At 69.1% G+C, this 55,831-nt stretch carries 46 protein-coding genes (1 of these 46 cut by a window edge); 18 read left to right on the forward strand and 28 right to left on the reverse strand.

Annotation, left to right across the window (positions count from 1 at the left end; all coding sequences use genetic code 11):
• Together Q7P21_RS00005 and Q7P21_RS00010 are read left to right on the forward strand one after the other, a co-directional pair.
• Nucleotides 1-981, forward strand: a 981-nt coding sequence (locus Q7P21_RS00005) for an AMP-binding protein (RefSeq protein WP_304175191.1), incomplete at its 5' end; no start/stop codon positions are given.
• Nucleotides 982-1,060: 79 nt separating this feature from the next.
• Nucleotides 1,061-3,109 carry a M13 family metallopeptidase gene (locus Q7P21_RS00010; protein ID WP_304164358.1) on the forward strand — a complete coding sequence of 683 codons (2,049 nt, stop codon included), beginning with the start codon at nt 1,061-1,063 and terminating at the stop codon, nt 3,107-3,109.
• 42 nt (nt 3,110-3,151) lie between these two features.
• On the opposite strand, the gene Q7P21_RS00015 is transcribed toward Q7P21_RS00010, so the two are convergent.
• The 4 genes from Q7P21_RS00015 to hisS form a co-directional block, all read right to left on the reverse strand.
• Nucleotides 3,152-4,360 carry a TIGR03862 family flavoprotein gene (locus Q7P21_RS00015; protein ID WP_304175193.1) on the reverse strand — a complete coding sequence of 403 codons (1,209 nt, stop codon included), beginning with the start codon at nt 4,358-4,360 and terminating at the stop codon, nt 3,152-3,154.
• A 356-nt stretch (nt 4,361-4,716) separates the two neighbouring features.
• Entirely contained in the window at nt 4,717-5,670 is a 954-nt protein-coding gene (hisG, locus tag Q7P21_RS00020) for an ATP phosphoribosyltransferase (protein ID WP_304164364.1), read from the reverse strand.
• Nucleotides 5,667-6,812 carry an ATP phosphoribosyltransferase regulatory subunit gene (locus Q7P21_RS00025; protein WP_304175196.1) on the reverse strand — a complete coding sequence of 382 codons (1,146 nt, stop codon included), beginning with the start codon at nt 6,810-6,812 and terminating at the stop codon, nt 5,667-5,669. Before Q7P21_RS00025 ends, hisG begins: the two co-directional genes overlap by 4 nt.
• Before the next feature lie 6 nt (nt 6,813-6,818).
• The gene (gene hisS / locus Q7P21_RS00030) at nt 6,819-8,288 is read right to left on the reverse strand and encodes a histidine--tRNA ligase (protein ID WP_304164369.1); all 1,470 of its coding nucleotides are present in this window, start codon (nt 8,286-8,288) and stop codon (nt 6,819-6,821) included.
• Between the two features lie 392 nt (nt 8,289-8,680).
• Here hisS and Q7P21_RS00035 point away from each other — a divergent pair, with 392 nt between their 5' ends.
• Nucleotides 8,681-9,466: a siderophore-interacting protein gene (locus tag Q7P21_RS00035; RefSeq protein ID WP_304164371.1), complete on the forward strand. Its 786-nt coding sequence runs from the start codon at nt 8,681-8,683 to the stop codon at nt 9,464-9,466.
• Here Q7P21_RS00035 and Q7P21_RS00040 read toward each other — a convergent pair.
• Complete coding sequence (locus Q7P21_RS00040; protein WP_304164374.1) at nt 9,463-10,320, reverse strand: SDR family NAD(P)-dependent oxidoreductase; 858 nt, start codon at nt 10,318-10,320, stop codon at nt 9,463-9,465. The genes Q7P21_RS00035 and Q7P21_RS00040 overlap by 4 nt on opposite strands.
• A gap of 8 nt (nt 10,321-10,328) precedes the next feature.
• Nucleotides 10,329-11,948, reverse strand: coding sequence for a glucose-6-phosphate isomerase (gene pgi / locus Q7P21_RS00045; protein WP_304175198.1), 1,620 nt, complete (start codon nt 11,946-11,948; stop codon nt 10,329-10,331).
• A gap of 105 nt (nt 11,949-12,053) precedes the next feature.
• Here pgi and Q7P21_RS00050 point away from each other — a divergent pair, with 105 nt between their 5' ends.
• The gene (locus Q7P21_RS00050) at nt 12,054-12,503 is read left to right on the forward strand and encodes a hypothetical protein (protein ID WP_304164379.1); all 450 of its coding nucleotides are present in this window, start codon (nt 12,054-12,056) and stop codon (nt 12,501-12,503) included.
• A 35-nt stretch (nt 12,504-12,538) separates the two neighbouring features.
• On the opposite strand, the gene Q7P21_RS00055 is transcribed toward Q7P21_RS00050, so the two are convergent.
• Nucleotides 12,539-14,680 (reverse strand): protein-disulfide reductase DsbD, encoded by a 2,142-nt coding sequence (locus Q7P21_RS00055; protein ID WP_304175200.1) that lies wholly within the window; start codon nt 14,678-14,680, stop codon nt 12,539-12,541.
• Between the two features lie 122 nt (nt 14,681-14,802).
• Here Q7P21_RS00055 and Q7P21_RS00060 point away from each other — a divergent pair, with 122 nt between their 5' ends.
• Nucleotides 14,803-15,195 carry an acyl dehydratase gene (locus Q7P21_RS00060; RefSeq protein WP_304164384.1) on the forward strand — a complete coding sequence of 131 codons (393 nt, stop codon included), beginning with the start codon at nt 14,803-14,805 and terminating at the stop codon, nt 15,193-15,195.
• A gap of 4 nt (nt 15,196-15,199) precedes the next feature.
• Here the strand turns inward: Q7P21_RS00060 and Q7P21_RS00065 are convergent, their stop codons facing one another.
• Nucleotides 15,200-15,997 (reverse strand): SapC family protein, encoded by a 798-nt coding sequence (locus tag Q7P21_RS00065; protein ID WP_304164387.1) that lies wholly within the window; start codon nt 15,995-15,997, stop codon nt 15,200-15,202.
• 223 nt (nt 15,998-16,220) lie between these two features.
• Here Q7P21_RS00065 and Q7P21_RS00070 point away from each other — a divergent pair, with 223 nt between their 5' ends.
• Nucleotides 16,221-17,102: a MaoC/PaaZ C-terminal domain-containing protein gene (locus Q7P21_RS00070; RefSeq protein ID WP_304164390.1), complete on the forward strand. Its 882-nt coding sequence runs from the start codon at nt 16,221-16,223 to the stop codon at nt 17,100-17,102.
• Between the two features lie 58 nt (nt 17,103-17,160).
• Nucleotides 17,161-17,982 carry a phosphatase PAP2 family protein gene (locus tag Q7P21_RS00075; RefSeq protein WP_304175202.1) on the forward strand — a complete coding sequence of 274 codons (822 nt, stop codon included), beginning with the start codon at nt 17,161-17,163 and terminating at the stop codon, nt 17,980-17,982.
• On the opposite strand, the gene Q7P21_RS00080 is transcribed toward Q7P21_RS00075, so the two are convergent.
• The 9 genes from Q7P21_RS00080 to Q7P21_RS00120 form a co-directional block, all read right to left on the reverse strand.
• On the reverse strand, nt 17,979-18,512 hold the full coding sequence (locus tag Q7P21_RS00080) for a GNAT family N-acetyltransferase (protein ID WP_304175204.1): 534 nt from the start codon (nt 18,510-18,512) through the stop codon (nt 17,979-17,981). The genes Q7P21_RS00075 and Q7P21_RS00080 overlap by 4 nt on opposite strands.
• Nucleotides 18,513-18,522: 10 nt before the next feature.
• Nucleotides 18,523-19,404, reverse strand: coding sequence for an N-carbamoylputrescine amidase (gene aguB, locus Q7P21_RS00085; RefSeq protein WP_304164399.1), 882 nt, complete (start codon nt 19,402-19,404; stop codon nt 18,523-18,525).
• Entirely contained in the window at nt 19,404-20,411 is a 1,008-nt protein-coding gene (locus tag Q7P21_RS00090) for an agmatine deiminase family protein (RefSeq protein WP_304164402.1), read from the reverse strand. Before Q7P21_RS00090 ends, aguB begins: the two co-directional genes overlap by 1 nt.
• A 123-nt stretch (nt 20,412-20,534) precedes the next feature.
• On the reverse strand, nt 20,535-23,882 hold the full coding sequence (locus Q7P21_RS00095; RefSeq protein ID WP_304164405.1) for a TonB-dependent receptor domain-containing protein: 3,348 nt from the start codon (nt 23,880-23,882) through the stop codon (nt 20,535-20,537).
• A 341-nt stretch (nt 23,883-24,223) separates the two neighbouring features.
• The gene (msrA, locus tag Q7P21_RS00100; RefSeq protein WP_304164409.1) at nt 24,224-24,802 is read right to left on the reverse strand and encodes a peptide-methionine (S)-S-oxide reductase MsrA; all 579 of its coding nucleotides are present in this window, start codon (nt 24,800-24,802) and stop codon (nt 24,224-24,226) included.
• A 71-nt stretch (nt 24,803-24,873) separates the two neighbouring features.
• The gene (locus Q7P21_RS00105; protein ID WP_304164412.1) at nt 24,874-25,341 is read right to left on the reverse strand and encodes a DoxX family protein; all 468 of its coding nucleotides are present in this window, start codon (nt 25,339-25,341) and stop codon (nt 24,874-24,876) included.
• Between the two features lie 11 nt (nt 25,342-25,352).
• Complete coding sequence (locus tag Q7P21_RS00110; RefSeq protein ID WP_304175206.1) at nt 25,353-26,126, reverse strand: DNA-binding domain-containing protein; 774 nt, start codon at nt 26,124-26,126, stop codon at nt 25,353-25,355.
• Nucleotides 26,119-26,964: a DUF692 domain-containing protein gene (locus Q7P21_RS00115; RefSeq protein ID WP_304164418.1), complete on the reverse strand. Its 846-nt coding sequence runs from the start codon at nt 26,962-26,964 to the stop codon at nt 26,119-26,121. Before Q7P21_RS00115 ends, Q7P21_RS00110 begins: the two co-directional genes overlap by 8 nt.
• A 26-nt stretch (nt 26,965-26,990) precedes the next feature.
• Nucleotides 26,991-27,290, reverse strand: a complete 300-nt coding sequence (locus Q7P21_RS00120; protein ID WP_304175208.1) for a DUF2282 domain-containing protein — start codon at nt 27,288-27,290, stop codon at nt 26,991-26,993.
• 176 nt (nt 27,291-27,466) lie between these two features.
• Here Q7P21_RS00120 and Q7P21_RS00125 point away from each other — a divergent pair, with 176 nt between their 5' ends.
• Both Q7P21_RS00125 and Q7P21_RS00130 read left to right on the forward strand, forming a co-directional pair.
• Nucleotides 27,467-28,015 (forward strand): sigma-70 family RNA polymerase sigma factor, encoded by a 549-nt coding sequence (locus tag Q7P21_RS00125; protein ID WP_304164423.1) that lies wholly within the window; start codon nt 27,467-27,469, stop codon nt 28,013-28,015.
• Nucleotides 28,005-28,643 (forward strand): DUF1109 domain-containing protein, encoded by a 639-nt coding sequence (locus tag Q7P21_RS00130; RefSeq protein WP_304164425.1) that lies wholly within the window; start codon nt 28,005-28,007, stop codon nt 28,641-28,643. Before Q7P21_RS00125 ends, Q7P21_RS00130 begins: the two co-directional genes overlap by 11 nt.
• Before the next feature lie 4 nt (nt 28,644-28,647).
• Here the strand turns inward: Q7P21_RS00130 and Q7P21_RS00135 are convergent, their stop codons facing one another.
• Both Q7P21_RS00135 and Q7P21_RS00140 read right to left on the reverse strand, forming a co-directional pair.
• Nucleotides 28,648-29,289, reverse strand: a complete 642-nt coding sequence (locus Q7P21_RS00135) for a 3-oxoacid CoA-transferase subunit B (RefSeq protein WP_304175210.1) — start codon at nt 29,287-29,289, stop codon at nt 28,648-28,650.
• Nucleotides 29,289-29,999 (reverse strand): CoA transferase subunit A, encoded by a 711-nt coding sequence (locus tag Q7P21_RS00140; protein WP_304166273.1) that lies wholly within the window; start codon nt 29,997-29,999, stop codon nt 29,289-29,291. The genes Q7P21_RS00135 and Q7P21_RS00140 overlap by 1 nt, the downstream gene beginning before the upstream one ends.
• Before the next feature lie 123 nt (nt 30,000-30,122).
• Here Q7P21_RS00140 and Q7P21_RS00145 point away from each other — a divergent pair, with 123 nt between their 5' ends.
• From Q7P21_RS00145 to Q7P21_RS00155, 3 genes are read left to right on the forward strand one after another with little or no spacing between them, the layout of a single operon-like run.
• Complete coding sequence (locus tag Q7P21_RS00145) at nt 30,123-32,000, forward strand: monovalent cation:proton antiporter-2 (CPA2) family protein (protein WP_304175212.1); 1,878 nt, start codon at nt 30,123-30,125, stop codon at nt 31,998-32,000.
• Nucleotides 32,001-32,046: 46 nt separating this feature from the next.
• Nucleotides 32,047-32,985, forward strand: coding sequence for an isopenicillin N synthase family oxygenase (locus tag Q7P21_RS00150; RefSeq protein WP_304175214.1), 939 nt, complete (start codon nt 32,047-32,049; stop codon nt 32,983-32,985).
• Between the two features lie 59 nt (nt 32,986-33,044).
• Nucleotides 33,045-35,492: an ATP-binding protein gene (locus Q7P21_RS00155; RefSeq protein ID WP_304175216.1), complete on the forward strand. Its 2,448-nt coding sequence runs from the start codon at nt 33,045-33,047 to the stop codon at nt 35,490-35,492.
• A 52-nt stretch (nt 35,493-35,544) separates the two neighbouring features.
• Here Q7P21_RS00155 and Q7P21_RS00160 read toward each other — a convergent pair whose 3' ends face one another.
• From Q7P21_RS00160 to Q7P21_RS00170, 3 genes are all read right to left on the reverse strand, one after another.
• On the reverse strand, nt 35,545-37,125 hold the full coding sequence (locus Q7P21_RS00160) for a pilus assembly protein TadG (protein WP_304166284.1): 1,581 nt from the start codon (nt 37,123-37,125) through the stop codon (nt 35,545-35,547).
• Between the two features lie 98 nt (nt 37,126-37,223).
• A complete protein-coding gene (locus Q7P21_RS00165; protein ID WP_304175218.1) occupies nt 37,224-39,029 on the reverse strand; it encodes a M2 family metallopeptidase in 1,806 nt (601 codons plus the stop codon).
• A gap of 92 nt (nt 39,030-39,121) precedes the next feature.
• A complete protein-coding gene (locus Q7P21_RS00170) occupies nt 39,122-39,295 on the reverse strand; it encodes a hypothetical protein (RefSeq protein ID WP_304166291.1) in 174 nt (57 codons plus the stop codon).
• Between the two features lie 228 nt (nt 39,296-39,523).
• Between Q7P21_RS00170 and Q7P21_RS00175 the strand changes: the two genes are divergently transcribed.
• Both Q7P21_RS00175 and pbpC read left to right on the forward strand, forming a co-directional pair.
• A complete protein-coding gene (locus tag Q7P21_RS00175) occupies nt 39,524-44,653 on the forward strand; it encodes an alpha-2-macroglobulin (protein WP_304175220.1) in 5,130 nt (1,709 codons plus the stop codon).
• 277 nt (nt 44,654-44,930) lie between these two features.
• Complete coding sequence (gene pbpC, locus Q7P21_RS00180) at nt 44,931-46,931, forward strand: penicillin-binding protein 1C (protein ID WP_304175247.1); 2,001 nt, start codon at nt 44,931-44,933, stop codon at nt 46,929-46,931.
• Here the strand turns inward: pbpC and Q7P21_RS00185 are convergent.
• The 4 genes from Q7P21_RS00185 to Q7P21_RS00200 form a co-directional block, all read right to left on the reverse strand.
• Nucleotides 46,928-47,545: a carbonic anhydrase gene (locus tag Q7P21_RS00185; protein ID WP_304166294.1), complete on the reverse strand. Its 618-nt coding sequence runs from the start codon at nt 47,543-47,545 to the stop codon at nt 46,928-46,930. The genes pbpC and Q7P21_RS00185 overlap by 4 nt on opposite strands.
• The gene (gene maiA / locus Q7P21_RS00190) at nt 47,538-48,182 is read right to left on the reverse strand and encodes a maleylacetoacetate isomerase (RefSeq protein WP_304166295.1); all 645 of its coding nucleotides are present in this window, start codon (nt 48,180-48,182) and stop codon (nt 47,538-47,540) included. The genes Q7P21_RS00185 and maiA overlap by 8 nt, the downstream gene beginning before the upstream one ends.
• A gap of 2 nt (nt 48,183-48,184) precedes the next feature.
• Nucleotides 48,185-48,865, reverse strand: a complete 681-nt coding sequence (locus Q7P21_RS00195) for a fumarylacetoacetate hydrolase family protein (protein WP_304175222.1) — start codon at nt 48,863-48,865, stop codon at nt 48,185-48,187.
• Between the two features lie 88 nt (nt 48,866-48,953).
• Entirely contained in the window at nt 48,954-49,547 is a 594-nt protein-coding gene (locus tag Q7P21_RS00200; RefSeq protein WP_304175224.1) for a DUF4142 domain-containing protein, read from the reverse strand.
• Between the two features lie 100 nt (nt 49,548-49,647).
• Here Q7P21_RS00200 and Q7P21_RS00205 point away from each other — a divergent pair, with 100 nt between their 5' ends.
• Nucleotides 49,648-50,856: a CaiB/BaiF CoA-transferase family protein gene (locus tag Q7P21_RS00205; RefSeq protein ID WP_304175226.1), complete on the forward strand. Its 1,209-nt coding sequence runs from the start codon at nt 49,648-49,650 to the stop codon at nt 50,854-50,856.
• Here the strand turns inward: Q7P21_RS00205 and Q7P21_RS00210 are convergent.
• A complete protein-coding gene (locus Q7P21_RS00210) occupies nt 50,853-52,550 on the reverse strand; it encodes a M10 family metallopeptidase C-terminal domain-containing protein (RefSeq protein ID WP_304166302.1) in 1,698 nt (565 codons plus the stop codon). The genes Q7P21_RS00205 and Q7P21_RS00210 overlap by 4 nt on opposite strands.
• Nucleotides 52,551-52,738: 188 nt before the next feature.
• Here Q7P21_RS00210 and Q7P21_RS00215 point away from each other — a divergent pair, with 188 nt between their 5' ends.
• Nucleotides 52,739-53,542 (forward strand): alpha/beta fold hydrolase, encoded by an 804-nt coding sequence (locus Q7P21_RS00215; protein WP_304175228.1) that lies wholly within the window; start codon nt 52,739-52,741, stop codon nt 53,540-53,542.
• Here Q7P21_RS00215 and Q7P21_RS00220 read toward each other — a convergent pair.
• Nucleotides 53,539-54,954, reverse strand: a complete 1,416-nt coding sequence (locus Q7P21_RS00220) for an HWE histidine kinase domain-containing protein (protein WP_304170604.1) — start codon at nt 54,952-54,954, stop codon at nt 53,539-53,541. The genes Q7P21_RS00215 and Q7P21_RS00220 overlap by 4 nt on opposite strands.
• A 187-nt stretch (nt 54,955-55,141) precedes the next feature.
• On the opposite strand from Q7P21_RS00220, the gene Q7P21_RS00225 reads away from it, so the two are divergent.
• Nucleotides 55,142-55,465 (forward strand): hypothetical protein, encoded by a 324-nt coding sequence (locus Q7P21_RS00225; protein ID WP_304170603.1) that lies wholly within the window; start codon nt 55,142-55,144, stop codon nt 55,463-55,465.
• Nucleotides 55,462-55,831 carry the 5' portion of a hypothetical protein gene (locus Q7P21_RS00230; RefSeq protein ID WP_304170601.1) on the forward strand. The gene runs 29 nt beyond the window's last position, so only the first 370 of its 399 coding nucleotides appear in the window; it begins with the start codon at nt 55,462-55,464; its stop codon lies off the right edge, out of view. Before Q7P21_RS00225 ends, Q7P21_RS00230 begins: the two co-directional genes overlap by 4 nt.

Genomic DNA, 55,831 nt, shown 5'->3' on the forward strand with positions numbered 1-55,831 from the left:
GCCGCCGGGGCGCCCGACCCGGTCATCACCATTCCGGTCGCGCCCCTGATGCACGCCACTGGCCAGTTCATCTCCATGGGCAGCCTGGTGGCGGGGTCGGCCGTCGCCACCCTGGCCTCGCGCCGTTTCGATCCGGCCGGCCTGTTCGACGAGGTTGACCGGCTGAAGGCGTCTGGCCTGGTGATCGTCGGGCCGGCCTTCGCCGCGCCCATGCTGGAGACCCTGGAGGCCCATCCCGGCCGCTGGACCCTGCCGTCCCTGCGCCGGATCGTGTCGTCGGGCGCCATGTGGGGGGCGGAGAACAAGCAGGGCCTCCTGAAGCACCTGCCGCACATCATGCTGATCGACAGCCTGGGCTCGTCGGAGGCCCTGGGCCTGGCCGGCTCCACCTCCGGCGGCGGGGCCACGGTCGGCACCGCCAAGTTCCTGGCCGGTCCCAATGCGGCGGTGTTCACCGAGGACGGCCGCCGGGTCGAGGCAGGGTCCGGTGAGCGCGGCCTGGTGGCGGTCGGCGGCTACACCCCGGTCGGCTATTACAAGGATGAGGAAAAGTCGGCCAAGACCTTCCGCACCTTCGAGGGCCGCCGCTGGAGCGTGCCGGGCGACTGGGCGACGCTGGAGACCGACGGCTCCATCACCCTGCTGGGCCGCGGCTCGCAGGTGATCAACACCGGCGGCGAGAAGGTCTTTCCGGAAGAGGTCGAGGAGGCGCTGAAGCGTTTCCCCGGCGTCCGTGACGCCGCCGTGGTGGGGGTGCCTGACCCACGCTTCGGCGAGCGGATCTGCGCCGTGGTCGACTGCGTGGACGGCGTGGCCCCGACCCTGGCCGAGCTGTCCGCCCACGTGAAGGCGCACCTGGCCGACTACAAGGCCCCGCGTGAGCTGGTCCTGGCCCCCGTGGGTCGGGCGCCGAACGGCAAGCTGGACTACAAAGCCGTGCGGACCAAGGCCCTTGAGGTGCTGGGCGTGACCGCGACGTAACAAAAAAGTAACGTGGCTTGGGGGCCGCAGGCCGGCATGGTCGCGGCCCCCAGCTTTCGTTCAAAGGCCCGATAATTCAATGAAATCCTACTGGCTCGCCGGGGCGTCGCTCGCCCTCGTGCTCGCGGCCTCACCCGCGCTCGCCGCCGACGTTTCCGCCGCAGACCTCGCCAAGGCGCCGCGCCGGGGGGAATGGGGCTTCGACCTGGCCGGCCGTGACCTGAGCGTGGCGCCCAGCCAGGACTTCTTCGACTACGCCAACGGGACCTATCTCAAGACCCTGGTGATTCCGGCGGACCGCACCAGCTATGGCTCGTTCGACGGGCTGCGAGAACTGTCGACCAACCGCATGCGCGCGGTGCTGGAGAAGGCCGCCGCCGACAAGGCCGCCACCGGCGACGAGGCCAAGATCGGCGCCCTCTATCGCAGCTTCATGGACGAGGCCGCCGTCAACGCCGCCGGCGCCAAGCCCCTGGCCGGTGAACTGGCCCTGATCCGCAAGGCCAAGAGCCGCAGCGATATCGCCAGGATCATGGGCCAGCATCAGAGCGGCTTCGGTGGCTCGGTGTTCGGCGCGGCGGTCTATGACGACGCCAAGGACCCGTTGCGCTACACCGTCTATCTCGGCCAGGGCGGCCTCGGCCTGCCGGACCGCGACTACTATCTGGACCCCAAGTTCGCGCCCCAGAAGGCCAAGTATGAGGCCTATGTCGCCAAGATCCTGACGCTGTCGGGTTGGGAACATCCGCAGACCCACGCCAAGGCGATCGTGGCGCTGGAGACCGAGATCGCCAAGGTCTCCTGGACCAGGATCGACCAGCGCGACGACACCCGGACCTATAACCCCTATCCCACGGCCAAGCTCGCGACCCTGGCGCCAGGCTTCGACTGGACCGCCTTCCTGGCCGGCGCCGAGCTGTCAGGCGCCAAGAAGGTGGTGGTCGCCGAGAACACCGCCTTCCCGAAGATCGCGGCGATCTACGCCAAGACCCCGATGGAGACCCTGAAGGCCTGGACCGCCTTTGGCCTGGCCGACCAGGCCGCGCCCTACCTCTCCAAGGACTTCGACGACGCCCACTTCGACTTCCGGGACAAGACCCTGGCGGGCCAACTCGAGCCCAAGCCCCGCTGGAAGCGTGGCGTGGCCCTGGTCGACGGATCGATCGGCGAGGCCCTGGGCCGGCTCTATGTCCAGACCTACTTCCCGGCGGACTCCAAGACCCGGATGGAAGGACTGGTGGGCGACATCCTGACCGCCATGAAAGGCCGCATCCAGCGGCTGACCTGGATGGGCGACGCGACCAAGGCCAAGGCGTTGGAGAAGCTGTCGAAGTTCAGCGTGATGATCGCCTATCCCGACGCCTGGCGGGATTATTCGGCCCTGACCGTCAAGGCCGGCGACCTCTATGGCGATGTCCAGCGGGCCAACCGCTTTGAATGGGCGCGAACCGTCAAGCGCATGAATGGCCCGGTCGATCGCAAGGAATGGGGCATGACGCCCCCCACGGTGAACGCCTACTATTCGCCGATCAAGAACGGCATCGTGTTCCCGGCCGCCATACTGCAGCCGCCGTTCTTCGATCGCGACGGCGACATGGCGGTCAATTATGGCGCCATCGGCGGCACCATCGGCCACGAGATCACCCATGGCTTCGATGACCAGGGCCGACATTTCGACGGCGATGGCCGGCTGACCGAGTGGTGGACCCCGGAAGACGCCGCCAAGTTCGAGGTCCAGGCCGCCAAGCTCGGCGCGCAATATTCAGCGATCGAGATCCTGCCGGGCGCCCACATCCAGGGCGGTCTGACCATGGGCGAGAACATCGCCGACCTGGGCGGTCTCCTGCTGGCGCTCGACGCCTATCACGTCTCGCTGCACGGCCAGCCAGCCCCGGTGATCGATGGCCTGACCGGCGACCAGCGGGTGTTCCTGGGCTGGGCCCAGGTGTGGCGCTCCAAGCTGCGCGACGACCGCCAGCGCCAGTTGCTGGTCTCCGACCCCCACGCCCCGGTCCGGGCGCGGGTGGATGTGCCGACCCGCAATATCGACGCCTTCTATGACGCCTTCGGCGTGAAGCCGGGCGACGGCATGTACATCGCCCCGGAGAACCGGGTCCGCATCTGGTAGCGAGACTCAGGGGGCGGCGCCGACAGGCCCGCCCCACTCCTTCTACAGGTGCGAGGCCGCCATGGCCTTGGCGGCCCACAGGCCGGTGGCGAAACAGGCCTGCAGCAGATAGCCGCCGGTCGGCGCCTCCCAGTCCAGCATCTCGCCCGCCGCCCAGACGCCGGGCCGGGCCTTGAGCATCAGCCCTTCGTCCACAGCGTCGCGGCTGATCCCGCCGGCGCTGGAGATGGCCCGGTCCAGGGGACGGGCGGCGGTGACCCGGATCGGCACGGCCTTGACCGCCGCCGCCAGGCGCTCCGGCGTCAGGCCCGGGCCGTGGCCCTCGCGAACCAGATTGATCGCCGCCGGGGTCAGCTTCAGGGCCTTGCGCAACAGCTCGGTGGTCGACAAGCTCGGTCGCGCCTGGGCCAGGCGATCGGTGATGCCGCCGCGCGACAGGTCAGGGCGCAGATCGATCTCCAGGGTCTGTGGGCCGTCGGCGGCGATGGCGTCGCGCAGGGCGCCGGACAGGGCGTAGACCGCCCCACCCTCCAGCCCATAGGCGGTGACCATCGCGTCGCCGCGGGCCGCCTGGCCGCGATGGGAAAGCGCGACGGCCTTCAGGGGCTGGCCGGCGAAGCGGTCTCGAAAGATGGGGCTCCAGTCGACCTCGAAGCCGCAATTGGCCGGCTTCAGTGGCGAGACGGCGACACCGGCCTCGGTGAGCACCTGCGTCCAGCCGCCGTCCGAGCCAAGCCGTGGCCAACTCGCCCCGCCGAGCGCCAGGAGGGTGGCGTCGGGCCGAACTGTCTCGGTCGCCCCCTCGACATCGGCGAACACCAGGTCGCCCGCCGGCGTCCAGCCCCGCCATTCCGAGCGGGTTCGAATCTCGACGCCCAACTCGGACAGCCGGATCAGCCAGGCGCGCAGCAGGGGCGAGGCCTTCATGGCCTTGGGAAACACGCGGCCACTGGGGCCGGTGAAGGTTTGCTGGCCCAGGCCCTCAGCCCAGCGGGTCAGGTCGGCGGCTGAGAAGGCCCTCAGCATCGGGGCGAGCCACGGTGAGGCCGCGCCATAGCGCGCGAGGAAGGGATCCGCCGGTTCGGAATGGGTGAGGTTGAGCCCTCCCCGCCCGGCCATCAGCAGCTTGCGTCCGACGCTGGGCATGCGGTCATGGACCGTGACCCGCCATCCGGCCTGGGCCAGGTGCTCGGCGGCGATCAGGCCTGCGGGGCCGGCGCCGATGACGACGAGATGGGGGGCTTGGGTCATGGGAGGGTCTGTCGCTGCGCGGAGCGCCCTGTAGCACGGGCTGCGTCGCCGAGGGCGAGGGGATTATTTTGACTCATATGTCAAAAATGATCGCGGGCAAAAATTTGGCCCGCTGCGGGGGATAATCGCAACGGGCCATATTTTTTTGAGCTGTCGCTCTTATTAAGCGGGCGTTTCCTCCCCGAAACGCCGGAGACTGAAGGACTTAGAAGCCGTCATGTCTCTCGCAAGACAGACAAAACGGCAATTTCTGGTTCGAGTCAATGCACCCATTTCGACCATTCGGCCGAAAATGGATCAGATTTCCGCGATCAGGCGATTTAGCGCCTCTCAGGGGAATATTTTTGACGAATACGTCAAAATTTACCCAGCCGATTGCGCAGGGCCTCGAACGGCGCGCAGCGGGTTTCGAACACGAAATCGGGCCGTGAGGCGGTCACCGGTCCTCGACCCGCCGCCGTCAGCAGGCCGGCGGCGCGGGCCACGCCCTCCACCGGGGTCAGCAGGCCATTGGGCCGGGGGATCGACCCGGCCGCCACCAGGTCTTCGACCAGGGCCTCGTCGCCATCCTGAGCCGGCCAGACCAGGGTGGCGCTCTCATGGGCGGTGGCCCTGGCCTCGATGATCCGCAACAACCCCTCGGCCGCAGCCAGCTGGTCCTCGGACCAGTCGGCGCGCAGGGCGGCCGTCAGTTGCGCCTGGCTCTTCAGGATCACTCCGTCGGAGAGGATCTTCAGACCATTGGCGGTCAGGGTCGCGCCGGTGGTGGTGATGTCGACGATCAGCTCCGCGGCCCCGGCCGCCGGCGCCCCTTCGGTCGCCCCGCCGGACTCGGCGATTCGGTAGTCGGCGACACCATGGCGGGCGAAGAAGGCCCGGGTCTGGACCAGGTACTTGGTCGCCACCCGCATGCGCCGGCCATTGCGCGCCAGGAGATCATGGGCGACCTCCTCCAGGTCGGCCATGGTGTCGACGTCGATCCAACTCTTAGGCACGGCGACCACCAGATCGGCGCGACCGAAGCCCAGGGCGCGCAGCAGCAAGGCGCGATCCTCCAGCGCTCCGCCGCGCTCCCGCAGCAGGTCCTCGCCGGTGATCCCCAGATGCACTTCGCCCGCGTCGATCGCCTCGGCGATATCGCCGGCCGAGAGCAGGCGCACCTGCACCCCGCCGACACCTTTCAGTTCGGCCATGTAGCCCCGGGCGCCGCCGGCGATGGAGAGCTTGAGGCCGCAATCCGCCAGCCATTCCTCGACCTGCTCTTTCAGCCGGCCCTTGGAGGGGACGGCGATGATCAGGGGTTCGCTCATCGGGCGTCCTCCGCCAGGGCCCACAGGGGACGCAAGGTGCAGCCAACGGCCTGGGCCTGGGCTGGGCCGCCCAGCCGCACGGGTAGGCCGTCATAGCGACCGCCAACGGCGATCGGGCGATCGGGGCCCAGGCCCTGGGCGCGAATCTCGAAGGTCAGGCCGTCGTAATAGTCAAAGGCATGGCCGAGCGCGGTGGCGAAGCGGGCGTGGGCGATGGGCGCCCCGGCCTCGGACAGATGCGACAGCCGCCGGGTCCAGACCTGCAGGGCCTGCTTCAGGGCCTTGGACTTCGGCCCGGCCAGGGCCGCGACGGCGGCCAGCGCGTCCGCAGGCTCGGCCTCGATGGCCAGGAAGCGGCGCAGCGCCTCGGCCTGGTCGAGGGTCAGGGCCGGCGCTCGCTGGGCTTCGGCGCGGCGGACCAGACGCTGGGCGATCTCGGCGGGGCCTCGGCCGCCCACAGGCTCGACCCCAGCCAGCGCCCAGACCTCTTCCAGCATGCGGCCAGCCTCGACCGGACTGAGCGCCGCCAGCACCCCGGCGAGACCGCCCGGATCGGAGCCCTGGTCGTTGGCCGGCTGACCGGCGCGGGCCAGTTCGGCCTGCAGCAGCCGAGGTCGCGCCGCCGCGCGCTTCAGCCGCGCGCCCAGGCTGGGGCTCAGGTCCAGGCCATCGATAAAGGCCGCGAACAGGGCCACGTCGCCCAGCCACAGCGACAGGTCCTTGCGCCCGCCGGCCTCGGCCGCCCGCCAGGCGATGGCGACGATCTCGGCGTCGGCCGCCGGGGCGGCGGCCTCGCCAGCGTCAAAGCGCTCCAGGCCGATCTGCAGGAACTCCTCGGCCAGATCAGGACTGTCGGGCGCGGCGCGGAACACCTTGCCCTCATAGACATAACGGCCCGACGCGGCGCCACGATCCAGGTGCAGGCGCGCGACCGGCACGGTGAAGTCGGGACGCAGACAGGTCTCCGCTCCCCCCTCCGCCTGGACCACGAACAGTCGGGCGCGCAGGGCCTCGCCCGCCAGGTCGAGCAGCAGACCCAGCGGCTGCAGCAGCGGGGCGTCGACCGCCTCGGCCCCCGCCGCCAGGAACGGCGCGCGGATGGCGGCCAGCTTTTCAGGGGGAATGGCGGGCTCGGCGCGCATGGCGGGTCAGGCCTCCAGGATCCGGCGCAGCGCCGGGATCAGCTCGGCGCGGGGAATGGTCTGCTGGCCAGGCCGCTCGGTGCGCCAGGCGGCGTTGTCGGTGACGCCGGCCGAAAGCGCGCGACCCAGGTCCAGATCCTTCACCGTCACCGTCCCCGCCGCGATCTCGTCACCGCCCAGTATGACGGCGGCCGGTGACAATCGTCTGTCGGCGTATTTCATCTGGGGCCGCATTCCAGAGGCGCCCAGATAGACCTCGGCGGCGATGCCGGCCGCGCGCAGTTCGCTGACCAGCTGGAAATAGGCGCCCATGTCGTCGGGGCTGAAGGCGATCACCACCACCGGCCCGCGCGCCGCGCCGCCCAGGTCGCGACCGGCCGCGCGCAGGGCCGAGGCCAGACGCGAAACCCCGAAGGAAAAGCCGGTGGCCGGCGTCCGCTCACCGGTGAACCTCGCCACCAGGTCGTCATAGCGCCCGCCCCCGCCGACCGAGCCGAACCGCACGGGCTCGCCCTTCTCGTCGGTGGTGTCCAGCAGGAGCTCGGCCTCGAAGACCGCGCCGGTATAATATTCCAGGCCACGCACCACCGACGGGTCAAAGGCCGCCTTGTCCGCGCCGACCCCCAGGCCGTTAAGCGCCCGATCGATCCGCGAAAGTTCCTCAAGCCCTTCGTCGCCCTCGGCCGAACCGCCGATCACCCGGGCGATGGCGTCCAGGGTCTCGCTACGGCCGCCAGCCACGCCGGCGGCGGTGAAGGCCAGCACGGCCTGGGCCGACCTGGCGTCCAGGCCCGCGCCCTTGGTGAAGGCGCCGCTCTCGTCCTTGCGGCCTTCGCCCAGCAGCAGGCGCACCCCGTCCGGCCCCAGGCGGTCGAGCTTGTCGACGGCGCGCAGCACGGCGAGCTTCTGGCCCTCGGTGGTCACGCCGGCCGTGGCCAGCAGGCCGTTCAGCAGCTTGCGGTTATTGATCTTCAGCACATAGGACCCGGTCGCCAGGCCAGCCGCGCCCAGCCCCTCGGCGGCCATGGCGATGATCTCGGCGTCCGCCTCGGGGCGGGCAGAGCCCACCGTGTCGGCGTCGCACTGGACGAACTCGCGATAACGGCCGGGACCCGGCTTCTCATTGCGCCAGACCGGCCCGAAGGCGTAGCGGCGGAACGGCTTGGGCAGGGCGTCCCAGTTCTGGGCCACGAAGCGGGCGAGCGGCGCGGTGAGATCGTAGCGCAGCGCCATCCACTGCTCGTCGTCGTCCTGCAGGGCGAAGACCCCCTCATTGGGACGGTCGGCGTCGGGCAGGAACTTACCGAGCGCATCGGCATATTCGAAAGCCCCGGTGTCCAGGGCCTCGAAGCCATAGCGCTCATAGACGGCGGAGACCCGGGTGAGGATCTCGCGCTCGGCGGCCAGGTCGCGGGCGCGGCGGTCGATGAAGCCGCGGGGGGCGCGGGCTTCGGGGCGTTGGGAAGCGTCGGACATGGCGGAGCGCTTAAGGCTTGGCGGCGCGCGCGGCAAGGCGCGGGGCGGGTTGGCGGAGGTTCTGGAAGATCATCGTCGTCGTCCCTTCTAGTCTGGGTCTCGACGGACGGGGTGGCTGACCTCAGCGAGCCCCATCCGCTTTCGCGGGGCTCGCGCCGGGTTCGTGCTTAAGCCGAACGACCCCGACCGATCCCGCGCAGCGAGGTCGGATGGTGGAGGCCGTGGGGGTGGGCGAACCGGATCATGCGGCGATCCCCTTAGCCCAAGGGTCTCGGAAAGGCGAGTCGCACCAACAGATGCGAATTGATCGCAAGGGGCTGGACAGGGTCGAAGTCTGTGTCTAGATATATCTTTCATCAGATATATCTAGATTATGACGAAAGAGGTTCCTGATGAATATGCCCTTCACCGGACGCCCCAACCGCCCGCCCATGGCGGTGCGCGCCCTGACCCTGATCGAGACGGAATTCCTGACTCCCCACGCGCTGCGGCTGATCTTCACCGGCGAGGACCTGGCCAGCCTCGACTACAGGCCGGGCCAGGATCTGGTGCTGCTGCTACCGCTGGAGGACGGGACACTGGGCCGGCGGCACTACACGATCCGCTGGCTCGATCGCGCCACCGGCCGCCTGGCGATCGACTTCGTGATCCACGGCCATGGCGGGCCCGGCGAACAGTTCGCCATGACCGCCCAGCCCGGCGATCGGATCGAAGCCGCCGGGCCCCGTGGCCGCACCTTCATCAAGCCGGACGCCGACTGGCATCTGTTCGTCGCCGACGAAACCGGCCTGCCGGGGGTCCTGGCCATGCTGGAGGCCCTGCCCCCGCACAGCCGCGCCTATGCGATGATCGAGGTTGAGCACAAGGACGACCGCCAGTTGCTCGACGCCTATTGCGACCTGGATCTCGACTGGCTGGTGCGTGGCGGTCCCGCCCTGCCCGCCAGCCTGGGGCTGATCGAACGGGCGGCCCTGTTCGCGCCCCGCCCTGGACGCGGCCACGCCTATCTGATGGCGGAGACCAGCACGGTCCAGACCCTGCGACGCGGCCTGCTGGCTCGGGGCTTCGCCAAGGACCAGATCAGCGCCGAGGGCTATTGGCGCCCCGGCCGCCAGGGCGGCCATGACCACATCATGGACGAGGCGGACTTCGCCGCCCGCATGGCCTCCCAGGCCTAGCCGGGGGTCAGGTTCGGGGTCTTGTAGTCCATGCCGGCCAGAGCCGGGCTGGCGTCGGCGGCGTCGAAGGCGCTCATCAGGGCGCCGAAGCGGCCCTGGACCAGGGGGCGCATGTCGGGGTGAGTGAGGATGTAGCGCTCCTTGGCGAGCACCCCTTCCAGCACCCGGCGGCCGACCCGTTCCGGATCAATGCCGCTGTCGACCAGGTTGCCGGCGACGATCTCACTGACCGCCGGACCGCCGAACTGGGCCTGGCGGGTGCGGCCGGACTGGTTGATCTTGGTGCGCACGAAGCCCGGGCACAGCACGGCCACGTGGATGTCTTCAGGCGCCAGCTGGGCCGCCCAGCCCTCGGACATGCCAACCACGGCGTATTTGGTGGCCGTATAGGGCTCCATCCCCGGCGCGGAGATCAGGCCGGCCATGGAGGCCGTGTTGACGAAACAGCCGCCTTCGCCGTGGCTGCGGATCAGCGGCAGGAAGGTCTCCATGCCATAGACCACGCCCATCAGGTTCACGGCCACGACCCAGTCCCAGTCGGCCGGCTTGACCTGATCCATCGGCCCGCCCGCCCCGACCCCGGCGTTGTTGCAGACCAGGTGGACCTTGCCGAAAGTCTCGACGGTTTCGGCTGCTGCGGCCTCCACCGCCTTGCGATCAACAACGTCGCAGATCACCCCGGCGGCCCTGATCTGGCGGCCCTCCAGGTCGGCGATCGCCGCGTCCAGCGGCGCGCGCTCGATGTCGGCCAGCATGATCTGCATGCCCGCCTCGCCAAAGGCGTGGGCCATGGCCAGGCCCAGGCCGCTGGCCCCGCCGGTGATGAAGGCGGTCTTGCCTTTGAGGTCTTGCATGGAGATTCCTAGTCTTTGAGAAGGTCGATCAGGGCGACCGTGGACGGATCGTGCGGGTTCCGGGTCTGGCCTTCGAGCTCTGGCAGGATGCGGGCGGCGAGCGTCTTGCCCAGTTCCACCCCCCACTGGTCAAAGCTGTTGACCCCCCAGAGCACCCCCTCCACGAACACCTTGTGCTCATAGAGCGCGATCAGGGCGCCGAGACGCTCGGGCGTCAGCCGGTCCATCAGGATGAAGCTGGAGGGCCGATCGCCGGGGAAGGTCCGCTGCGGGACCAGGGCCTCGATCCGGGCTTGCGGCGCGCCCTTGGCCTCCAGCTCGGCGCGGACATCTTCGGCGGAGCGGCCGACCAGCAAGGCCTCGGCCTGGGCGATGACATTGGCCAGCAGCTTGGTCTGGGAGGCCGGTTCGCCCTCGCTGGCCTGGGCCACCGCCACGAAGTCCACCGGGACCACGTCCGTGCCCTGGTGCAGTTGCTGGAAGAAGGCGTGCTGGCCATTGGTGCCGGCGTCGCCGAACACCGCCGCCGCCGAGCCCCGGGTCAGGGGCTGGCCTGCCTGGCTGACCCGCTTGCCGTTCGACTCCATTTCCAGCTGCTGCAGGAAACTGGCGAACAGCCGCAGGCGCTGGGCATAGGGGATGACCGCGCGCAGGGGCCGGCCCAGGCCATTGCGGTTGAAGATGTGGGCAAGCGCCAGCATCACCGGCGCGTTGCGGCCGAGCGGCGCCGTCAGGAAGTGGCCGTCCATCGCCGCCGCCCCGGCCAGCAGGGCCTCGAAGGCCTCGAAACCCAGGGCCACGGCGCAGGACAGGCCCACGGCGGACCAGATCGAATAGCGCCCCCCCACCCAGTCCCAGAAGGCGAAGACCTGGTCGGCGGGAACCCCGAAGGCCTGAGCCACGGCCGGAGCGGCCGAGACCGCCACCAGATGCGAATCAGCGGCCGGCCCCAGGGCGGCGCGCAACCACGCCCGGGCGACCTCGGCATTGGCGAGCGTCTCCTGGGTGGTGAAGGTCTTGGAGACCACCACGATAAGAGTCTGGGCCGGATCAAGACCGGCCAGAGCCAGGGCCGCCTCCGCCGGATCGACATTGGCGGCGAAGCGCAGCTCGATCACCGGCTCCAGCGGTCGCAGGGCCTCCCAGATCAGGCGCGGGCCCAGGTCGGAGCCGCCGATGCCGATATGGACGATGGATCGGAAGGGCTTGCCGCTGGCGCCCAGGACCGCGCCCGACCGCACGGCCTCGGCGAATCGGCGAATCTGGTCGCGGGTGGCCTCGACCTCGGCGGAGACTGGAACCCCCTGGGCCTTGAAGGCTGCGCCGTTCGGCGCGCGCAGGGCCATGTGCAGGGCCGCGCGGTCCTCCGAGGCGTTGACCGCCTGGCCTGAGAACAGCCGCGCGCGGGCGGCCTCCACCTCGGCGGCCTCGGCGAGGTCCAGCGCCACAGCCAGGTCGGCCTTGGTCCAGGGCTGCTTGGACAGGTCGAGCCTCAGGCCGCAGGCGTCGAGGACGAGCGTGTCGAGACGATCGGGCTCAGCCTCGAACAGGTCCACGATCCGGCGGTCGCGGGCGGCCGCGCCGGCGGCTTCGAGGCGGGTCCAGGCGGCGTCGAGATCGGTCGGCATGCAGGCTCCGGCGGCGGCTGGTAGGACGGCGTTTACCATGTTCGAGGTAGCAGATCGGACCTCGTCCTGTCTTGGACGGCCAGACCTTTCGCGAGGGTTTCCCCGATGTCCTGCGACGCCGCCGCCTCTGTCGCCTTCTTCTGGCTCGCCGCCACAGCGCCCATGGCGCCGACCCACGGCCCGGCCGCTGCGCCGCCGCCTTCAGTGGCCAGCGAACCGCTGTTCGTCGATATCGTGAAGCGGGCCAAGACGCTGAAGGCCCAGGTCGACGCCTTCCGGGGGACCGGCAAGCCGATCACACCGGCCTTCCACGCGGCGATCAGCGAACTGTCGGACCTGGACATGAAGGGCCACCTGACGCTCGCCCAGCGCGGCACGGACGGCGACCTGAAGTGCATCCTGCGCGGCATCTCCCAGGACCTGCCGCTGAAGCTCGCCGCCGTCGACGCGGCGGCCGCCGACCGCAAGGCCCGCGACACGGCGCTGCGCGACATGTCCTATCTGCTGAACGACAATGTCGAGGTGATCACCGCGCCCCCGGCCCCGCCGGCCTGAGGCGCGTAGAAACACCCCGCCGGCCTGAGGGGCGATCAGCTCTTCGCGGCCTTCTCCACCGCCGCCGCCAGGATCGCCGGCGTCAGCAGTTGCGGCAGGATCTGGGGCTCGCCGCCCCTGGCGCCATAGACCAGATAGAGCGGCACGCCGGCCCGGCCATGCTTGGCGAGCTCGGCCTCGATCACAGCGTCCTTCCGGGTCCAGTCGCCCTTCAGATAGACCGCGCCCGAGCGCTTGAACGCCGCAGCAGCCTGGGGCGTCGAGAAGGCGACCTTCTCATTGACCTGGCAGGTGACGCACCAGGCCGCGGTGAAGTTGACGAACACCGGCTTGCCGGCGGCTTGCGCCGCGGCGACCTTGTCCGGGCTCCAAGCTTCATAGGGGATGGCGGCGGTCGCGTCGGAGCCCGCCTCCGCCCCGGCCGCCGGAACCTCCGCATAGCTCGGCCAGACGCAGGCGAGGAAGGCCAGCACGGTCAGCACGCCGCCGGTCAGGGCGTGGGCCAGGGGCTTGCCCCCCGCTGCGTGGCGGCGCTGGGCGATGCCCAGGGTCCAGGCGCCGAGCGCCAGCACCACGGCGGCGGCGAACACCCGGGCGAGCGCCGAAGAGCCGGCCTGGACGGTCAGCACCCAGGCCAGCCAGGCCGCCGCCCCGTACATCGGGAAGCTCATCAGCCGACGGAACCCCTCCATCCAGCCGCCCGGCTTGGGCAGGCGCGACAGCAGGGCGGGTGCGAAGGCCGCCAGGGTGAAGGGCGCCGCGAAGCCGAGGCCCAGGCCCGCGAACACCGCCAGGGCGGCCGGCGGGCTCTGGGTCAGGGCCCAGCCCAGCGCCGGGGCCATGAACGGCGCCGTGCAGGGGGCGGCGACCACCACGGCCAGCGCCCCTGTGAAGAAGGCCCCGACCAGGCCGCCCTTAGAGGCGATGTCCTGACCGACGCCCTGCAGTGAAGCGCCGACCTCGAACAGGCCCGAGAGATTGAGCGCCACCGCCAGCATCAGCAGGCTGAGCACGGCCACCACCGGCGGCGACTGCAGTTGGAAGCCCCAGCCCACGGCCGCGCCGCCGGCCCGCACGGCGATCAACAGGCCCGCCAGGCTGAGGAAGGTCGCCAGCACACCCGTCAGGAAGGCCAGGCCCTGGCGGCGCGCGGCCGCATGTTCATGGGCGTGGCCGGCCAGGGAAGCGGCCTTCATGGCCAGGATCGGGAAGACGCAGGGCATCAGGTTGAGGATCAACCCGCCGACGAAGGCGAAGGCCACGGCGGCGACCAGGCCCAGGCCTGCACCGCCCGCCGGTCCCGGAGTGGCCTTGACCGGCGGCGCGCCGAGTCCGGCGGCTCCAGGCGGTGGAACGCCGGGCTTGGCGGTGATCTCATAGGCCTTGCCGCCGAGGGCCAGGACGCCCGACAGGACGGCAGGGGAGCGCCCCTGCTGGAAGCCATAGGCGCCGGCCAGCGTCAGGGTCAGGCCGTCGGGACCACGCTCAATCGGCTGCGGACGGGCGTGGTCGATCAGATTGCCTTCGTAGGGATAGAAATAGGCGTCAGCCAGGTCGGCGCCCTTGAGGGGCGCGCCGGTGACGGCCAGCGCGATCCCGGCGGGCTTGACGGAGAAGACGGCGTCAAGGCCGCCGGGCTTGGGGGCGTCGGCCAGGGCCTTGGCGATCTTCGGCCCCCAGACGGTGTCGGGATCAGGCGCTCCGGCCGTGACCGGCAGGGTGAGAGAGAGATCGGCGTCCTCCGGCACGCAGACGTCGGCGCAGACCAGGAAGGCGGCGGCGGCCTTGAGGGTGACCATGGTCCCGGGCCTGGCGGACTTCGGGGCGGTGATCGCCACCGGCAGCAGCACCTCGTCCTGATAGCCATAGTTCATCAGCGGACCGGTCGGATGGCGGCCCGGGGTCGCCCAGACGATATCGCCCGCGGTGAATCCCGTCGGCAGAGTCCAGTCGAGGCGGGTCGCCTCGCCGGAGTCGCCGGAGTTGCGCCAATAGGTATGCCAGTCCTTCTGGATCTGCTGGCGCAGCGCCACATGGATCGTCCCGCCAGGGGCGATTCCACGGCTGTCGGTGACCAGTTCCGCCTGGACGTGGCGGACCTGCTGGGCCGCCGCAGGGGTGGTCAGGAACAGGGAGAGTCCAAGGATCGCGGCGATCCCGGCGAGTAAACGTGTCATCCGCAGCCCCATTGATCCTGCCCGCTATATGGCGCGGGAACCGCGTTCCGCAAAGCGCTCGACTTGTCGCGCGAGGCCGCCATCATCGACGAATCAGATGATCCGCCACGGGAGGCGCCCCGGTGCCCGCGAGTTTCGACGAAATTGAAATCGGACAGGTGGTGTCGCTGGGCGACGTCCGCGTCGATTCACGTGCGCTGGAGGCCTTCATTTCCGCCTTCGCTCCCGGCTGGCCGGCCGAACGCGGCGCGCCCGACGCCATGGTGTACGCGCTATGGGCCCGGGTGGATGCGGCCGCCACCATGGGCTGGCCCCAGACCAAGCGCCTGGGCGTCGACGCCCTGCGCTGGGTGCGCAACCCGCCGGCCGGGGAATCCCTGCGCGGCCGCATGACCGTGATGGGCAAGGATCCCGTCGGTGACGGCAAGGGCATCATCATCGCCCAGCATGATCTGCTCGACGAAGCGGGTCGGCTGGTTTTCTCCTGCCTGACCCGCAGCGTCTTCGCGCGATAGAGACCTAGGCGTTGGCCGCCTGGGTGGCCACGAAGTTCTTGTAGACCTGCAAGGCGATCAGCTTGTCCCAGCCGGACAGCGAGATCAGGTGCGCGTAGATCTGCATCAGGGCGCCGTTGTCGCGCATCTCGATCAGCTTGTCGGCCGGCAGGGCGTTGAGCTTCTCTTCCGACACGCCAAAGAATTCGGCGATGACCTGGGTCTCGCCGACCTGGCCGTCGAAGGTGGCCGGGGTATGGGTGGCGGTCTTCAGTTCGAACAGGTCCAGGTCCTTGAGCATCTGGACGAAGTTCGTCGTCCGCTGGCGCTCGACCTCGTAGTTGTTGCAGAACTCGATGCAGTTCTGGGTGTACTCGGTGGGAGTGTTGTCGGCGTTGAAGAAGGCCATGTCGCCGCCCTCGACGATGAATTCGGCGGCGCGGTCGATGCACAGGATCATCTGGCCGGCGGCGGCGTCATTGGCGAACACGAAGGGATAGCGGCGGATATAGGCCGGCACATAGACGCCGGCGTCGAACAGGCCGTCATCGCGCAGATAGAGGTTTTCCTCGGCGTTCAGGCCCATCACCGCCAAGGGTAGCTTGTCTTCGCCGACGAAGATGATCGGGCTGGAGATGGCGGCGAGCGAGAACTCGGTGACCGCCAGGGGCACGGCGTGTCCGGTCTTGGCGAAGCCGAAGGGGCCGTCCATGCGCTTGACGCCCAGGCCCTTGTGCATGTCGGGCGAGAGCGGCTCGGGGCGGGAATAGAACAGCACATTGCCGGAGATTTCGCCGCCGGGGGTAAGCTTGGTGTCAGCCATGGAGTGCCTTCGCGGGTCCTGGGCGCTGGAAGCGCGGAATGGGTTGGGCGGGCGGACCTTGACCTTCGACGGGGTCCATCCTCGCAGGGTCCGCGCTTCTAGCCGATCGCAGGGGGCCGGGCAAATCCGCTCGCGCGCCGCTTGCTTCCGAAGAACCGAACCGCTTCAATCCCGACCATAGGAAAGACGCCGATTAAGGCCGCCTAGCGGAGGAAATGATTTCATGGCCATCTATTATCCCGACATTCTTGATCAGAAGACCGCGCCCCGGACCTTCAGCTACGGGGACAAGGACGTGATGCTCTACGCGCTGGGCGTGGGCATGGGCGCCGACCCGATGAACACCCAGGAGCTGCCCTTCGTCTATGAGAAGGGCCTCAAGGTCGTGCCAACCGCCGCCACCGTCCTGGCCGCCGGCCTGCGCGGCGCGGCCGGCCCCGCGCCGGAAATGCCGGCCGGCCACCGCCCCAGCCAGATCAACTTCCTGATGGTCGTCCATGGCGAGCAGAAGGTCGAACTGCACAAGCCGCTCTCGGCGTCCGGGACCTACACCGCCCAGGGCCGCACGGTCGGGGCCTATGACAAGGGCGAGGGCAAGGGCGCCGTCATCCTCAATGAGACCATCTGGACCGACGAGAAGGGCGAGAAGGTCGCCACCCTGACCGGCTCCACCTTCGCGCGCGGCGACGGTGGGTTTGGCGGCCCCTCGGAAGGCGCGCCGGAGCCGCACGCGGTTCCGACCCGGGCGCCCGACCTGTCGGTGGATTTCACCACCCGTGAGGACCAGGCCCTGCTCTATCGCCTCAACGGCGACCGCAATCCGCTGCACTCCGATCCGGACGTCGCCGCCAAGGCCGGCTTCCCGCGGCCGATCCTGCACGGGCTCTGCACCTACGGCATCACCTGCCGGGCGGTGCTGCAGGCAATCACCGACTTCGATCCGGACCAGATCTACTCCCACCAGGCCCGGTTCTCAGCCCCGGTCTTCCCAGGCGACACCATCACGGTGGACCTGTGGAAGGACGGCAAGAACATCTCCTTCGAGGCCCGGGTGAAGGCCCGTGGCGCGACAGTGATCAAGAACGGTCTGACCGTCCTGCGCTGATCCTATTCCGGCGGCCGGACCCGTTCCCTGTGGGGCGGGTCCGGTCTATGGACGAGGGATGATCCGTCTCTCCAAACCCTTTACCACCACGGTGGCGGTCGCGGCCCTGACCCTGGCGCTGGGCGCCTGCTCGGCCCTGCGGCCGGTCATGGGCCTCCTGCGCCCTGCCCACGCCACAGCGCCGGGCGACGCCACCGCCTATGGCGCCAGCAAGCTCAGCGGCTATCTCGGCCCCGACGCCATTGACGGCAAGACCCTGCTGGGCCCGCCGCCCGCGCCGGACTCCCTGCGCGGCCAGGCCGATCGCCAGGCCTATGAACAGACCCGCGCCCTGCAGGGGTCCCCCCGCTGGGCCGCCGCCATCCGCGACAACGACATCTGGGCTGGCGGGGCCCTGGAACGCTATTCCTGCGCCGCCGGCCGCCAGATCAGCTCCCAGGCGACACCAGCGGTCTGGAAGCTGCTGCATCGTATGGAACTCGACGTCCGCACGGTCGGCACCCCTGCCAAGGACTTCTACAATCGCAGCCGGCCGATGATCGGCGACGACCGGCCGATCTGCATCCCCCGCGAGGGCTGGATGAAGACCAACGCCTCCTATCCCTCCGGCCACGCCATGGTCGGCTGGTCCTGGGCCCTGGTCCTGGCCGAGATGGCGCCGGCCAACACCGACGCCCTGCTCGGCGCCGGCAAGGCGATCGGCGACAGCCGCTGGATCTGCGGCGTGCACTATCAGAGCGATGTGGAGGCCGGCCGCGTCCTGGGCGCCGCCATGCTGGCCCGCGAGCACGCCGAGCCGCAGTTCCTGGCCGACTTCGCCAAGGCCAAGGCTGAACTGGCCAAGGCCCCCTCGCGCACGGCGGCCTGCCCCGCCGACTAACGCGCGATCGCGTAGACCACGTGGGCGCGCAGCGGGTGGTCCGGAGTGAGCTTCGGATGATCGAAGTCACGGGTCGGGTCCGGGGTCATGCCGATCTTCCGCATCACCGCCTGGGAGGCCAGGTTGCCGCGCGCGGTGAAGGCGATCAGCTCATCGGTCGCGAGGTGAGCGAACGCCCAGTCGCGGGCGGCGGCCGCGCCTTCGCTGGCGAGGCCCGTGCCCCAGGTCTCCGGCGCCAGGCGCCAGCCCATCTCGATGGCCGGACCAACCGGCAGGGCGTCGGGCTTGACCACCATCAGGCCGATCAGGCCGACGATGCGGCGTTCCGCCTTCAGCTCGGCGGCCCAGAAACCGAAGCCGTGCTCGGCGATGTGGGCGTTGATGCGATCGGCCATGGCGTCGCTGCCGGCCCGGTCGAGGGTCCCGGCCAGCCAGGCGCCGACCCGGGGGTCGCCATTCACCAGGGCCAACTGCTCGCGGTCGGCCTCGCTGTGGATCCCGCGCAGGATCAGGCGGTCGGTCTCGATCACGGATGGATCCTCAGCTGGTGGGGCGCGGACTGGCCAGCGCGCCATAGAGGTCGGTGCGGCGGTCGCGGAAGAAGCCCCAGGCCGCCCGGTGGCCGGCCAGGAAGTCGAGATCGAAGGTCGCTGTCAGCACGCCCTCGTCCTCGCGCCCGAACTCGGCGACCAGGTCGCCGCGATGGTCGGCGATGAAGGACGAGCCATAGAAGCCCTGGCCGCCGCCGACATAGCCGTCCCAGGGTTCGAAGCCCATGCGGTTGGCGCCGACCACCGGAATGACGTTGGAGACCGCATGACCCTGCATGGCCCGTCGCCACGGCAGGGCGGTGTCGAGGGTGGGGTCATGCGGCTCTGTGCCGATGGCGGTGGGATAGAGCAGCACCTCGGCCCCCATCAGGGCCATGGCCCGGGCGCATTCCGGGTACCACTGGTCCCAGCAGATGCCGACCCCGAGCCGGCCAAAGCGGGTGTCCCAGACCTTGAAGCCCGTGTCGCCGGGCCGGAAATAGTACTTCTCCTGATAGCCTGGACCGTCCGGGATATGGCTCTTGCGATAGAGGCCCATGGGCGCGCCGTCGGCGTCGATCATCACCAGGCTGTTGAAATAGTGCGGCCCCTCGCGCTCGAAGATCGAGATCGGCAGCACGACGCCCAGCTCGGCGGCCAGGGGGGCCAGGGCGGTCACGCAGGGATGCTCGCGCCAGGGATGGGCGGTGGCGAACCAGCGCTCCTCCTGGGTCACGCAGAAATAGGGGCCCTGGAAAAGCTCGGACGGCAGGATCACCTGGGCGCCCTTGGACGCCGCCTCGCGGATCAGGTCCTGGGTGCGGGCGATATTGTCGGCGAGGTCCAGGCCATAGTGAGTCTGAAGCGCGGCGACCGAGATCGTACGGGCCATCAGGCAGGCTCCTGCTGGGTGATGCAGTGGAAGGAGCCGCCGCCGGTCAATATGGCGTTGGATGGCAGGCCGATCACCGCGCGGTCGGGGAACAGGGCCTGGAGCCCTTGCAGCGCCAGGTCGGCGGCCTGGCCGGGTTCATAGACCGGCATGATCACCGCCTGGTTGGCGATGATGAAGTTCATGTGGCTGGCCGGCGCGGCGCGACCGTCGGAGCCCTCGATCCAGCCCGGCGACGGGATGCGGGTGACCTTCAGCGGCCGACCGTCGGCATCGACGGCCTCGCCCAGCCGGCGGGCGCAGTCGTCATAGGCCTCGACGTTCAGATCGCCCCGACCCCAGGCGACGGGACAGACCACGTGACCCGGCGCGACGAAGCGGGCCAGATTGTCGACGTGGCCGTCGGTGTGGTCGTTGGCGAGGCCCTCGCCCAGCCAGACCAGCTTGCGGGCGCCCAGGGCCTTGGCCAGCGCCGCCTCGGCGAGGGCGGCGGTCCAGCCCGGGTTGCGGTTGGGGTTCAGCAGGCACTGGCCGGTGGTGAGGATGGTCCCCGCCCCGTCATGGTCCAGGGCGCCGCCTTCCATGATCAGGTCATTGGCGACGAGCGGCGTGCCCGCCGCGACTGCGATCTGGCCGGCGACCTCTTCGTCATGGTCCATGATGTACTTGCCGCCCCAGCCATTGAACCGGAAGCCCTGGGCCACGGCGCCGTTCGGTCCCTTGGCGAAGATCGGTCCGGTGTCGCGCAGCCAGATGTCGCCGAACCTGCCCGGCACGATCTCGATGCCGGGGACGTCGCCCAGCTGGGCGCGGGCGGCGGCCTCGCCCTCGGGGGAGCCGGTCATCAGCCGCACCTGCTCGGCGCCGGGCCCGGCCAGGGCGCGGGCCAGGGCGGCGACCTCTCCCTGGGCGACCGCAATGTCCTCCTGCCAGAGCTCGGCATGGCTGGGGAAGCCCAGCCACATGGCCTTGTGGGGCGCCCATTCGGCGGGAACGGTCAGGGTCATGGCGATCCTCGAGACATGAGACGCGGGCAGATGGGCGGCTCTGAGCGCAACGTCAAGCGCGCATAAGAAAAGGGGCGGCCCGTTGCCGGACCGCCCCCCAGATCTTGTCGTCCGATCAGACGCTTAGAACTCGTAGCGCAGACCGAGCTGGACGTACCAGAGCGAGGCGGCCGCATTCTGGGTCTTGGTGACCGAGGTCGGGACCTGCGAGTACTTGTAGCGGGGGCAGGCGGCGCTGGTCGAGGCGATGGCCACGCCATTGGCGTCGGCGCAGTCAACCTTCACCAGGACCTGATCGCCATATTCCGCGACACGGCCCCACTTGTTGTTGACCAGGTTCAGGACGTTGCGAACGTCGAGGTTCACCTTGATCTTGTGACCCTCGAAGAAGGACGGCAGTTCCTGGCTGAACTGCATGTCCAGGCGGCCGATCGGCGCATTGGTCTTGGAGTACTTATCGACCAGGGCGTTGTTCGGCAGACCGAAGTTGGTCACGTAGCGCTTGAAGTTGTCGTAGTCCGCCTGGGTGGCGAAGGTCACCAGACCGACATTGAGGTCGGCGGTGTTGGTGTCACCCTTGAAGTCCGGAACATAGAGTTCCTGCGCCGTCTTGGTCACACCGAAGACCGCACTGCGGCCGCTGGCGCGGTCGCTCATCAGGAAGCTGAAAGGACGGCCGTCCTGACGTTCAGCGAACAGGCTGACGCGGGTCATGTTGTCGCCGAAGAAGGCGTGGTGATAGCCGAACTCGAACTTGTAGCGATTGCCGATCTCGTAGACCGAGCGGCCCAGGGTGTCGCGGTTCGGGTCCTGGCCGGCCGGGGCGCTGCCATAGAGCGAGCCAGCGGTGGTGCCGAAGAACAGGCCGGGAGTCAGATCCTTCAGCTGCTGGTGCGCGTAACCTATGCCGAAATCACCGCCCCAATCGAAGGTCTTCGAAGCGCCGACAGCCACCGTATAGGAGTGGCCCTTGGAGCTGTTGCCGACGATCAGGTCGTTGTTCGAGCCCAGGTTGGACGAGGTCTTACCCGCCACCGTGGCGGCCAGGCCGTCATAGCGGATACGGCCGTCCGGCAGGAACTGCTGGACGCCGTTGATCGTCAGAGGCTGGGAGCGGTTGTCGAAATAGGTGACGTCGTGGTTGGTCTTGATGGCCACCACGTCGGCCGACAGACGCCAGCCGTCGCCCACGGTCCAGGAGCCCGAGAGGAAGGATTTCCACTGGCTGGGCATCTGGAAGGAGGGGTCGAGGGCGATCACGGCGCCCAGGGGCGGGATCAGCGGGGTCCCGGTCAGGGTGCCCTGCTGCAGCTGCTGGATCACGGTCGGGACGGTGTAGCCGAAGGTCGGATCGGCGGACAGATTGTCCAGGCCGGCCGAGCCGATGGCGTTGGTGAAGCCGCCGGCGCCGGTCGTTTCGGTGAAGCCGGTGGCGGTGCGGTTGATGGTAACGCCGGTGGTGGCGTAGCCGGTGTTGTAGAAGGGCGCGCCGGTGATCACGTCCGGAGTGCCGCCCGAGAACAGACCGAAGCCCGCGCTCAGCTTGATATTGCTGGCCGGGGTCCAGATGGCCGAGACGCGCGGCATCAGGATCTTCTGGCCGTCAATGGTCTTCTGGTTGGAATAGCCGTTCCGGGCCAGGAAGTTCGGATTGAAGATCGGCTTGTCGGATTCCGAGTACCAGTCGTAGCGGGCGCCGACGGCGACCTTCAGGTCCGGCGTGACCGTCAGGGTGTCCTGCAGGAAGACCGAATAGGTCCAGTAGGGCGAGTTGTAGGCTGCATCCGCCGGGTTGCCGGAAACGGCGTTCTGGTAGCTGAGCGAGCCCGCCTTGCCAGCCGCGAAGTCGGCCAGGGAGTCGAAGTAGTACAGGCCGTGGGACTGCGGCACGAAGACGTCGAAGGGCTTGGCTTCGCGGGCCTGGGCGCCGAACTTCAGCAGGTGGTCGCTGGCGACATATTCACCGACGAACTGGTAGCGGGTCTCTTCCTCGGCCAGCTTGTTGTAGTGGCGGAACTGGTCGGGGCCGAAGCGGACGGTGTCGAAGCCGCTGGCGCAGCTGGTCAGGGTCGCGTCGGAGGTCGGCGCGGTGCAGACCGAGACGTCGGCGTAGTTCTGGCCGCTCGGAGGCGTCTGGGAGTTGGTGTACTTGCGGGTCGTCGCCTTGAACGTGGTCGACAGATTGTCGGTCCAGTTCGAGTGCAGTTCGACCGTGGTCGCCGTGTCGACGTTGTCGACCACGTACCAGGCCGACGCCAGGTTGGCCGTGGTGGCGCTGAGGTTGAAGGTGTTGGTCGTCATCGACTCGGCGCGGCGATAAGTGACGCTCGCCCGGTGCCGGTCGGTGATGTTCCAGTCCAGCTTCACCGAGTACTTTTCGTCCAGCACCGGGGTGGTGGTCGGGATACCCAACGTGTTGAACTTGCTCTTGTAGACGGTGTTGTAGGTGTTGGCGACGGAGTCGATCGTCGACTGGGTCAGGCCGTTCAGGAAGATGTTGGCGGCGCCGGAGCCGGGCGCGCCGAAGAGCGTCGGGGCGATCGATTCGTACTTTTCATAGGACGCCGCGAAGAAGGCGTGGTCCTGCCAGATCGGGCCCGAGAGGAAGGCGCCGTAGTTCTTCTGGCTGATCTTTTGCTTGATGGTGGTGTCTTCGCTCTTCTTCCCGACCATGCCGTCGTTCAGATAGTTGTCGAAGAGAATGCCGTGGAACTGATTGCCACCGGACTTCAGAACGATGTTCAAGGCGCCGCCGACGAAGTCGCCGTTTTCAACGTCGGTCGGAACCGCCGCGATGGCGAACTGCTCGACCGCGTCCAGGGTCACCGGGCCACGGTTGGTGGTCAGGCCGCCCTGGTTCAGACCGAAATTGTCCTGGGTGGTGACGCCATCGACCGCGAGGCGGTTGAAGCGCGGGTTGGAGCCGGCGATCGAGACGCCGCCGGCATTGGTGCCAGACCGGCCGCCGGAGATGTCCTGGGCGACCAGGATGTCGTGGCGGGCCAGGTCGCGCGGATCGCGGTCGACGCTGACGATGGTGGCGATGGCGTCCTTGCCGAGCACGGTCTTGGGACCGGAGTCCTTGTCGCGGTTGACGGTGCCGGTGACCACCAGTTCAGCGACTTCGGCGGACTCCACGTCCGCGTCGAGGCTGAAGGTCTGGCCGACCTGGAGATAGATGGCGTCGAAGGCCTTGGCCGCGTGGCCCGGGGCGGTGATGGTCACCTTATAGGGACCGCCGACCCGCAGGCCGCGGACGTCGAAGTCGCCGTTGGCGTCGCTCATGGTCACGACCCGCGTGCCCGACGGGGTGTGAACGACGGTGACGGTGGCCTTGCCGACCGGCGCGCCCGACGCGGTGACGGCGCCGTGCAGGGACGAGGTCGTCTCCTGCGCGTAGACCGCCGACGACATGGCGCAGACGAGGGCGGTCAGAGCCGCTCCGCCCGCGAGCCTTTTCAGATACGTCATATGGAATCCCCTCCATCAAGCATCGCAGGCCGCCAGCCCGGCCACCTCGATTTCGCCACCCTATAGACCGGAAATCGCCACGGTGGGTGACGCTTTTGTTACGGTCGCGAGGAGTCGTGACAGTGCTGCGCGAAAGACACGCATCGCCCTCTACGGCCTCGTGGGGGCCGAGCCCGGGGTCGCGGAGGCCAAGGCGGGGTGCTCGGCCCGCAAAGCTTTATCCGTACAGGGATTGAGTGTCCGGGCTCGTGGCGCCTGACGGGGCCGGATGGGCTCCGACCCTGGTGCGATTGGTCGCACTGTTTTCGACCAGACGGGCTCACGCCCCCCCCGTAGTCGGGTCAGTGGCCGCCCCACACCGCCTTGAGCCGGGCGTCGCGGCCGCAGCCGACGCGATAGGCGCCGTAGGCCACCGGGTTCTTGGCCGCGTAGTCCTGGTGATAGTCCTCGGCCATCCAGAAGGTCGAGGCCGGCAGGATGGTGGTCGCCACCGGCCGCTTCAGGGCCTTGGCCACCTGGGCCTTGACCTGTTCCGCCGCCGCCCGCTCGGCCGGATCGGCCACGAAGACGGCAGTGTGATAGCTGGGGCCAAAGTCGCAGATCTGGCCATTGGGATCGGTCGGGTCGATGTGGTGGAAGAAGGCGTCCACCAGCTGCGGATAGCTGACCTTGGCGGGGTCATAGGTCACCTTGATCGATTCCAGGTGGCCCTCATGGTTCTCATAGGTCGGGTTCCTGCGCTGGCCGCCGGAATAGCCGACCACCACGGCCTTGACGCCGGGGGTGTGCTGGATGTCGTGCTCGGCCGACCAGAAGCAGCCGCCGGCGAAGATCGCGGTCTTGTAGGCGTCGGCGGCGGGGGCGGACCCCGCCACGGCGAGGGCGGCGACGGCGGCGGCGAGGAACAGCGGACGGTTCATCGGAAACTCCAGATCAGGTCGGCAAAAAGTCTACGCGGCCAGAGCGTCGAAGGATGCTCCGGCCGGATCGATCAATCCAGCTTGAAGGCGCGGTCGAGGCTGAACCGGCCGCCGCCCCGGGCGATCAGATAGATCAAGAGGCCCGCCCAGCTGAGGTGGGTCGGCCAGGCGTCGGGATAGACGAAGACCTCGATCACCGTGGTCATGCCCAGGAAGGCCAGGGCCGAGAAACGGGTGAACAGGCCCAGCACCAGCAGGATCGAGAACAGGTGTTCGGAGTAGGTGGCCAGGTGGGCGGCGATGTCCGACGGGATCAGCGGGACGCGATAGTCCTCGCGGAACAGGGTGTAGGTCCCGTCGGTGATGTGCAGGATCCCGTCGACCTTGCTGCGGCCCGACATGAAGAACACCCCGGCCACGCCCAGGCGGGTGATGAGGGCGATGGCGTCGTCCGGGATCAGGCGTTGGGCGAGGCCGGCGAAGGCGCGCACGGGGTTGGCGAGCGCGGGGGCGGCCACGCCAGGGGCGAGATCGGTCATGTCAGGGGCTCCTAGTCGGATGAGGGGCGCAGGCGCACGAAGGCGCCGGCGGCGATGAGGGTGGCGAACAGGGGGGCGAGCGCCAGGCCAGGCTCCGCCGCCAGGGCGAGACCGGCGGCCTGGGCCAGGGGCTGACCCTGGCGGCAGGCGTCGAGAAAGGCGAAGCCGCCTGGGCTGAGGTGGTGGATCTCGATCTCCAGCCCGGGGCGCAGGATCAGCACGGCCGAGGCCGCGTCATCGAGCTCCAGCGCCTCGGGCGCGGTCTCCGCAGACCTCAGGCTGGACCAGAGCCTGGCGAGGCCGTCGTCGAAGGCGGCGATCCGGGCGCTGGGGTGCAGGTCGGCGACGGTCGCCGCGAAGGCTTCGCCATCCAGGCGTTCGAAGGCGGCGGCGTCGAGCGACGAGGCGTCGGCCGCCAGATGGGCGGCCGTCCAGGCCAGGTCCAGGGCCGCCAGGCCCTGGAGGAAAGGCATGTCCGCAGCGGGCGGGAACTGGGCCAGCCAGTCGGGAAAGCCCTGGCCATAGTCCAGCAGGGAGGCGCGGGCCGGCGGATGGTCGGCGGCGAAGCGGACGGCAGCCGCGGCCAGCCAGGCCTCGCCCGTCACCTGCGCCACGCTGGGGAAATTGGCGACCAGGGCGTCGGCGCAGCCCTTGGCCACGGTGTTGCGATAGACGCTGAGGCCCGCCGCGCCAGCCTCGGCGTCATCCCACCAAGGGATGAGCGCGTCATCCTTCCCCGCCAGAGCGGCGGCGAAGGCGTCCTGGAAGCGGGTCAGGTCAAGCATGGACCGGCGCCCTCAGCATGGCGTGGGCGCGGTCGCGCTCGGCCAGGAGTTCGGCGAAGGCGGGGATATTGTCGTCGCGCTCGATCAGGGTGGGTCGCGGGCCGATCCGATCGACCAGGCGTTCGAACAGGGCCCAGACCGGCTCGGCCACCGGCGCCCCATGGGTGTCGATCAACAGGGCCTCGCCCAGGCGTTCGTCGCGGGCATGGCCGGCCAGGTGAATCTCGCCGATGGCGGCGGCCGGCAGGGCGTCCAGATAGGCGTGAGCGGAATAGCCGAGGTTATGCGCGCTGACCGCGACATTGTTGACGTCGACCAGCAGGCCGCAGCCGGTGGCGCGGACCAGCTCGGCGAGGAACTCGGTCTCGGACAGGTCGTGGCCCTTGAGCGGCATATAGAGCGAGGGGTTCTCGATCAGCACCGTGCGGCCCAGGGCGTCCTGCATCCGGCCGATATTGTCGGCGACCCGGGCCAGGGCCGGGCGGGTGCGGGGAAAGGGCAGCAGGTCGGGAGCATAGGCGCCGCGTCGGGTCGACCAGGCCAGGTGCTCGGAGACCACGAAGGGCTGGTAGCGGTCGACCAGCCGGCGCAGGGCCGACAGGTGGGCCTCGTCCGGGGCTTCGTCAGCCGCCAGGGAGAGGCCCACCCCGTGCAGGGACAGGGGGTGGTCCGCACGGATCGCGTCGAGCCAGGCGAGCCGGGGCCCGCCTTCAGCCATGTAGTTCTCCGGGTGAACCTCGAACCACAGGCCGTCCGCCCCGCAGGCGAGCGCCTCCGCATAGTGCTGCGGCTTCAGGCCCAGCCCCGCGGTGGGGGCGGCGGACGGTCCGTGGGTCATGGCGGGTTTCCCGGGTCTCGTCAGGCTCAGCCCTTGGGGGCCAGCATGCCCATGCCGTGCGGGGTCTTCATCGTGACGCAGGTGCCCTTGGCGACTTCCTTGAAGGCCTTGCCGTCATAGTCGATCTTGGAGGTCCCCGCGCAGGTGGTGCCGGCGCCGGCCTTGCAGTCATTGTGGCCGGCCATGGCGACGCCGAAGCACTTCTCGGTCTCGACGGGCTTCTTGGCCATCATGCCGCCGGACATGCTGTTTTCAGCGGCGAGCGCGGCGCCGCTGGTGAGCGCGAGGACGGCGACGGCGGCGAGGGTGTTTTGGGCGAAGTTCATCTGGGTCGTTCCTTCAGGGTTGGGTCTGTTGCGGCGACCGGTCCTGTTCGGCGTCGGTCGATGAGATAGTTCGCGACGCCCCCGGCCAAGGTTACGGTCGACCAGAGATTTTCTTTGTCGGCGGCTGCATGTAACCCTTGGGCCGCACCGCCCGTATTGAATGGAGAATCGCCCGCGTGGCCGCAGACCTCGAGGACCGCCTGAAGGCCTTGATGGTGCGTGGCCAGGCTGGCGACGCCGCCGCATGGCGCGAGCTTCTCTCCCTGTTGGGGGTTCGGCTGCGCGCCTATTTCGCCCGCCGCATGGACGCCAGCGCGGGCTCGGACGTGGAGGATCTGGTGCAGGAGACCCTGCTGGCGGTGCATCGTCGCCGCATGACCTATGATCCCGCCCAGCCGTTCACGGCCTGGGCGCACGCCGTGGCGCGCTACAAGCTGATCGACCACTGGCGGCGCAACCGCATCCGCCAGCACGTGCCGATCGACGACGTGGCGGAGTGGCTGGCCGAGCCGGAGGCGGAGAGCGCCTCGACCCGGGGCGATCTCGACCGGGTGCTGTCGGTGCTGCCCGACAAGCAGCAGAAGCTGGTGCGTGACGTGAAGATCGAAGGCCTCAGCCTGGCCGAAGCCGGCGCCCGAATCGGCATCAGCGAGGGCGCCGCCAAGGTCAGCCTGCACCGCGCCCTGAAGGCGCTCATCGCGAGGAACAGCGGCGTTGAAGACTGACGACCTCATAGAGGCCCTGAGCCTGGACGTGACGCCGGGGGTCGGGGTCCGCCCGCGCCTGGCGCTCGCCGCCGGGATCGGCGCCGCGGTCGCGCTGGTCCTGGTGGTGCTGTGGCTGGGCTTCCGCCCCGACTATCCGCAGGCCTTCGGCAAGCCGATGTTCTGGATGAAGGCCGCCTATGCCGCCCTGTTCGCCCTGGCTGGCTTCTGGTGCGTGGAGCGGCTGTCGCGACCGGCAGGCTCCGGGCGCAGGGGCCTGACCCTGGCGCTGGCGGTGTTCGGCCTGGTGGGCGCGATCAGCCTCTGGCGCTGGATGGGCGCGGAGCCCGACGCTCGCATGCCGCTGTTGATGGGCCATTCCTGGCGGGTCTGCCCGCGCAACATCCTGACGCTCGCCCTGCCCATGCTGGCGCTCACCCTGATCGTGGTGCGCAACCTGGCCCCCACGCGCCTGGCCCTGGCCGGGGCGGCGGCGGGGCTGTTCTCCGGCGGGGTCGCGGCCCTGATTTACGGCCTGCACTGTCCGGAGAGCACCATGCCCTTCGTGACGGTCTGGTACAGCCTGGGCATGATTGCGCCGGCCGCGATCGGCGCGGCGCTCGGCCCCTGGGTCCTGCGTTGGCGGTAGGGGGTTAGAGCGCCACCTCGAAGGGGGCCTCGGTCTTGGCCGTCACTTCGTCGAGGGAGACGCCCGGCGCCAGGGCGATCAGCCTGACCGGGGTCTTGCCGCGATTGACCTCGAAGACGCCCAGATCGGTGACCACCATGTCGACCACGCCCGCCCCGGTGAGCGGCAGGGAACAGGCCTTGACCAGCTTGGCGGCGCCCGATTTCTCGGTGTGCTCCATGACCACGACCACCCGCTTGACGCCGGCCACCAGGTCCATGGCCCCGCCCATGCCCTTGACCATCTTGCCGGGCACCATCCAGTTGGCGAGGTCGCCATTGGCGGCCACCTGCATGGCCCCCAGGATGCTGAGGTCGATATGGCCGCCCCGGATCATGGCGAAGCTGTCGGCCGAGCTGAAATAGGACGACGACGGCAGCTCGGTGATGGTCTGCTTGCCGGCATTGATCAGGTCGGCGTCCTCCTCCCCCTCAAAGGGGAAGGGACCCATGCCCAGCATGCCGTTCTCCGACTGCAGGGTGACGCTCATGCCGGCCGGGATGTAGTTGGCCACCAGGGTCGGAATGCCGATGCCGAGGTTCACATAGAAGCCGTCGCGCAGCTCCTGGCCGGCGCGAGCCGCCATCTCGTCTCTCGACCAAGCCATTATGCGGTTTCCTTGGTGCGGACGGTGCGCTGCTCGATGCGCTTCTCGAACTCCGCGCCCTGGAAGATGCGGTCCACATAGACGCCGGGCGTGTGGATGTTGTCCTTGTCGAGGGCGCCCACCGGGACCAGGTGCTCGACCTCGGCCAGGGTGATCTTGCCGGCCGTGGCCATCATCGGATTGAAGTTCCGCGCGGTCTTCCGGTAGACGAGGTTGCCCTCGGCGTCGCCGGTGTGGGCCTTGACGATGGCGAGATCGGCGGTCAGGCCGCGCTCCATCACATAGAGCTCGCCGTCGAACTCCCGGACTTCCTTGCCCTCGGCCACCAGGGTGCCGACCCCGGTCTTGGTGAAGAAGGCCGGTATGCCCGCCCCGCCGGCCCGGATGCGTTCGGCCAGTGTGCCCTGGGGATTGAACTCGAGCTCCAGCTTGCCGGACAGATAGAGCTCGGCGAACAGCTTGTTCTCGCCCACATAGGACGAGATCATCTTGCGGATCTGGCCGGCGCCGAGCAGCACGCCCAGGCCGAAGCCGTCGATCCCGCAATTGTTGGAGATCACCGTGAGGTCCTTGACCCCGGTGTCGCGGATCGCCGCGATCAGGTTTTCGGGAATGCCGCAGAGGCCAAAGCCCCCCGCCATGATGGTCATGCCGTCGAACAGCACTTCGGAGAGCGCCTCGACCGCGTCCTTGCGAACCTTGTCAGCCATGCCGATTTCTTACGCCGCACTGCAGCATTTGAAAACCTACCTTGCGGAAATCCGCTGCGCGAATCCGTGAACCTCGGTCCATAGTCACGCCATGCACTCAAGCCCCCGCCCGGACACCCAGCCATGAACGGCGAAGGCCTCCTGATCCAAGCCCTGGTCTATCTGACCGCGGGCGTCGTCTCCGTGCCGATCGCCAAGCGTCTGGGGCTCGGTTCGGTGCTGGGCTATCTGGTGGCCGGCATCATCGTCGGCCCCTTCATGCTGAACCTGGTCGGCGAGCAGCACGACGTCATGCGCTTCGCCGAGTTCGGGGTGGTGATCCTGCTGTTCCTGATCGGGCTGGAGGTGCGCCCGGCGCTTCTGTGGCGGATGCGGACGGCGATCTTCGGCCTGGGCGGCGGGCAACTGGTCCTCACGGCCGTGCTGATCGCCGGCGCGGCGGTGATGTTCGGCCTGACCTGGAAGCTGGCGGTCGCCGCCGGCCTGGTGCTGGCCATGTCGTCGACCGCCATCGTGCTGGCCAATCTGGAGGAGAAGGGCCTGCGCCAGGGCGCGGTCGGCGAGGCGACTTTTGGCGTCCTGCTGTTCCAGGATCTGGCGGTCATTCCGCTGTTCGCCTTCCTGCCCCTGCTGGCCACCATTCCGCATGCCGTGGAGGCCAGCGCCAACACCCCCCTGCTGGCCGGCCTGCCCGGCTGGCTGCGGGCCGTGGCGATCTTCGCGGCGGTGGGCGCCGTGGTGGTCGGCGGCCGCTATCTGACCCAGCCGATCTTCCGCTTCATCGCCGCCGCCCGGCTGCGCGAGATCTTCACCGCCTTCGCCCTGCTGCTGGTGGTGGCGGTCGCCGCCCTCATGCAGCTGGTCGGGCTGTCCCCGGCGCTCGGCGCCTTCCTGGCCGGGGTGGTGCTGGCCGAGAGCGAGTTCCGTCGTGAGCTGGAGACCGACATCGAGCCGTTCCGCGGCCTGCTGCTCGGCCTGTTCTTCATCACGGTGGGGGCGGGCCTCGACTTCGGCGTGGTCGCTCGCCAGCCCTTCCTGCTGTTCGGGCTGGTGGTCGGCGTGATGATCTTGAAAGCCCTGGCCATGTTCGCGGTCGGACGGCTGGCGCGCATGCCGCAGCGCGAGGCCGCCACCACCGCCGTGGCCCTGGCCCAGGGCGGCGAATTCGCCTTCGTGCTGCTGACCTTCGCGGTGGGCGCCGGCGTCATGGGCGGGGATCTCGCCAAGCTGATGTCGGCCGTGGTGGCGGTGTCGATGGCCTTCACCCCCCTGGCCTTCCTGGCCTATGAGATCCTGGTGCTGAACCGCGCCGAGGCCCTGGGCCCGGAACCCGAGCACATCCCCTTCGACGAGAAGGACCCGGAGGTGATCATCGCCGGCTATGGCCGCTTCGGCCAGATCGCCAGCCGCCTCCTGATCGCCAACGAGGTCTCCACCGTCACCCTGGATTCCAGCATCGAGCAGATCGACCTGCTGCGCCGGTTCGGCCGCAAGGTGCACTATGGCGACGCCAGCCGGCTGGACTTGCTGCGGGCCGCCGGCGCTGAGAAGGCCAAGCTGCTGCTGGTGGCGATCGACGACCAGGACAAGGCCATCGAAATCGTGGAGGCGGCGCGGGAAGCCTTCCCCCACCTGACGGTCCTGGCCCGCGCCTTCGACCGCCGGCATGCCTATGACCTGCTCAAGAAGGGCGCTCACGGGGTGGAGCGCGAGACCTTCGAGGGCGGGTTGAAGTTCGGCGAGCGGGCCCTGAAGCATCTGGGCTTCTCGGCCAAGCGCGCCTCCAAGGCCGCAGCCATCTTCCGCAAGCACGACATCGCCTCCTTCCTGCGCCTGGCGCCGGTCTGGGGCGAGGACCGCTATATCCTGGCCAGCCGCGACGCCGCCGAGACCATGGAGCGGCTGCTGCGCGCCGACCTGGAGCAAATGGACATCGACGAGGACGAAGAGGCCGAGGCCGCCGCCGAGGTCGAGGCCGCGCGCGCTGCGCGAGCGTCGTGAGGTGACAGGTCTGGAGGCCGCGGCCTCGCGGGTGTAGGGGAGCGGAATGACCACCCCAGACTCCATCGCGCCGGTCTCCTTCCGGTCGTTCACCGCTGATTTCGCAGGCTTCTCCCGCGAGCTGGGCGAGTCCTTCGCCACCTATGGCTTCGCCGTGATCGCCGACCACGGCCTGGACCAGGGCCGCATCGAGGCGGCGATCGCCGCCGCCAAGGCCTTCTTCGCCCTGCCAGAGGCGACCAAGCGGGCCTATGTGGTCGGGACCGGCGGTCAGCGCGGCTACACCCCGTTCGGCATCGAGACGGCCAAGGACCACGAGCACTTCGACCTGAAGGAGTTCTGGCACATGGGGCGCGACCTGCCGGCCGGCCATCGCTATGCCGGAAACATGCCGCCCAATGTCTGGCCGGCGGAGGTTCCCGCCTTCCACCCGGATGTCGCCTGGCTCTACCAGGCGCTGGACGCCATGGGGGTGAAGGTGCTGGAGGCCATAGCCCAATATCTGAAGCTGGACCGCCAGTTCTTCGACGCCACGGTGGCCGACGGCAATTCGATCCTGCGCCTGCTGCACTATCCGCCCGCGCCCTTCGACGGGCCCAATATCCGGGCCGGAGCGCATGAGGACATCAATGTCATCACCCTGCTGCTCGGCGCCGAGGAGGCCGGGCTGGAGGTGCTGAAGCGCGACGGGACCTGGCTGTCGATCAGCCCGCCGGCCGGGGCCCTGGTGGTCAATATCGGCGACATGCTGCAGCGGTTGACCAACCACGTGCTGCCCTCCACCACCCACCGGGTGGTCAACCCGGCCCCGGAGCGGCGGGGATTCCCGCGCTATTCGACGCCGTTCTTCCTGCACTTCAATCCGGACTACGAGATCGCCACCCTGCCCGCCTGCGTCACGGCGGCGCGGCCGGACCGCTATCCCACCCCCATCACCGCCGATGAATTCCTCAAGGAACGGCTGCGCGAGATCAAACTGCTGTAGAGCGCGACGGAAATTTAACGTCGCAGCCGAATACTCCCGTTCTCTGAGGGGAGAACGGCATGGCGCGAGGGAGCACAGGGACGACGGTCTCAGGCCTGCCCACCCAGGTCGGTGGCGCCCTTGATCTGCGCAGTCTGGTCCCGACCTTTGAGCGGGTTGAGCGATTGGCCCGCGCCCATACGGGCTTTCACGCCGTCGTCGTGCTGTGCGACGAGCTCGGCGTCTGGCGGGCCAATGCGCCGGACGACTGGGACCGCCAACCCGACCTTTCCGCCACCTTCACCGGCGCCGTCCTGAGATCGGACGACCTGCTGTGGGTCGAGGATGCGCGCGAGGATTCCCAATTCGCCGCGCACCCCTATGTCACCGGGCCCCGGCAGCTGAGGTTCATCGCCGGCGCGCCCATCGCGCTGGCGGCTGACCACCGCATCGGCGCGGTGATCCTGGCCCACGAGCAGCCGCACGTCTTCGACCCCGATCTCGCGAGCTATCTGAGCGACCTGGCGGCCATCGTCGCCAATGAGTGCGCCCAGCATCACACCCTGCGCGACCTGGCCCAGGTCAAGGGCGAGGCGGCGGCGGCCAGCGAACTGGCTGCGGCCTTCGTCGAGGCGGCGCCGGTGGCCATGTGCATGACCGACCGGGCGCTGCGGGTGATCCGCGTCAGCCCGCGCTGGAACACCGAACGCCAGCAGCCGGACCTGGTCGGCTCTATTCTCCACGACACCGGGTCCGAACCTGATCGCTGGCGGCGGCTGTACGAGCAGGCGCTCGCCGGTGAAGCGGTGCAGCAGGACCAGGTCCGTATCCTGCTGCCGGACGGAACACCGCGCTGGGTGCGGGTCGAGGTCACCCCCTGGCGCGACGGAACCGGCGCGGTCGGCGGGGTGCTGGTCATGTCGGTGGACGTCACCGCCACGGTCGAGGCCTTGGAAGTCACCCGGCGCTCCGAGGCCCGACTGAAGCTGGCCCTGGAGATCGGCGAGCTGAATGTCTGGGAGATGGACTACGAACGCCAGAAGCTGACCTCGACCAAGACCACCGGCATAGCCGTCCAGACTTTCAATGAATTCAACGCCAATATCTGGCGTGACATCCACCCCGACGACCTGGCCGCCGTCAAGGTGATCTGGAAGACCCACGTGAAGACCGGCGCGCCGTTCCGCTCCACCTATCGGGTGGTGTCGCCGGAGGATGGCGTCGCGCGCTGGTTCTTCTCCGCCGTCGACACCTTCCGCGGCGAGGACGGCCAGATCACCCGCGTGGTCGGCGTGCTGCGCGACATCGACAGCCAGAAGCGGGCCGAGCTCGAGGTTTTGCAGGCCAAGGAGGCCGCCGAGGCGGCCAACCGCGCCAAGAGCGAATTCCTGGCCAATATGAGCCACGAGATCCGCACCCCGCTGAACGGGGTGATGGGCATAGCCGGCGCCCTGGCGCGGACGCCCTTGTCCCAGCCCCAGGCCGAGATGGTCGGGTTGATCGAGACCTCCGCCCAGACCCTGGAAGCGCTGCTCACCGACATTCTCGACCTGGCCCGGGTCGAGGCAGGCCAGCTGGTGATCCGGCCGGAAGCCTTCGACCTGGTCACCTCGGTCAACGCCTGCGCGGCCCTGTTCCAGGCCAATGCCGAGGCCAAGGGTCTCAAGCTGACCGTCGCGGTCGACCCTTACGCACAGGGGGCCTTCGAGGGCGATGCGCCGCGCATCCGCCAGATCCTGTCGAACCTGCTGGGCAATGCGGTCAAGTTCACCGGCCAGGGCGAGGTGAAGCTGTCGGTCAGGGCCCGCCGGGACGAAACCACCACCCATCTCGACTTCGAGGTCGCCGACAGCGGCATCGGCTTCGACGAGGAGACCCGCCAGCGTCTGTTCGGCCGCTTCCAGCAGGCCGACGGTTCGATCACCCGCAAATATGGCGGCACCGGCCTGGGCCTGGCGATTTCCCGCTCCCTGGCCGAGGCCATGGGCGGCGCGCTGTCGGCCCGTTCCACCCCCGGTGAGGGCTCGGTGTTCTGCCTGTCCCTGGAACTGCCCCGTCGCCAGGGCGCGGTGGAGATGTGGGGCGAACATGAAGGGGCGGCCGCGCCGGCCGACCTGGACGCCATGCGGGTGTTGCTGGCCGAGGACCACCCGACCAACCGCCGGGTGGTTGAGCTGATCCTGGGCGCGGCGGGGGTCGACCTGACCAGCGTCGAGAACGGGGCCGAGGCCGTGGACCTGGCCGCCCGCTCCAACTTCGACCTGATCCTGATGGACATGCAGATGCCGGTGATGGACGGATTGACCGCCATCCGCGCCATCCGCCGGCGCGAGGCCCGCCTGGGCGCGCGGCCGACGCCGATCCACACCCTGACCGCCAACGCCATGCCCGAGCACGCTCAGGCCTCGGCCGCCGCCGGCGCCGACGGCCATGTCACCAAGCCGATCACCGCCGAGGGCCTGTTGAGGGTGGTCGAGCAGGTCTGGACCGCCAAGGTCGAGGCTCAGGCGCGCACGCGTACCGCCTGAGGGCCGAACTCAGGCCACGGCGCGTTCGCCGCGGCCTGCCTCGTCCCGACAATCAGTGGGAGATGCGCAGGGCGTTGATCGAGCCGGCGATGGCGGCGAAGGCGGCGTTCAGATCAGAGGCCGCCGTCACGTCATAATATTTGTCGCTCGAGGTGGCGCAGCTCTGCAGCAGGGCCTTGGAGCCCGACGAGACCTGGACGCCCACCGCGTAGATGGTGATGCCCTGGGCCTTCACATTTGCGCAGAGCGCGGTGAAGCGGGCGTTCATCTTGGTGGTGCGCGTGGAATCCGACGCGCTCGTGACGCCCAACAGGTTCTGCCAGATATAGCCCAGCCCCTCATAGCTGGAGAGGTTGCCGTTGGAGTTCGAGGGGTTGGTGTAGGTGTTGTCGCCGTCGGTCATCAGGATGATGATCTTGCGTAGATGGGTCGAGGTATAGGCGGCGCCGTCGGCGAAGGGGGCGTTCGGCGACAAGGTGTGCCAACCCCACATCAGGCCCATGGGCACATTGGTCTCGCCAGTGGCGACCATCGCGTCGATGGCGGTCTTCACTGAGGCCGTCGCGGTGGTCAGCCGGATCAGGGGCTGCATGTCGCAGTCCTGGTTGGGGCCATCCCCCGAGGTCGGGGCGGCGGTGTACTTGGCCGAGTTGCGCTGACGGGTCAGCCAGCTGTTGCTGGTGGTGCCGTCCGGGCGATAGTCGTTCTGATAGCCCCAGTAGCCGGCGCTGGAATCGGGCTCGTCGGGCCAGAAATAGGGCACGAACATGGTGGCCGCCGTGCCCGTCGTCGGCGCGGTTTCCTGGATGTCATAAGGCTGCTGACGGCTCTCGACGCAGCCGGCCCAGGACAGGCCCATCTGCTTCATCATCTTGAACCGGTCGGTCTGGACATCGAAATTGTCCGTGCCGGCCGCCACTTCGGCCTTGGCCTCCGGGTCCAGCCAGGTGGGGATGCCGGTCCCCGCATGAGTGGTGGTGTTGTAGTTCGTCAGGCTGGTGGTGTTCTGGACCCGGACGGTCATTGAGAAGGGCACCAGCGAGACCTTGAGCGGGTCGGTGAGCGTGCTCTGGGCTGCGGCCGTGACCAGGGTGTCGATCAGATTGTCGGCCGCCGTCTTGGTGTTGGTCAGCTTGGTCCCGGCCATGGAGCCGGTATTGTCGAGCACCAGGGCGACTTCCAGCCGGTCGAGGGAGCGGACCACCTTGGCGTTGGCGGTGATGTTGGCGTGAGGCCAGACACCGGGGGCGATGGCCGGGGCGGTGATCTCGGCGTAGCCGGTGACGGTGTCGCCGCTGAGGGTGAAGGTCGAGGAGACCAGGGTCACGCCGCTGGGCAGGACGAGATTGGCGCTCAGCGCCTTGTCGCCGACGGCGTCGACGGCGGGGGTGGTGTTGGCGCTGGAGCGGGCGGCGAACAGGGTGGCGGCGTCGAGGGCGTCCTGCAGCTGGGTCCTCTGGGTCGAGCCCAGATAGATGTCGGCCATGCCCAGGACGATGGGCGCAAGCAGGATCATGGCCACGGCGAAGAACACCGCCGCCGCGCCGCGTTCATCCCGGGCGCCGGCGCGCAGCCAGCCGAGCAGCGCCTTGCGGCGGCCTGGCTTGTTCGGGCTGTTCGACACGCGACGCACGAGACGTCCTCCCGCGATTTAGGAAACTCCGCAGGAGGATCGCCGATCAACGTAAACGAATAGGGCGCCGGGCAGGGTAAACGCCGACGACGCGCGCCCTACCAGCCGCAGTGCTCACCCTTGTTCTGCTTGATCAGCCAGACATTGAGCGGCTGGAAATATTCGGTCACCGCGCTGGCGTCGGTGGTCTTCTCGCCGGTGAAGGCCTGGAGCGCCTCCGGCCAGGGCTTGGACTGGCCCATGGCCAGCATGGCGTTCAGCTTCTCGCCCACGTCCTTGCGGTCATAGACCGAGCAGCGGTGCAGCGGCCCCTTCCAGCCCATCTGGCGGCAGGCGGCGCGCTGAAACTGGAACTCGTAATTATAGGCCAGGAAGTAGCGCATATAGGGGACGCTGGCGGCGATATGGTACTTGGCCGCCGGGTCGAAGGCGTCGGCCGGACGCGGCCCGGGCGGCGTCAGACCCTGATACTGCCGGCGCAGCTTCCACCAGGCCTCGTTGTAGTGGGCCGGGTCGACCTGGCCGGAGAACACTTCCCAGCGCCATTTGTCGATCATCAGGCCGAAGGGCAGGAAGGCGATCTTATCGAGCGCCATCTTCAGCAGGAAGGGGATGTCCTCGGCGTCGCCCGGGACCTGATCCAGGAGACCGACCTGGTGCAGATAGGTCGGTGTCAGGGCCGACAACCCCGCGAAATCGCCGACCGCCTCGTGGAAGCCGTCATTGGCCGAGCCCTTGAACAGGTAGGGCTGACCGGAATAGGCGCGCTGGTAGTAGTTGTGACCCAGCTCGTGGTGGACGGTGTAGAAGTCCTCGGCATTGGCCTTGAAGCAGGCCTTGATCCGCACATCGCTCTTGTCGTCCACGTCCCAGGCCGAGGCGTGGCAGACCACCTCGCGATCGCGCGGGCGGGTGATCTGCGAGCGCTCCCAGAAGGTCTTCGGCAGGGGCGCGAAGCCCAGGGACGAATAGAAGCCCTCCCCGGTCTTGACCATCGTCACCGGCTCATAGCCGTGCTTGGTCAGCAGATCATCGAGGCTGTAGCTGGAGGTGATGCCGACCGGGGCCACCACGTCATAGATATTGCCCCAGGCCTGGGCCCACATATTGCCCAGCAGGTCGGCGCGGATCGGGCCGGTGCGCGGCTGCACGGCGTCGCCGTACTTGGCGTTGAGACGCGCGCGGACATAGCAGTGCAGGTTCTTGTAGAACGGCTCCACCTGTTTCCACAGCCGGTCGGTCTCGGCGGCGAAGGCGTCGGGATCCATGTCGTAGTTGGAGCGCCACAGGGCGCCGGTGTCCTTGAAGCCCAGGCCGCGGGCGCCTTCGTTGGCGAGTGCGGTCAGCTTGGCGTAGTCGTCCTTCATCGGCGGGGCGATGGAGTGCCAGCCCTCCCAGACCGCCTTCAGCTCAGCCGGATCGCGGGAATGGGCGAGGATGTCTTCGGCGTCGTTCAGGTTCAGGGTCTTGCCCTTGTAGCTGAACTTGCCGGTCGAATAGGTCGAGTCCAGGCGCGAGGCGAGCTGGGCGACCTCGTTGGCCGCGCCGGGCCGGTCAGGGGCCGGGATCACCAGATAGAGCTTGAGCAGTTTCAGCTTGCGGGCCGTGACCGGGTCGACCGCCACCCCATCATAGCGAGCGGCCTGCTTGGCGAAACCGGTGGCCAGCTCGTTCTGCTGAGCGCCGGCGCGGGCCTCAAGCCACTGGGTGTCCTCGGTGATGTAGGTGGCGCGCACCCAGGAGGATTTGGCGGCATATTCGTTGAAGGCGGCGAGGTCGGCCTCGGCCTTGTCGACGAAGGCCTTGGCTTCGGCCGGGGTGGGCGGGCTGGCGGGGGTCTGGGCGGCGGCGGAGGTCGCGGCCAGCAGCGCCGCCGAGGCGGCGGCGAGCAGATGAAGTCTCATGCGAAGGGCGTCCTTGCAGGGATCGGGGCGCGACGCGTCAGCGTCGCCATGCCGAGAGGGGATCGCCGGGCGTCCTCGCCGTCAAGACCCGATCAGGCGCCCAGCTGCTGGGCCGCAAGTCGGATGGAGGCCTCTACCGCCGCCTGGGCGTCGGACTGGCTGTAGACCGAGCCAGCGGCCACGGTCGCGCCGTCCTCATCATAGACGCACCAGGTCCAGCCGCTTTCCGCGTGGGTCAGCGAGTAGGCGAAGGGCTGTTCGGACATGACGGCCTCGCATGGTGCGTTGCAGCAATATGACAATATCACGACTCCAACGCCGGCTTCTGTCAAGCGGTTGCGCCGTGCGGCGGCGCCACAAAATCGACTCTCCTGATGGGCGAGGCTCCGGGGCTGACGCGTTGGCGCGAACGGTTTCATGCGCCTTAGATTGACCCCGCCCACGGTTTCGCGTCCCATCCGCCTGCGACAGACTGTCAGCCGGGAGGGGGCCTCATGGCGCCGAGCGACGAGACGCCGAATGACGGCGCCCAAGAACCCCAGAGCGATCCTCAACCCACGCCGGACGAGCCCGGCCACGGCCCGCCATCGCGGCTGAATCTGGTGCTCGACACCGCGCGCCAATGGACCGACCGCGCCCGGCGCAGCCAGGTGCCGGGCCTGGCCGCCGCCGCCGTCATCGCCTTGGCCTTCGGGGGCGGCCTGTTGGCGGCCAAGGGCTTCGACAGCCTGCTCGCCCACAAGGGTCCCGCCACCGCCCATTTGGAGCCGGGGGCCGAGGGGTGGTCGCTGTTCGGCAAGCCCCGCGCCTCGGACGCGCCGCGCCGGGGCGTGCCCAAGCCTGAAGGCTTCGCGGTCTGGCGTTCGCGCATCGATTCCTCCCACGCCGAGCCCATGGCCTGCGTGGAGCTGACCCGCGACCTCGACCCGTCCAAGTCCTATGCCGACTATGTGCTGGTCTCCCCCGACCTCGGCCACAGCCCGGCCGTCTCAGCCAAGGGCTCAGAACTCTGCGTCTCGGGCGTCGGCTTCAATGATCGCCGGGTGACCTTGCTGAAGGGACTGCCGGCCAAGGGCGGCGAGACCCTGACCGCCAACGCCGATGTCGATTTCACCTTCGGCGAGAAGCCGCCCTATGTCGGGTTCGCCGGCGAAGGCGTGATCCTGCCCCGCGAGGACGCCGACGGCATCGGCATCGAGACCGTCAATGTCAGCCGGCTCTATGTCGAGGTCTGGCGGGTGGTCGACCGCAACCTGGTCCGCAAGTCGATCAGCGCGCCCGATCCGACCGGCGAAGGCGACTATGCCGACGACTATGGCTCCGACAGCCCCGACGACGAGGGTCGGGTGATCTGGAAGGGCGAGGTCGAGGTCAAGTCCGACGGCGGCGGCGCCCGGACCACCACCGTCTTCCCCCTGGGCGCCGTGCTCAAGGACATGAAGCCCGGCGGCTATGTCATCAAGGCCCGCGACGCCTCCGGCGGCCGCGCGACCAAGCCCGATGATCCGGGCTACGATTCCAGCCCTCCGGCCCAGGCCCGGCGCTGGGTGATGTTCACCGACATGGCGCTGTCGGCCTATGATGGCTCCGACAGCCTCGACGTGGTGGTCCGCTCGCTGAAGACCGCCAGGATCCTGCCCGGGGTGAAAGTGACCCTGGTCGCCCGCAACGGCGAGGACCTGGCCGAATCCAAGGCCGATTCCAATGGCCACGTCCGCTTCGATCACGCCCTGCTGGAGGGCGAGGGCGCGGCCGACGCCAAGATGGTGATGGCCTATGGCGCCCAGGGCGACCTGGCCGTGCTCGACCTCGACCGCGCGCCGGTGGATCTCAGCAAGCAGGGCATCGGCGGGCGCACCGCCGACGGCGGCGACGCCTCGACCAGCGGCCGCGCCTCGGCCGGGGTGGTCGACGCCTATGTCTATGGCGACCGCGGCATCTATCGGCCCGGCGAGACCGTGCACCTGAACGCCTTGCTCCGCGACCGCGAGGTCAAGGCGGTGAAGGATCGTAAGGGCGCCATCGTGGTCCGCCGTCCCTCCGGCGTGGAGTTCAAGCGCTATCCCTTCGACAGCGCGCCCCAGGGCTCGGTCAGCGCCGACGTCGTGCTGCCCAAGAGCGCGCCGCGCGGCAAGTGGTCGGCCAAGGTGGAGCTGGACGGCCTCGAGAAGGCCGCCGGCGAACTGTCGTTCTCGGTCGAGGACTTCGCGCCCCAGCGGCTGGCGGTCACCGCCACCGGCCAGGAGAGCCGCCCGCTTTCCGCCGGCGAGGCCCGCAGCGTCGAGATCAACGCCCGTTTCCTCTATGGCGCCGCTGGCGCCGGCCTGCAGACCCAAGGCGAGGCCCGGCTGAAGGCCGATCCCGACCCCTTCCCGCAGTTCGAGGGCTATAGCTGGGGCGACCAGGTCTCGCCCTTCGAGGAGAAGTATCTCGACCTCGGCCAGACGGTCACCGACGGCGAAGGCCGCGCGGTGGTCACGGTCAAGGCCGATGAGGCGGGCGACACCGCCCAGCCGCTGGCCGTCGCCTTCACGGCCTCGGTGTTCGAGCCGGGCGGCCGCCCGGTCCGGGAGGGCCTGGATCTCAAGGTCCGCACCAAGCCGGTCTATCTGGGGGTCAAGGTCGACCAGGGCGACGCTGCCGGAAACGGCGACCCGGTCATCGCGCTCAACATCATCGCCGCCAATGCGGCGGGGCAACGGATCGCCACCGGCGGGGTCAATTACAGCCTGATCGCCGAGAACTGGGACTATGACTGGTTCCAGCAGGATGGCCGCTGGCAGTGGCGGCGCACCAGCCGCGACGTGGTGGTGCAGAAGGGCTCGCTGAACATCGCGGCCGGCGCCCCGGCCCGCATCGCGCGCAAGCTCGGCTGGGGCGACTATCGCCTCGAAGTCTTCGGCCCCAACGGCGCCAAGACCGTCACCCGCTTCGCCTCCGGCTGGGGGGCGCCCGCGAAGGACGTGGAGGCGCCCGACTTCGTGCGCGTCAGCGCCGGGGCCAAGACCTACGCCCAGGGCGACACGGTCGAGATCACGCTGAAGCCGCCCTATGCCGGCGAGGCCCAGGTGGCGGTCGCCACCGACCGGCTGATCGACCTGAAGACCGTCTCGGTCGGCCCGAACGGAACCACAGTGCGGCTGAAGACCAACGGCGCCTGGGGCGGCGGGGCCTATGTGCTGGTCAGCGTGGTGCAGCCGCGCGATCCGGTCGCCTCGCCCAAGCCCAGGCGCGCGCTCGGCCTGGTCTATGTGCCGCTGGACCCGAAGGACCGGAAGCTCGCGGTGTCGATCGACACTCCGCCCAAGCTCGATTCCAAGGCGATGATCGAGGTGCCGGTGACCATCAAGGGCGCCGGCTTCGGTGGCCGCGCGCGGGTGACGCTGGCGGCCGTGGATGAGGGCATCCTGCAGCTGACCAAGTTCAAGAGCCCCGATCCGGTGCAGTGGTACTTCGGCAAGAAGGCCCTGACGCTGGACTATCGTGACGACTATGGCCGCCTGCTCGATCCCAACCTTGGCGCGCCGGCCAATGTGAACTTCGGCGGAGACGAGATCGGCGGCGAGGGTCTGACCGTCACCCCGATCAAGACCGTGGCCCTGTGGTCGGGGGTGGTGGAGACCGGCCTCGACGGCAAGGCGGTGATCAAGCTGCCGGCCGCCGAGTTCAATGGCGAGCTGCGGCTGATGGCCGTGGCCTGGACCGACACCGCCGTGGGCTCGGCCTCCAAGCCGATGACCGTGCGCGAGCCGGTGATCGCCGACCTCTCCCTGCCCCGCTTCCTGGCCCCGGGGGACAAGGCCTTCGCGACCCTCGAACTGCACAATCTTGAGGGCCAGGTCGGCCAGTATGTCGCCGAGCTGACCTCGCAGGGCGGCATACTCGCCCCGTTCAAGAAGGCCTTCCAACTGGCGCTTGGCCAGAGGGTGGCCGAACGGATCGCCTTCAACGCCCCGACCGTGGCCGGCATCGGCCAGGTCGGCTTCAAGGTCACCGGCCCCGGCTTCGTCACCGCCAAGGACTATCCCTTGCAGACGCGGCTGGGCTGGAGCCCGATCACCCGGACCACCACCACCCTGCAGAAGACCGGCGAGGCCTTCACGCCGACCCCGGACCTGCTCGCGGGGCTGGCGGCCGGGGACGTGACCCTGCAGGTCTCCTACTCGCCCTTCCGCGGCTTCGACCCGGCGCCGATCGCCAGCGCCCTGTCGCACTATCCCTATGGCTGCACGGAACAGACGGTCTCGGCCGCCTATCCGTTGCTCTACGCCCTGGAGGTGGGCGGCGACCCGAAGGTGAAGCGTTCGTCGGCGGCCCTGGCCGGGGCGGTCGGCAAGCTGCTTGACCGCCAGACCCTCGACGGGGCCTTTGGCCTCTGGCGGGTCGGCGATGGCGAGGCGGACGCCTGGCTGGGCGCCTACGCCACCGACTTCCTGATCGAAGCGCGGAACATGGGCGCGCCCGTCCCGCAGGAAGCCATCGACCGGGCGCTGTCGGCCATGCGCCAGATCTCGCGGCCGGACGGCTGGGCCTCGGTCTCCTACCGGCTGGAATATCCCGACTGGTGGTCGGGCTCTCCGGAAGCCTCCAAGAAGGCCACGGCGACCATGCGTTCGCGCGCCTCGGCCTACGCGCTCTACGTGCTGGCCAAGGGCGGGCGTGGCGATCTCGCCCGCCTGCGCTGGTGGCATGACGTGCAGATGAAGTCCGAGGCCTCGCCCCTGGCCAAGGCCCAGGTCGGCGCGGGTCTGGCCCTGATGGGCGACCATGCCCGGGCTCGCTCGGCCCTGCGCCAGGCGATCAGCTCCCTGGGCTATCGCGAGGAGAGCGACTGGTATCAAAGCCCGTTGCGCGACCTCGCCGCCGTGGTGGCCCTGGCCTATGAGGCCGGAGAAGCCGACCTGGCGCGCGGCCTGCAAAGCCGGCTGGAGAACGCGGTCAAGGACCCCGACGCCCTCAACACCCAGGAACAGGCGCGCCTGCTGCAGGCCGCCCACTTCATGTTGCAGGCGGCCGGACCGGTGAAGATCACCGCCACGGGGGCCCTGCCCCTGACCCCGGCGGGCGGCGCCCAGCGCTGGGCGGTGGGCAAGCTGTCGGAGAGCCGCTTCGTCAACAATGGCGGGGCGATCTGGCGGATGGTGACGGTCACGGGCGCGCCGGTGGCGCCGCCCGGGGCGATCCAGAACGGGGTGATGCTGTCCAAGCGTCTGGTCAGCTTCACCGGCGGACCGGTCGACACCTCAGCCCTGCATCAGGGTGACCGGGTGATCGTGGTGGTCACCGGCCGCTCCAGCCAGGCCAGGACCATGGCCCTGGTGGTGGACGATCCCCTGCCGGCCGGCTTCGAGATCGAGACCGTGCTGGGTCCCGACGACGCCCAGAACGGACCGTTCAAGTTCCTGGGCGAGCTCTCGACCGCCAGCGTCCAGGAGGCCCGCGACGACCGCTATGTCGCGGCCATGAACCTGGCCGGCAAGGCGAGCTTCAGCCTGGCCTATGTGGCCCGCGCCGTGACGCCCGGGGAGTTCCTCCTCCCCGGCGCCCAGGCCCGGGACATGTACCGCCCGGCGCTCAACGCCCGCACCGCCGTCGGTCGCACGACGATCTCGCCGGGACCGTGATGGCGGGATTTGGTCCGGATTGGGGTAACAACGCCGCATCCACGCAGCCCCTCCCCCTTGCAGGGAGGGGTTGGGGTGGGGGTGTTAGCGCCGCCGCCTGGATTTCTGTCGCTGCGGCCCCGAGCAGGATCACTACAGGTCTGTGCTGACACCCCCTCACCCTACCCTCTCCCCGCAAGGGGGAGAGGGACGCGAACCTGAGGCCTCCGAGCCTGTGAAATCGAGCTGGTGGAAGGGTGACCCTGTCCGCACCGTCACCCTGGCGCTCCTCATCCTGATGGGGGTCGAGACGGCGGTGTTCGCGCTCGACGCGGCCTTTCCGCCGGACATGAGCCGGGCGCTGCGCTCCTCGCCCGTGGCCCTGGACCGGCGCGGGGTCTGGCTGCGCGCCCTGCCGGTGGAGGACGGGCGCTGGCGGATCCGGGCCGACCTCGACCGCACCGATCCCATCTTCCTCAAGCGACTGGTCGCGGTGGAGGATGCGCGGTTCTGGGTCCATGCCGGGGTCGACCCCATCTCCCTGCTGCGCGCCGTGGGCTCGGCGGTGGTCCGCGGCCATCCGACCTCGGGCGCCTCGACCCTGACCATGCAGACGGCGCGGTTGCTGGAGCCCCGGCCCCGGACCCTGGGCGCCAAGCTGATCGAGATGGTCCGCGCCACCCAGATCGAGGCCCGGCTGTCGAAGCGCGAAATCCTGGCCCTCTATCTGACGCTCGCCCCCTATGGCGGCAATCTGGAGGGGGTGCGGGCCGCCAGCCTCTCCTATTTCGGCCATGAGCCCGAGACCCTGACCGATGGGGAGCAGGCGCTGCTGATCGCTCTGCCCCAGTCGCCAGAGGTGCGCCGGCCGGACAAGCGCCCCGAGGCGGCCCGCGCCGCGCGGCTGGCCGTGCTCACCAAGCTGATCCGCGCCCGCAGGCTGACCGAGGTCGAGGCCTCGGAGGCCGAGAGCGAGCCCCTGCCCAAGCGAGCGGCCTTCCCGTCGCTGGCCTGGCACGTAGCCGGCGAACTGGCCCGCGCCGCGCCCGCCTCGGAAGCCTCGGTGGTCTCGACGATCGACGCGGGATTGCAAACCCGGCTGGAGCCCCTGGCCGCCGCCGCCGCCCGCGCCCAGGGGCCGGAGAACACCGCTGCGATCCTGGTGGTCGAGATCGGCGGCCGCGCCGTGCGCGCCGCCGTGGGCTCCGGCGGTCTCGACCGGCAGGGCGGCTGGATCGACATGACCCGGGCGATCCGCTCGCCGGGCTCGAGCCTGAAGCCCTTCATCTATGGCTTCGCCTTCGACGACGGGGTCGCGGCGCCGGACACCGAGCTGGACGACGCGCCGCGCCGCTTCGCCGACTATCAGCCGGAGAACTTCGACCGAGTGTTCCACGGCAAGGTCACGGCCCGCGAGGCCCTGTCCCATTCGCTGAACGTCCCGGCCGTGGAGCTGCTGGACAAGGTCGGGCCCTCGACCTTCGAGGCGCGGATGGCCGCCGTCGACGTGACCCTGGTGCGGCCCAAGAAGGGATTGACCGCGCCGGGCCTGGCCATTGCGCTGGGCGGCATAGGCATTTCCCTGCGCGACCTCGCCACCCTCTATGCGGCGCTCGGCGACGGCGGGGTGGCCAAGCCTTTGGCCTGGACCGAGGCTGAAGCCGCCAAGCGCCCCCATCAGGGCGGGACGCGGCTGATGCGCACCGAAGCGGCGACCCAGGTGCTGGACATCCTGCGCGAAACCCCGCCGCCGGCCGGGGTCACGGCGGCGGCCCTGACCAAGGGTCGGCCGCTGATGGCCTTCAAGACCGGCACCTCCTACGGCTTCCGTGACGCCGTGGCGGCGGGCGTGGTCGGCCGCTATGTGATCCTGGTCTGGACCGGCCGCGCCGACGGCGGCGCGCGCGGCGGCCTGACCGGACGCGACTCCGCCCTGCCGCTGTTGTTCGACGTCGCCGACCTGCTGGACGCCCCGGCCGCCGCACCCCGGCCGATCGCGCCCAAGTCCGCCCCCCTGGCGCTCGCGCACCTGGATGAGATTTCCGAGGGGCCCCGGCTGATCTTCCCGCCGGACGGCTCGACGGTGCAGGTCGAGGGCTATGGCCCAAGGTCGCGGGGCCTGGTGCTGGCCGCCGGCGGCGAGAGCCTCAGCTGGTACGTCGATGGCGAACCCCTGGACCGCGACGGGGTCTCCGGTCGGGTGGTGTGGCGCCCACGCGGGCCGGGCTTCTACCGCCTCTCCGTGGTCGACGGCGAAGGCCGCCGGGCCAAAGCCCGGGTGCGGGTGAAGGGCGGCTAGTCGTGCAGCTCGTCGAGGGCCGCCTGGGCGGAGACCGTGACGTTCAGGTCGGTGATCAGGCCGTTGGAGATCGAATAGACCCAACCATGGACGTTGACCTCCTGGCCGCGCGCCCAGGCGTCCTGGACGAAGACATCGGAGGCGACATTTCGCACCTGGCGGATCACGTTCAGCTCGCACAGCCGGTCCAGGCGCGGCCGGCCGTCGGCCAGGGCCTCAAGCTCGCCGCGATGGTCAGCATAGACCTCGCGGATCGGGTGCAGCCAATGGTCGACCAGGCCGCGGCGCTGTCCGTCCACAGCGGCGGCGACGCCCCCGCAGCCATAGTGGCCGACGACCATGACGTGCTTCACTTTCAGCACATCGATGGCGAACTGCAGCACCGACAGATAGTTGGCGTCCTGGGGCGGGGCCAGATTGGCGACATTGCGGTGGACGAACAACTCACCGGGGTCGAGATCGACGATCTCATTGGCCGGCACCCGGCTGTCGGAACAGCCGATCCAGAGATATTCCGGGCTCTGCTGACCCTCCAGCCGCTTGAAGAAGCCAGGGTCGACGGAGAGCTTGCCGGCCGCCCAGCGGCGGTTGTTGGTCTTCAGGTCCTCAAGCACGTTGCGCGTCCGGTTGCTGGTCGGGATGGGCGGCCTGGAAGGCCGGGTGTTCGGCGGCGGCCTCGGCCACCGCGCGGATGGCCGGATAGGGGGCGAGATCGACCTCGAAGCGCCGGGCCGAATAGACCTGGGGGATCAGGGTGCAGTCGGCGAGGGTCGGCGTATCGCCATAGGAAAAGCCCTTGCCATGCTTGGCGATCATCGGCTCCAGCGTGTTGAACCCGTCGAGAATCCAGCGCTCGGTCCATTTGGAACGCCGCACGGGGCTGACGTCCATGGCGTCCAGCGCCCGGCCGACCCGGGTGTTGTTCAGCGGGTGAATGTCGCAGGCCACCACATCGGCCATGGCCCGCACCCGGGCGCGTCCGAGCGGATCGGCGGGCATCAGGGCCGGGTTCGGATGGGTCTCGTCCAGCCATTCCAGGATCGCCAGGCTCTGGGTCAGGACCTCGCCGTCCTCCAGCACCAGGGCCGGGGTCAGACGCTGGGGGTTCACGGCGCGATAGGCGGCCTGGTGCTGCTGGCCAGCGATCAGGTCGACGGGAACGTAGTCATAGGCCACGCCCTTGAGGGCCAGACCGATACGCACCCGATAGGGCGCCGTGGCGCGCCAGGCGCTGTAGAGGGTCAGAGCCATGGTCAGACCACCGCGAAGGCGAGCTGGCCCACGCCCTCGATCTCGCCGGTGACCTTGTCGCCGGCCTTGAGCGGGCCGACCCCCTCCGGGGTGCCGGTATAGATCAGGTCGCCGGGCGCCAGGGTCCAGAGCTTGGAGGCCTCGGCGATGATCTCGGCGACGTTCCAGATCATGTCGGCGACCACGGCGTCCTGCTTGATCTGGCCGTTGACCGAGATGGCGATGCGCCCCTGGGGCGCCGGGCCCTGCCACTTGCGGATCGCCGAGATCGGGGCCGAGGCGTCGAAGGCCTTGGAGGCCTCCCAGGGCTGGCCCTTGTCCTTGGCGGCGTTCTGCAGGTCGCGGCGGGTGAGGTCGACGCCGACCGCATAGCCGTAGACTAGGTCGAGCGCGGTCTCGACGGGTACGTTCGCGCCGCCAGCCTTCAGCGCAATCACCAACTCGATCTCATGATGCAAATTGGCGGTGGCGGGGGGATAGGGGACGTCGCCGCCCGGGGGGACCAGGGCGTCGGCGGGCTTGGAGAAGAAGAACGGCGGGTCGCGGTCGTCCCCGCCCATCTCGCGGCGGTGGGCGGCATAGTTGCGCCCCACGCAGAGGATCCGGCGGACCGGGAACAGGGCGGTCTCGCCCTCGACGGGCACAGTGGCGGGCGCAGGCGGCGCGATCACGAAGGAGGTCATGCCCGGCCCTTACGCCCGCCACCGGGCCTTGTGAACCCCTGCCCCAACGGGCGCCTGTGGCGTCCATGGGACAGGGGCGTTCAAAGTTCTACTTCACGCCGTCTTTCAGCGTCTTGGCCATGTCCAGATGCTTCTGGACCTTGGGCGCCGTGGTCGCCGCGAAGGCCTTGATGGCCGGGACGTCACCGTCCTCGGCATAGCGCTGCAACAGGTTCAAGGCCGCCTGGTGAGCGTCGACCTGACCATCGACATAGGTCTTGTCGAAGTCCTTGGCGTCGGCCTTGTTCAGGTCGGAGATCTTGCCGGCCATGTCGTCGTTCATCGCGGGCGGCAGGGTCAGGGTCTGGCCGGACTCGGTGATGGCCTTGCCCAGCGCGGCGCTGGAGGTGGTGTGGGCCTCGATCATCTGCTTGGCGAAGGTCTTGACCTGCGGATTGGTCGAGCGGGTCAGGGCGATCTTGGAGGCCTCGATCTCGAACAGATCGCTATTGCCGGCCTTGTCGACGAACACCGGGGCGGTGGATTCGTTGGAGGGCGTGGGCACCGTCGCCGCCGGATTGGCGTCGGGCGTCATGGCCTGTTCGTTGGGCGTGGCGGCGCCCTTGGTTTCCGAGGTCTTGTCGCAGGCGCCAAGCGTCAGGGCGCAGATCGCCACGCCCGCGATGAGCAGGGTACGAGTCATGGAAGTCTCCAATATGTTGACAGACGGAGGTGGGGCGGCTCCAGACGGAGCGCATGATCTAAAAACTCACGCCCCCGTGATCTGTTCCGGAGTTTTTTGAATGACCGACGCCGCGCAAGGCCCCTTGTCCGACCTCAAGGTCGTCGAGATGGGCACCCTGATCGCCGGGCCGTTCTGCGGCCAGATCCTGGGCGACTTCGGCGCCGACGTGGTCAAGGTCGAGGATCCCAAGACCGGCGACCCCATGCGCCAGTGGGGCCGCAGCCTGCCCCAGGGCCTGTCGCCCTGGTGGCCGGTGATCGGGCGCAACAAGAAGTCCGTCTGCCTGGATCTGCGCACGCCGGAGGGTCGAGAGCTGGCCGGCGAACTGATCGCCGGAGCCGACATCCTGATCGAGAACTTCCGCCCAGGCGCCATGGAGAAGTGGGGCATGGACTATGCGGCGCTGTCGGCCCGCAATCCGCGCCTGATCATGGCCCGCATCTCCGGCTTCGGTCAGACCGGTCCCTATGCGCAGCGGGCCGGCTACGGCCTGATCGGCGAGGCTATGGGCGGTCTGCGCCACGTGACCGGCGAACCGGACCGCCCGCCGGCCCGGGCCGGGATCTCGATCGGCGACAGCCTGACGGCCATGCACGCCTTCATGGGGATCACCATGGCCCTGCACGCCCGGACCCGCACCGGCCGGGGCCAGGTTATCGACGCCGCGCTCTATGAGAGCGTGCTGGCGGTGATGGAGAACCTGGTCACCGAATATGACCTGACCGGCTATGTCCGCGAGCGCTCCGGCTCGATCCTGCCCGGCATCGCGCCGTCCAATGTCTATCCCTGCCAGGGCGAGGAGATGATCCTGATCGGCGGCAATGGCGACAATGTCTTCGGGCGCCTTTGCGAGGTGATGGGTCAGCCCGACCTGGCCCGCGACCCCAGGTTCGTCGACCACGCCGCGCGCGGAACCCACCAGACCGAGCTGGACGGGATCGTCGCGGCCTGGACCCGGACCTTCACCCTGGCCGACCTGCTGACGCTCCTGGAGGAAAAGGGCATTCCGTCCGGCCGGGTGTTCCGGGCCCCGGACATGCTGGAAGACCCGCAATACAAGGCCCGCGAGGCGATCATCGAGACCGAGCATCCGGTGTTCGGGATGATCAAGATGCAGAACGCCTTTCCCAGGCTGTCGGAGACCCCCGGCAAGGTGCGCTGGCCGGGGCCGACTTTGGGCCAGCACACCGACGCCGTGCTGGGCGCCCTGCCGGGCGTCGACGCCAAGCGGCTGGCGGCTCTGCGCGCCAAGGGCGTGATCGCCTAGCCTACTCCCAGCCAGCCTGCGGGCAGGAGGTTGTAGTTCACGCCGACCAGGATCACCTGGTCGCCATTGCCCAGGTCGATGACCGTGTCCGAGCCGACCAGGGCCACGGTGAAGGCCGTGCCGGGATCGAGCTGAACGTGGTCGCCCTCGGCCGCCGAGAAGTCGAGGATCCGGTCGACGCCAGCCCCGGAGAAGCTGCGGAAGCTGTCGGCCCCGGCCCCGCCCGAGATGGTGTCATTGCCACGATCGCCATAGATCAGGTCATTGCCGTTGCCGCCGGAAATGCTGTCATCGCCCTGGCCGCCGCGCAGCCAGTCATTGCCGTCGCCGCCGGAGAGGGTGTCGTTGCCGAGGTTGCCGTAGACGATGTCGTTTCCGGCGTCGCCATAGAGGACGTCATTGTCCTTGCCGCCGACCACCCAGTCGTCGCCGGCGTTGCCGTGCGCCGTGTCATTGCCGGCATTGCCATTGATGTCGTCGAAGCCCGAACCGCCCGAGACGCTGTCATTGCCGTCCTCGCCGCGCAGATAGTTCGAGCCTGAGGTATCGCTGATGGTGTCGGCCCCGGCCCCACCGGCGATGGAGTCCGACCCGCCGCCGCCCTGCAGCTGGTTGTCCAGGCCGTTGCCGGTGAGGGTGTCGGCGCCTGAGCCGCCGATGGCGTTCTCGATGTCGACGCCCTCGGCGATCGCCACATTGCCGACCAGCCCGCCGACATTGGAGAAGAAGCCCTGGCGCAGGTCGATCAGCTGGTTCGACGCGTAGCCGGAGAAGTCGAAGGTGTCGGCGCCGCCGGCGTCCCAGACCGCGAAGATCAGCCGCCCGACGGTGGCGTCGAACCAGGGCCGGTCGGCGGTGGAGTGGAAGCCATAGACCGTGTCGCCGGTGCGGGTCGTGCTGTTGATCCCATACTCCACCTGGGCGGCCTTGATGTCGTCCAGCAGGGGCACGGCGGCGTAGGAGCCCGCATAGTTGGCCCCGGTGTTGCTCTCGTTGAAATAGCTCATCACCGTGTACTGCCGGTCGTCCTCGTAATAGCTGGCGTCGGCGGCGTAGGTGATGGTGGCGTTGGCGGTGGCGTCGTACTTGCTGGGATGGTCCAGGCCGATGGTGTGGCCGATCTCGTGGACCAGGACCATGGCGCCATAGTTCCCCTGGGTGGGGTTGGCGTTGTAGCTCAGCGAACTGTTGATCCAGACGTCGCCGGAACTGGAGCCATAGGCAAGCGTGCCGGGCAGATAGGCGAAGGCGGCCGCGCCGGACTCACCCGAGGCATAGTCGCCGAACAGGATGGTCGCCTGGTTGGAATAGGCCGCGTCGTCGGTCGCGCCCGCGCCCACCCGCGTGAAATGGATATTGGCCACGTCCGACCAGGCCAGCAGCGCCTGTTCGGCCTGGGTGATCTGGGCGCTGGAGAACCGGGAGAAGCCGGCGGTGTCGCTGGGCATGGCGGCCGGCGCGTCGGCCCGGAAGGCGTAGGTCACCGTGAAGCCCACGCCGAGCGCCGCCGACCAGCCGGGCTCGCCCCCCACCAGATGGCTGCCAGCCTGGTCGATCGTGTAGCTGATCTTGCCGTTGGGAGCGATGCTGTCGCGGGCGTCGGCGTTCAGATAGCCCAGAGGCGTTCCCGGGTCAGACCCCGAGGCGGCGGCGAAGGCGTCGGGCTGGCCGTCTGAAGAGAGATCAAGAGACATCGGCGCACTCGCAACTCTTGGCGCGCCAAACTCACCATGGCGACCGCTAAGAAAGTCCTAGGTCTCGCCTGGAGCGGGAACAAGCGCGGCTACGCGATCCAGGGTCGGCCAGAGTCCAAATGTCGCGGATAGGGCTTGGCCCAGCCCGACCGGCCTCGCATCATGGGCTCCGACCAGGAGACCGCCCCATGCCCATCGCCGCCATCCCCAGCCTCAATCTCCACTATGAGCGCGCCGGGGCGGGCGAACCCTTGCTGTTCATCTCCGGCACCGGCGGCGACCTGCGCAACAAACCCAATGTGTTCGACGGACCCCTGGCCAAGGCGTTCGACGTGCTGGCCTATGACCAGCGAGGGCTGGGCCAGTCGGACAAGCCTGACCAGGCCTACAGCATGGCCGACTACGCCGATGACGCAGCCGCCCTGATGACCGCCCTGGGCTGGGACAGCGCCCATGTGGTCGGGGTCTCGTTCGGGGGCATGGTCGCCCAGGAGCTGGTGCTGCGCCACCCGAGCCGGGTGCGCCGGCTGGTCCTGGCCTGCACCTCGCCGGGCGGGGCGGGCGGGGCCTCGTTTCCCTTCCATGAGATCGACCATCTGCAGGGCGAGGCCCGGGCCCGTCACCTGGCGCCGATCTCCGACACCCGCCAGGACGCCGCCTGGCAGGCGGCGAACGCCGATCTGTTCGCCCAGATCATCGCCATGACCGCCACCGACCCCTTCGCCGCGGAGCCCGGCCGGGCGGAAGGCGCACGCCGCCAACTGCAGGCCCGGGCCGGTCACGATGTCTGGGATCGCCTGCCCCAGGTGAAGACCCCCACCCTGATCGCGGCGGGGCGCTTCGACGGCATCGCCACGCCCCAGGCCCAGCTGAATCTGGCCATGCAGATTCCGGGCTCGAGCCTGCGGTTCTTCAAGGGCGGCCACATGTTCATGATCCAGGACCGCACCGCGACCCCGGCCATGATCGACTTCCTGAACGGAAAGGCTTAGCGGGCCCTCAGCAGGCCAGCCACGGCGGCGGCGACCTGGCTGACGTCATAGGGCTTGCGGATGATCGGGGCGTCGAAGCCGCCCGGCGCGCCGCCGGTGTCCCCATAGCCGGTGGCGAAGACGAAGGGCACGCCGCGCGCGGCCAGCACCTCGGCCACCGGCATCACCGAGCGGCCATTGAGGTTGGCGTCCAGCACGGCGGCGTCGATCGGCTGGTCGAGCAGGGCCATGGCCTCCTCGAGTTCATAGGCCGGGCCGATCACCGAGGCGCCCGCGTCGGACAGGCCAGTCTCCAGCTCCATGGCCAGCAGCACGGCGTCTTCGACGATCAGCACCCGGGCGCCGCGCAGATCGGCGTCCTCGGCGTCCACCGGCGCCAGGACGGCCGCCCGGGGGACGGGGGCGTTGGGCACGGTGTCGGGACGCTCGACCACCGCCTGGTCGCCAGCCGACAGCCGGACCCGCACGCCGGAGGCGGGATATTCGATCTTCACCTCACCGTTCAGCTCGCGGCCGGTGACCTGTTCCAGGAGGGTGGAGCCGAAGCCCAGATGCTTGGGCGCCTGGACGGTGGGACCACCGGTCTCGGTCCAGGTCAGCTCGAAGCCGTTCTCCGGCCGGCGCACCCAGCGCAGATAGACCCGGCCATGCTCGGTGGAGAGGGCTCCAAACTTGAGCGCATTGGTGGCCAGCTCGTGCAGGGCCAGCGACAGGGCGTTGGCGGCGCGAGGGGTCAGGAACAGTTCCGGCCCGTCCCAACGAGTCTGGCCCGGGGCGATGCCGCCCAGCTCGGCGGCGGCCAGATGGGCGATGGCCGCGCCCCGCCACCGTGCGGCGGTCAGGAGTTCATTGGCCGAGGCCATGGATTTCAGTCGGCCGGCGAAGGTCGTGAGGAAGCTTTCAAGCGAGGTGGTGCGCCGGGCGGTCTGCTGGGCCAGGGTCTGGACCGCGGCCAGCACGTTCTTCACCCGGTGGTCCAGCTCGGCCATCAAGGTCTGACGTTGGTCTTCCTCGGTCTTGCGCTCGGTGATGTCCTGGACCACGCCGCAGACCGCGCAGGGCTTGCCGGCCTCATCGCGGACCAGGTCGCCGCTGGACTTCAGCCAGAGCGACCGTCGACCCGGCCCGGGCGCGAGCCGATATTCGACCTCATAGCGGCCCTCCTTGCGCAGGGCGGTCTCCACCTCCAGCTGCACGGCGGCGCGGTCGTCGGGGTGGATGTAGGAAAAGAGGGTCTTGCCGCCGTCGGCCGGCACCGTTCCCGGCGACACGCCGGTGATGGCCGCCATGCGGGCGCTGGTGATCAGGAGATCGCGCTGCATGTCCCACTCGAACTCCCCCAGCCGGGCGGCGTTGAGGGCGAGTTCGAGGCGCTTGGCTTCCAGACGATGGTCTACGGCCGAGCTTGGCATCTTGGGAGCATAAAACTTTGTTCGCCTGGGCGCGATAGTAACTCATGGTTGAGGCCCTGATATTATTGCCGCGCCATCCGCCGGCTTTGCCACCTTTTGGGAACCAGCCTATTGTATGGCTGTTGAGGCAGTGCTCCCCCACCGCCCGCAAGGTCGTCTTGCGGCCCCATGCCATTGGAGAATTCCTATGCCCGCCAACGCCGCTGATCAGGCCGCCGCTGACGCCAAGGCCGCAGCCCATTCGGTCGCCGAAGCCGCCAGCCAGCTCGCCGCCCAGACCGAGAAGAGCTTCGCCGAGGCCGCCAAGCGGTTCGAAAAGGTGGTGAGCGAAGGCGTCGAACAGATTCGCGCCCAGTCGCGCACCTATGCCGACGGCGCTGGCCAGCACCTGGACGAAGCGCAACGCTACACCGTCGAGAAGATCCGCGAGAAGCCGCTGCTGGCGGCGGGCGCCGCCCTGGGCGTCGGCCTGCTCGTCGGCCTGCTGCTGGCCGGCGGTCGCAACCGTTGATCCTGAAGAAAGCGATCCTGATCGCCTGCGCCCTCGCCGCCCTCTCGGCGGCGTCGGCGGTGGGCGTGGTGGCGGCGGCCTTCGCCCTCTATGCGGCCCTGCGCCCGCTGATCGGACCGGCCTGGTCTGCGGCGGCCGTCAGCGCCGCCGCCGGCGCCATGATCGGGCTGGGCGGCCTTGCCGCCGCCCTGGCGGCCAATCCGCCCAAGCCGAAGAAGGCGGCGCCGGAAGAGAAGGATCTGCTCTCGCGCCTCATCGAACTGGCCCGCGACAAGCCGATCGTCGCGGCCAGCGCGGTCCTGGCGGCTGGGGCCGTGGCCTTCAAGAATCCCAAGGTCACGGCGGCCATCGTCAGCGCCTTCATGG

It is taken from the genome of Phenylobacterium aquaticum, from assembly GCF_947378715.1.
In the GTDB taxonomy this organism is placed as follows: domain Bacteria; phylum Pseudomonadota; class Alphaproteobacteria; order Caulobacterales; family Caulobacteraceae; genus Phenylobacterium; species Phenylobacterium aquaticum_A.

What these genes read in the sequence shown, in the direction of transcription:
- Q7P21_RS00055 (WP_304175200.1), bottom strand. Translation starts at nt 14,680, where the DNA reads ATGACACGTTTACTCGCCGGGATCGCCGCGATCCTTGGACTCTCCCTG.
- Q7P21_RS00095 (WP_304164405.1), bottom strand. Translation starts at nt 23,882, where the DNA reads ATGACGTATCTGAAAAGGCTCGCGGGCGGAGCGGCTCTGACCGCCCTC.
- Q7P21_RS00105 (WP_304164412.1), bottom strand. Translation starts at nt 25,341, where the DNA reads ATGACCGATCTCGCCCCTGGCGTGGCCGCCCCCGCGCTCGCCAACCCC.
- Q7P21_RS00225 (WP_304170603.1), top strand. Translation starts at nt 55,142, where the DNA reads ATGCCCGCCAACGCCGCTGATCAGGCCGCCGCTGACGCCAAGGCCGCA.
- Q7P21_RS00010 (WP_304164358.1), top strand. Translation starts at nt 1,061, where the DNA reads ATGAAATCCTACTGGCTCGCCGGGGCGTCGCTCGCCCTCGTGCTCGCG.
- Q7P21_RS00210 (WP_304166302.1), bottom strand. Translation starts at nt 52,550, where the DNA reads ATGTCTCTTGATCTCTCTTCAGACGGCCAGCCCGACGCCTTCGCCGCC.
- Q7P21_RS00195 (WP_304175222.1), bottom strand. Translation starts at nt 48,865, where the DNA reads ATGACCTCCTTCGTGATCGCGCCGCCTGCGCCCGCCACTGTGCCCGTC.
- Q7P21_RS00075 (WP_304175202.1), top strand. Translation starts at nt 17,161, where the DNA reads ATGATCCGTCTCTCCAAACCCTTTACCACCACGGTGGCGGTCGCGGCC.
- Q7P21_RS00040 (WP_304164374.1), bottom strand. Translation starts at nt 10,320, where the DNA reads ATGCAAGACCTCAAAGGCAAGACCGCCTTCATCACCGGCGGGGCCAGC.
- Q7P21_RS00025 (WP_304175196.1), bottom strand. Translation starts at nt 6,812, where the DNA reads ATGCGCGCCGAGCCCGCCATTCCCCCTGAAAAGCTGGCCGCCATCCGC.
- Q7P21_RS00115 (WP_304164418.1), bottom strand. Translation starts at nt 26,964, where the DNA reads ATGACCCACGGACCGTCCGCCGCCCCCACCGCGGGGCTGGGCCTGAAG.
- Q7P21_RS00220 (WP_304170604.1), bottom strand. Translation starts at nt 54,954, where the DNA reads ATGCCAAGCTCGGCCGTAGACCATCGTCTGGAAGCCAAGCGCCTCGAA.
- Q7P21_RS00215 (WP_304175228.1), top strand. Translation starts at nt 52,739, where the DNA reads ATGCCCATCGCCGCCATCCCCAGCCTCAATCTCCACTATGAGCGCGCC.
- Q7P21_RS00090 (WP_304164402.1), bottom strand. Translation starts at nt 20,411, where the DNA reads ATGACCCTGACCGTTCCCGCCGAATGGGCGCCCCACAAGGCCATGTGG.
- Q7P21_RS00065 (WP_304164387.1), bottom strand. Translation starts at nt 15,997, where the DNA reads ATGGCTGACACCAAGCTTACCCCCGGCGGCGAAATCTCCGGCAATGTG.
- Q7P21_RS00140 (WP_304166273.1), bottom strand. Translation starts at nt 29,999, where the DNA reads ATGGCTGACAAGGTTCGCAAGGACGCGGTCGAGGCGCTCTCCGAAGTG.
- hisS (WP_304164369.1), bottom strand. Translation starts at nt 8,288, where the DNA reads ATGTCCGACGCTTCCCAACGCCCCGAAGCCCGCGCCCCCCGCGGCTTC.
- pgi (WP_304175198.1), bottom strand. Translation starts at nt 11,948, where the DNA reads ATGCCGACCGATCTCGACGCCGCCTGGACCCGCCTCGAAGCCGCCGGC.
- Q7P21_RS00145 (WP_304175212.1), top strand. Translation starts at nt 30,123, where the DNA reads ATGAACGGCGAAGGCCTCCTGATCCAAGCCCTGGTCTATCTGACCGCG.
- Q7P21_RS00175 (WP_304175220.1), top strand. Translation starts at nt 39,524, where the DNA reads ATGGCGCCGAGCGACGAGACGCCGAATGACGGCGCCCAAGAACCCCAG.
- Q7P21_RS00200 (WP_304175224.1), bottom strand. Translation starts at nt 49,547, where the DNA reads ATGACTCGTACCCTGCTCATCGCGGGCGTGGCGATCTGCGCCCTGACG.
- Q7P21_RS00155 (WP_304175216.1), top strand. Translation starts at nt 33,045, where the DNA reads ATGGCGCGAGGGAGCACAGGGACGACGGTCTCAGGCCTGCCCACCCAG.
- Q7P21_RS00135 (WP_304175210.1), bottom strand. Translation starts at nt 29,289, where the DNA reads ATGGCTTGGTCGAGAGACGAGATGGCGGCTCGCGCCGGCCAGGAGCTG.
- Q7P21_RS00120 (WP_304175208.1), bottom strand. Translation starts at nt 27,290, where the DNA reads ATGAACTTCGCCCAAAACACCCTCGCCGCCGTCGCCGTCCTCGCGCTC.
- Q7P21_RS00110 (WP_304175206.1), bottom strand. Translation starts at nt 26,126, where the DNA reads ATGCTTGACCTGACCCGCTTCCAGGACGCCTTCGCCGCCGCTCTGGCG.
- Q7P21_RS00035 (WP_304164371.1), top strand. Translation starts at nt 8,681, where the DNA reads ATGAATATGCCCTTCACCGGACGCCCCAACCGCCCGCCCATGGCGGTG.
- Q7P21_RS00050 (WP_304164379.1), top strand. Translation starts at nt 12,054, where the DNA reads ATGTCCTGCGACGCCGCCGCCTCTGTCGCCTTCTTCTGGCTCGCCGCC.
- Q7P21_RS00205 (WP_304175226.1), top strand. Translation starts at nt 49,648, where the DNA reads ATGACCGACGCCGCGCAAGGCCCCTTGTCCGACCTCAAGGTCGTCGAG.
- msrA (WP_304164409.1), bottom strand. Translation starts at nt 24,802, where the DNA reads ATGAACCGTCCGCTGTTCCTCGCCGCCGCCGTCGCCGCCCTCGCCGTG.
- hisG (WP_304164364.1), bottom strand. Translation starts at nt 5,670, where the DNA reads ATGAGCGAACCCCTGATCATCGCCGTCCCCTCCAAGGGCCGGCTGAAA.
- Q7P21_RS00070 (WP_304164390.1), top strand. Translation starts at nt 16,221, where the DNA reads ATGGCCATCTATTATCCCGACATTCTTGATCAGAAGACCGCGCCCCGG.
- Q7P21_RS00150 (WP_304175214.1), top strand. Translation starts at nt 32,047, where the DNA reads ATGACCACCCCAGACTCCATCGCGCCGGTCTCCTTCCGGTCGTTCACC.
- Q7P21_RS00165 (WP_304175218.1), bottom strand. Translation starts at nt 39,029, where the DNA reads ATGAGACTTCATCTGCTCGCCGCCGCCTCGGCGGCGCTGCTGGCCGCG.
- Q7P21_RS00170 (WP_304166291.1), bottom strand. Translation starts at nt 39,295, where the DNA reads ATGTCCGAACAGCCCTTCGCCTACTCGCTGACCCACGCGGAAAGCGGC.
- maiA (WP_304166295.1), bottom strand. Translation starts at nt 48,182, where the DNA reads ATGGCTCTGACCCTCTACAGCGCCTGGCGCGCCACGGCGCCCTATCGG.
- aguB (WP_304164399.1), bottom strand. Translation starts at nt 19,404, where the DNA reads ATGGCCCGTACGATCTCGGTCGCCGCGCTTCAGACTCACTATGGCCTG.
- pbpC (WP_304175247.1), top strand. Translation starts at nt 44,931, where the DNA reads ATGGGGGTCGAGACGGCGGTGTTCGCGCTCGACGCGGCCTTTCCGCCG.
- Q7P21_RS00015 (WP_304175193.1), bottom strand. Translation starts at nt 4,360, where the DNA reads ATGACCCAAGCCCCCCATCTCGTCGTCATCGGCGCCGGCCCCGCAGGC.